The sequence below is a fragment of the Deltaproteobacteria bacterium genome, from assembly GCA_016219225.1.
Taxonomy (GTDB): Bacteria; Desulfobacterota; RBG-13-43-22; order RBG-13-43-22; family RBG-13-43-22; genus RBG-13-43-22.
The window spans coordinates 1-42,366 of sequence record JACRBX010000058.1 but is presented as its reverse complement, the minus strand read 5'-3'; the positions used below and the strand labels follow the sequence as shown (position 1 = coordinate 42,366).

Genomic DNA, 42,366 nt, shown 5'->3' with positions numbered 1-42,366 from the left:
GGAATATGCCAGCATCCAGAACACTACCCGGGAACCGGTCTATGTCTGGGCTTATCATCGCCAGGGGCGATTCGGGACCGAAGCGGGAAGGCACCGTTTGTGCCGGCAGGCCCATTTTATGGAGATTGAAGTGGACACCGAAACGGGCGAGATCGACATCAAGCGGGTGGTCAATGCAAACGACGTGGGTAAGGTCATGTCACCCGAAGGGGCCGAAGGACAGCAATACGGTGGGACCTATATGGCCCTAGGCCGGGGGCGGAGCGAAGAGTTTATCTGGGATGAGTCGACCGGCGTCCTGCTTAATGGAAATCTTCTGGACTATAAAATAGCCACCATGTTGGATTGCGGTCCCATCGATCCGATTCTGGTAGAGACGGGCCTGGGCTATGGGCCTTACGGCTCGGTGGGCATCGGTGAAGATATAGCCACGGTGGTTCCCGCCCTTCTCGGACCGGCCGTCTATAATGCCCTGGGCGTCTGGGTCGATGATTTCCCCATCACCCCGGATAAGGTTTTGAAGGCGTTGGGGAAGGGATAATGAAAATAGGTTCAAGGTTCAGGGTTCAGGGTTTAAAAAATCGTATACCTTACTTTAAACTCCGAATTCCGAAATCCGAATTCCGAACTGTAGTTTAATATGGTTATCGATGTCAAAGTGAGTGCGGTCCTTCGTTTTTATGTGAAATTTCCTGAGCACTTTCTCAAGGGAGATCGGGTGGAGGTGCCGGAAGGGGCCACCGTGGAACAGGTCCTTCAAAGGTTACACTTTCCGGAACGGATCAATGTATTTGTTATTTTGAACGGGATTCCCTCCGATCGAGGCAAGGTCTTGAAAGAGGGAGATGAAATGCACGTCCTGGCCCCTTTAAGTGGAGGGTGATGGAAAAAAACCGGGCAAGAGGCACGAGGTGAGAAGCAAACAAGGGATAGAAAAAAACTTATGATGGTCTCGTAATAACCCGTCATTCCCGCGAAGGCGGGAATCCAGGCTATAGCTTCTTTTTATTCCATTTTCATGATTAACGACGCCCCGGGAGGGCCTGAGGGCTTAATTCTCAAAAGCAGGCAATGAGCCAAGATACAATAAAAAAGGTTCTCGAACTCGTAGATAATATCCGGGCGGATCAATATCCCCTGGATGCCTACACCCATATCGGCCGGCGGGGTATTCGCCGGATCGATGGGGTGGAGAAGGCCAACGGGGCCGCTATCTATACCATGGATGTCCATCTGCCGGGAATGCTTTTTATGAGATTCCTGACCTCTCCCCATCCCCATGCCAGGGTTGTGCGCCTGGATACCAGCCGGGCCGAGTCGCTGCCCGGCGTCCGGGTGGTGCTGCGGTATGATGATCCGGAGTTACCACCGACTGCCGATCTGGGCGGCCATTTTCCATCCAGCGAGCCCCCTATACCGCACATCGCCTACTTTGAGGGTCAGGAGATCGGGGCAGCCATTGCGGCTGAAACGGAAGAGATCGCCGAGCAGGCCCTGAAGCTCATCCGGGTGGAGTGGGAGCAGCGCCCTTTTCTCCTGGATCCGGAGAAGGCTGCGGAGCCCGGCGCTCCTCTGACCATCCCCGAGTTATTTCCCAACGGCAATGTCTATAATGAAGGTCTCGACGTGCATCAACGGGGCGACGTTGAAAAGGGTTTAAGAGAAGCAGACCGGGTCATCGAGTTCCAGTGCCGGCGATCTTACCACACCTGGATAGGACCGGAGCGCCCCTGCGGCGTATTCAAATGGAACGGAGATTACCCGGAAGTCTGGGTCAAGCAGCAGCGGCCGCATATCTGCAAGCGGGCCATTGCCACCTGGTTCGGAGGCATTCCGACAAACAGGATCCAGTTGCACTGCCTCTATCAGGGGGCCAGCTTCGGCGGTTGGAGCCAGATGCACTGGAACCTGGGAGGGACCTATTGCGCCGCCGTAGCCGCCAGGAGGACCAGAAGGCCCGTTAAGTGGCTATTCACCCGCAGAGAGGATTTCTACGGCGCCCAGGCCGATGCCGGGTTCTACTCCTTTACTGTCGGAGCCAGAAAGGACGGGACCATTACGGCGGTGAAGGCCAAGGCGGTCATGAGTAATCAGGATGCGCCTGTTTTCGGGATCATCGGCCACCTGATGGAGAATACCAGAATCCCGAACCTCTATGGAAAACTGCAGGCCGTCATGATCAACAAGGGGCCGACCGTTCCGGTCCGGTGCGAACAGGCCCCTAATACCCTTGCCCTGACCATGGTCTTTGATCATGTGGCCAATGCCCTGGGCCTCGATCCCATAGACGTGGCGCTAAAAAATGATGGGGCCGAGGGGCACGACATGGGATGGCTCAATAAACAAAAAGAAGAACTGAGCTTTCCGGTCAGAGACAGCCTCAGAGAATGTATCGATAAGGGCAAGGCGGCTATAGGATGGGATGCGAAACGGCACAGACCCGGAGAAAGAAAACTCTCCAACGGCCGGATGCACGGCCTGGCCTTTACCTGGACCCATGAATGGGAAGATTCAGCCGGGTCGAGCGAAATCGCCATACGTATCGAACGGAGCGACGGAACGGCGAGCATCCTCGGAATGAGGGCCGATGGCGGTCAGAATGCTGAAACTTCTTACTGTCAGATCGCCGCTGATGAGCTCGGAATGCGGGTGGAGGATGTTTACTATCGACCCCAGCATGATACCGGTTTCTTTCCCCATACTCCTGATTCCTCCACCAACCTGGCGGTAAACGGATTCGCCATCCGGAACGCGGCCCGGATCCTGAAAAGACGGATCCTTGAAGCGGCCACAAGCCCCAGGGGGGTATCGCAGCGGGGAAATTTTCCCGCCCCTTTCCCCGGCCTGAAACCCGAAGATCTTGATATCCAGGACAGTGTGATTTACGTCAAGGCCGATCCAGCGAAGCGAATGAGCCTGGCGGAATATGTGGGACCCCTTGGGATCGGGGGGCCTATGAGTATGGGGGAGATGAAAATAGGCCATGAGCAGGCCTTGCCGAGGATGTCCTATTCGCCCCCGCTCTTTGCCTATGGCTGGCAGGTCCAGGAAGGGGCCTATGCCCACATACGGCTGCGTCTTTGCCGGCAGGCCCATTTTATGGAGGTCGAAGTGGATACCGAAACCGGCGAGGTGGAGATTACCAGGGTGGTCAATGTGAATGACGTGGGTAAGGTGATCAGTTGGGAGGGCTGCGAAGCCCAGCAGTACGGCGGGACTTTTATGGCCGTCGGCCGGGCCAGGAGCGAAGAAGTCGTCCATGACCCGGCCACGGGTGTTATGCTGAACGGTAACCTTCTGGACTATAAGATAGCCACGATGCTCGATTGCGGTCCGGTTGATACGATTCTGGTGGAGACGGGCATGGGGTATGGGCCTTATGGGACCGTCGGTATTGGGGAGGATGTGGCGACGGTCCTGCCCCCCCTTCTCGGTCCGGCGGTTTACAACGCCCTGGGGGTCTGGGTGGATGACTTTCCGATTACCCCTGACAAGATTTTGAGGGCTTTGGGGAAGACAGCATAAGGCATAAAGCAAAGGGTCGAGGGCAGGATGTGATTGCATAGGAAGAGACACCTGTTTTTACACCAGGCTCTATGCTCTTTGCGCATTAATGGGAGGACAGAATGAGGACATTTGCACACGTTGACGCTCAGACTATCGACGAAGCCGTTTCAGCGCTGAGACGGTTCGGTGACAAGGCGGAGATTATCGCCGGGGGTACCGATATTCTGGGACGGATGAAGGATGAGATCCTTCCCCGTTATCCCGAAGCCCTGATTAATATCAAGACCGTTCCCGGTCTGGATTATATTCGTGAAGACGGGGATGGATTGAAGATAGGCGCCCTCACCAGGCTGGAGGATATTGCTAAAGATATGACGGTCAAGGCCGGTTATGGAGCACTGGCCGAGGCGGCCCATCGAACGGCTTCTCCTCACCTGAGGGAGATGGGCACCATAGGAGGCAATATCTGCCAGGACATCCGCTGCTGGTATTACCGGAATCCTCAGAACAGATTTCCCTGTCTTAGAAAAGGCGGCGGCCGATGCTACGCCATTGAGGGGGACAACAGATATCACTCCATCTTCGGCGGCAGTGTGAAGCAGGGCTGCTATGCCGTTCATCCCAGCGACACGGCCCCGGCCCTCATCGCCCTGGACGGCAGGATAGAAACCTCCAAGAGAACCATAAAGGCCGAAGATTTTTTCGCTGTAGGGGTGCGAAAAACCACGGTCCTGGATCATGATGAAATCGTCAAGGAAATACGGGTGCCGAAACCATCGGGTCAATCGCGAAGCGCCTTCCTTAAATTTGCTATAAGGAAAACGATTGATTTTCCCATAGTGAACTGTGCGGTCCTGATCAGCACCATCGACGGGAACGTCAGTGCCGCCAGGATCTGCCTGAATGCGGTCTATGTCAAACCCTACAAGGCCGAGGAGGCCGAAAAATTTATCCTTGGAAAACGGATTGATGAAACAACCGCTGAAGCCGCCGGCGAGGTGGCCGTGGCCGGGGCAAAGCCTATGAGCTGTAACCGGTATATGGTCCAAATCGCCAAAACCCTGGTAAAACGAGCATTACTGGCTTGCGTTTGAGGAACCTGGATTCCGGCTTTTGCCGGAATGACGTAAAAGAAATCCCCAGAGTGCTAATTTAAGAACCTGACAAAAGGAGGTAGTTTATGGGTTTGAAGGTAGTTAATATTATCGCCATGCCGGGTGTCGATTTTGGAGATGAACTGCTGGACCCCTTGGGGGCAACCCTGGTCAAAGGGGTCTGGATGACGGAAGAGGAGATTATCGCCCAGGCCCATGACGCCGACGCTATTATCGGTGTGGTCTCCATCCATCCTTTTAATCGGCGCCTGCTGAGCGCCCTTCCCAAATGCCGCCTGATTGCCGGGGTCGGCATCGGGTACGACAAAACCGACCTGGAGGCCGCCACCGACCTCGGGATAGCAATTACCAACGTGCCTGATTACTGCCTCGACGAAGTCTCCGGTGCGGCCATAACCTTAATGCTGGCTCTGGGGCATCGGCTGCTCCAGATCGATAAGGCGGTCCGGGAAAAACCGGTTGTTCTGACCATAGACCGAAAGTCCTTGATGGCCATCGTCCATCCCATCTTCCGGATGCGGGATCAGACCCTGGGCATCGTCGGTCTGGGCAAGATAGGCACGGCCACGGCTCTGAAAGCCAAGGGATTGGGGATGCGGGTGATTGCTTATGACCCCTATGTCCTCGGCCCGGTGATGGAAAGCCGCGGTATCCAGCCGGTTGATTTCGCAACGCTGCTTAAGGAATCGGATTTCATCAGCACCCACACCCCCCTCACCTCTGAAACGAGCAATTTGTTCGGCTATCAGGAATTTAAGAAGATGAAACCCACCGCCTATTTTATCAATACCTCCCGGGGGGGATGTGTCGATCAGGGGGGGCTGATTCAGGCCTTACGGGAAGGTCTTATTGCCGGGGCCGGTATTGACGTTACCATTGATGAACCTATGACTTCGGACAATGCCTTGCTCACCATGCCTAATGTGATTCTCACCGGGCATAGTGCCTGGTATTCGGTGACGGCTGATAAGGAACTGCATCAAAGACCCATGACCCAGGTGGTGCGGGCCCTCAACGGGGAATGGCCGATTTACACGGTTAATGTAAAAGTAAAATCAAAGTGGATGGCCAAGTGGGGCCGGAAAGATTAAGCTAAAGACCCTTTTTTATTAACCCCTCATGCCCGGGGCGAGCGCCACGAAGCATGAAAAACCGAATATCGAAAATTTAAAATCCGAAATCGGAATCTATTTTCGTACTAAAGGAGGAAAATCATGGAATTCAAAAAAAGATTTTTTAATGTGTGTCTGGTGGGGATCGTTCTGGCGGGGTTAATCATTTTAGCCGGGCCACAGACCGGTCGTTGTGAAGCGCCGATTAAGATCGGTATGATCGATTCATACAGCGGGGCGACCTCCTTTATCACCAAGCTGGCCCTCAGCGGCTGGCAACTGGCCATAGACGAGTTTAACGCCAAGGGCGGTTTGAACGGACGTAAGATCGAGATCATTACCCGGGACGACAAGTTTAAGGCCGATGAGGCCCTGGCCCATGCCCGGGAACTGGTCCTGAAAGAAAACGTGGACTTCCTGGCCGGTACGATCAACAGCAGCGCAGCCCTGGCGGTATCGGAATTCGCGAAAACCAAGAAGAAGATCTTCATGGTCCATGCCGCCTATACTCACCGCCTGACCGGTGAACTGGGGCATCGCTACGTCTTTCGGTCCTGTCAGAGTGCGGACATCGTCGGGCAGTCGGGCGGCGCTTTCGCAGGCTCCAAACCCTATAAGAAGTGGTATATTATCGGGGATGATTTTGAGCTGGGCCATTCCCTGGCGGATAATTTTAAAAAAGGGCTTAAAAAGGCCAATCCCAACGCGGTCATCGTAGGGGAATCATGGGTCAAATTGGGAGAGACGGACTATACGCCTTACCTCAGTTCGGTCATGGCGCAGAAACCGGACGCCGTCTTCGGCTGTTTCGGAGGAGCATCCCATATACCCTTCCCGAAGCAAGCAAAGATGTTTGGTCTTTTTGATAAGGTAGCCTACTTCCACTATTGGCTTGCTGATCCCCTGTTTGCCCAGGTGTTGAAGGAAAGCTACCCCGTCGGCGCCTATTCCGGGTTGAGCTATTTCTGGTATTATCCTGAAATACCGGCAAATAAGGAGTTCCGCAAGAGATACGTGGACTACACCACTCAGAAAGGTGATCCCCAGCAATATCCGGGGGAGGGCGTGCTCGCTGGTTACTCAGGCGCCAGGTTCCTCATAGAAGCCATGCTGAAGGCAAAAAGTGCCAGGACGGAAGATGTCATCAAGGCCCTGGAGGGTCTCACCATTCAGACGGCCAGCGGTCCCCAGACGATGCGGGCCTACGATCATCAGGTGTTGGCCCCGGTCTTCTGGGGACAGATTGCCAACGTTCCCAACTATCCCTTTCCCATCATGAAGGACATCTACACCGCGCACGTAAAAGAGATCACTCCCACCTGTGAGGAGATCGTAGCAGCGAGAAAAGACCGCAAATAGGGGGGGTAGATGCTGGATGCTGGTGGATGCTGAATAATTCATCAGGATTCTTTGAGTTGGAATTTTAAAAGTTGAGGGATGCTGGAACATGATTTTTTCCGATGCCATGCTTTTTGCCCAATTTGTGAGCGGCCTCAGCCGGGCCATGATCCTTTTCATCATGGCCTCGGGGCTGACCCTCGTTTTCGGAGTCATGCGGGTTATTAATTTCGCCCATGGTTCCTTCTACATGATGGGGGCGTACCTGGCCTTCACGGCGACCACCCTGCTGGCCGGCTCCTTCGGCTTTTGGGCGGCCTTTCTCATTGTACCGAGCCTGACTGCCGTTCTGGGAGGAGTCGTCGAGGTTTTTCTGCTCCGTCGCATCTATGAAAAGGAACACCTGCTGCAGATGCTTTTGACCTTCGGTCTTGTCTTCGTCTTCAGCGACGCGGTAAGAATGATCTGGGGGGTCGATCTCAGGATGGTTAGTCTCCCGTCATATATGGCGGGATCAGTCATTGTTCTCGGTCACCAGTTTCCGGCCTACCATCTTTTCATTATCGGCCTTGGCGGAGCGATCGCCGTTGTTATGTGGCTCATGCTCAACAGGACAAACCTCGGAAAACTTATGAGGGGTGCCGCAGAACATCGGGAGATGGTGGGACTCTTGGGTTACCCCGCGAACCGTCTCTTTACCATCGTCTTCATGATGGCGACTTTCCTGGGAGGACTGGCAGGGGCAACCATAGCGCCGGCTGTCCGAATCTCTCTGGGGATGGATACGGAGATCATCGCTGAATGCTTCACCGTCGCCATTATCGGTGGCCTGGGAAATGTCTGGGGAGCCCTCCTGGGGGCCTTGATCGCCGGCATGATGTATTCCTTCGGGATCCTCGTGCTCCCCCAGTATGCCATGGCATTTATCTATATATTAGGTGGGATCGTAATCGTCGTCAGGCCCAACGGGCTTCTCGGCAAGTCGTCACCGGTCAAAGTTTAAGGTCTACGGTGCAAGGTGCAAGGCGCAAGGCTGAAAGCGTAAAGCTCAAAGGGAAATCTTAAACCGTATGCCTTGCACCGCATTTTTCGGAGGTATTTTGAAAAAGGATCAAAAAAAAGAACAAACCGATAATAAGGGGATGCGCTGGTTTGGATGCTTCATTCTGGGCCTTGCCCTGGTCATCCTTCCCTATATCCTGGAAAAAGGTCTTTCCCCTTACTATCTTTTCCTGGCGACTAAGGTGATTATCTGGATCCTTTTTGCGACCAGTTTCAATCTGGTATTGGGATACGGAGGTATGATGTCCTTAGGCCACGCCGCCTTTTTCGGGATCGGCGCCTATACTTGTGCTCTCCTTCTGGTAAAGACCTCCTTTCCGCCTGTCCTGGCTATGTTGGCCGGTCCTGTTGCCGCTGCCCTTGCCGGCATGATCGCCGCCTTTTTCAGCGTCCGCGTCCAGGGGGCCTTTTATTTCGCCACCATTACTATTGCCTTCTGTCAGATCGCTTACACCGCAGCCTTCAAGTGGCGGAGCTTTACTTTCGGTGATGACGGAGTCCAGGGGATTCCGGTCCCGGCCTTTATTTCTACGGAGGCCAGCTATATCAATTTGTATTTTTTTGCTTTGGCCGTCACGGTCCTCTGCCTCTATGCCGTTTGGAGGATCGTCCGCTCTCCTTATGGTTTGCTGCTGAGAGCGCTGAAGGAAGACCCCATAAGGGCTACCTTTATCGGGATGAAAGGGCAGCAATACCGTTTTATCGCTTTTGTGACCTCGGCCTTTTTTGCCGGTGTGGCAGGTGTTCTCTACGCTTTTCTGGAAACCTCCGTGGCCCCGGATATACTTTCCTGGACCTTTTCCGGAGAAGTGGTGCTTATGAGCGTACTAGGGGGCATGAACCTTTTCCTCGGTCCGGCTGTGGGGGCGGCCATCATGGTCCTCCTCAGTACCTTTGTCACCTCTTACATGAAGTACTGGCTATTTACCATGGGGACGATTCTGGTCCTTATCGTCCTTTTTTGCCCGAAAGGGGTTGCCGGTCTCGTGGTCGATAAATACACCTCCTGGCAGAGAAAGGACTGAAAGTCCATGGCTATTTTAGAAGTCAAGGCGTTATCCAAATCTTTCGGTGGCGTACAAGCGGTGGCCCAGGTCGATCTGGAAGTGTCCCGGGGTCAGATTTACTGCGTGATCGGACCTAACGGGGCCGGAAAATCCACGCTATTCAATTTGATCAGCGGATACTACCGGAGCGATACCGGCTCGGTTTTTTTTAAAGGGGAAGACATTACCCGGTTTCGCCCTCAGAGGATCATCCCTATGGGCCTGGGGAGGTCTTTCCAGGTGACCAAGATATTTCCCAGGCTGACGGTATTCGAAAACGTCCAGGCGGCCGTATTGTATTCAAGAGGATATGGCCTGAATTTCTATTCTCCCTCAAAAAAACTGGTCCTGGAGCAAACGGAAGAATGCCTGGCCATGGTCCGATTGACGGACCGGTCAAAGGAGATTGCCGGGGTGCTTTCGGCCGGAGACCGCAAAAGGCTTGAACTGGGGATTACCCTGGCCTCGGCCCCTGAGCTTTTACTGTTGGATGAACCGACCTGCGGGATGTCTCCGGTGGAAACGAATGAGACTATCGAACTCATCCAGAAGATTTCCGGGGAAAAATCCCTGACTATCCTGTTTACCGAGCACAAGATGGATATGGTTTTCAGTATCGCTTCTTATCTGACGGTTATGAATTTCGGAGCGGTCATCGCCGCCGGGACCCCGGCGGAAATCCGGACCAATGTTAGGGTCCAGGAAGTCTATTTCGGGAGAGAAAAAGATGCTGCTCAATGTTAAGGAGATCGACACCTATTACGATATCTTTCAGGCCATTTTCAAGGTTTCCCTGCAGGTTCAGAAAAAGGAAGTGGTTTGCCTGTTGGGAAGAAACGGGGCCGGGAAAACGACGACGCTCTCAAGTATCATCGGCCTGACTCGGCCGCGGTCAGGGAGTGTCCAATTTAAAGGCCGGGAGATTGGGGGTCAAAAGTCCTACCAGATCGTTCAGATGGGGATCGGGTTTGTTCCGGAACATCGTTGGATATTCTCCGATCTTACGGTTCGGGAAAACCTGGAATTAGGCTGGCGGGAGAAGAAGCCCAAGACGATGTTCGAAGAGATCTATCAACTTTTCCCTAAACTGAAGGACCTGGGCGGCCAGAAAGGAGGGAATTTGAGCGGAGGAGAGCAGCAGATGCTGACCATTGCCAGAACCCTGATGGGAGGGCCTGAACTGTTGCTGCTCGATGAGCCCACGGCCGGTCTGGCACCGGTGATCGTGCAAAGCCTGGCCTCCAAAATCAGGGAACTTAAAGAAAAAGGGGTGACCATCCTATTGGCCGAACAAAATGCCGAGTTTGCCCTGGGCGTCAGCGACCGGGTTTACGCGATTGATAAAGGGTCGATTGTTTACGAAGGGACGGCCGACCATTTAAAGGCCAATGGAGCACTCATGCAACAATACCTTGGAGTCTGTTAATTCGATGCAGGCTTCCCTGATGATCACCTGTTTGTGCGATGGGCTTTTTCCCGAGGTGGGAAAAAGCGCGGTCCGGGTCCTTCGGAAGCTCGGCGTAACGGTAGAGTTTCCGAAGGAACAAACCTGTTGTGGACAACCGGCCTTCAACAGCGGCTATCCTGAAGAGGCCAGAAAGTCGGCCCGGGCCATGATCCGGGCCTTTCGCAGCAGCAGTCACGTGGTTTCCCTTTCCGGATCGTGTGTGGGCATGATCCGTCACAACTACCCCCGCCTCTTCAGCGGCCGACCGGAGGAAAGAGAGGCGGAAACATTGGCAGTTAAAACCTATGAATTCTCGGAATTCCTTACCGAGGTCCTTAAGGTCGAAGCACTGCCCGTGGAGGTCCGTGGCCGGGCAACCTTCCACAACAGTTGCCATACCAGGCGCTGGCTGGGAGTCTCGGATGGACCTGAAAAAATCCTGAAGATGGTCCGGGGACTGGAAGTAGTCCCTTTGCCAGGCGCAGAAGATTGTTGCGGTTTCGGGGGGACCTTCGCCGTGAAGATGCCCCGGATCTCGACGTCCATGGTGGACGAAAAAGTTGAACACATTCTCGAGACCGGAGCTGATCTGCTCGTCAGCCTGGACATGAGCTGCCTGATGAACATCGGCGGCCGCCTTCAGAGGGAGGCCCATCCGGTTCGCGTCATGCACCTGGCCCAGCTCCTGGATGAGGGATGGTTGCCCCATGGACGATAAGCTGATGGGTCCTTTTGATCAGAGAGTGGAAACTGCCCTGGGCCGGGATTTCCAGCGGCAAGCCTTGCGCCGGGCCCAGGATGGGATGCGGGATCGAAGGAGGATAGCCACGACCAGGTTTCCCGCCTGGGAAGAATGGCGCGACCGGACGGAAGCCATCCGGGCCCACACCGTAAGTCACCTGGACCATTACCTGGAACAATTCGCCGCCAAGGCCGAGGGAAAAGGGGCCAGGATATTTTTCGCCGCCACAGCCGGCGAGGCGACTGAATATGTCGTGCAGTTAGCCAGACAGAAAGGGGTAAAACGGGTCGTCAAAGGCAAGTCCATGGTCTCTGAGGAAATAGGCCTCAATGAAGCCCTGGAGCAGGACCAGGTTGAAACCGTGGAAACGGACCTGGGAGAATACATCATCCAATTGGCCGGTGACCGACCCTTTCATATCCTCGGCCCGGCCATTCATAAGAACCGGGAGCAGATTCGCGACCTTTTTTCCAGGGTCTCCGGTCAGCCGGTCGGCTCCGATGCCCGGGAGTTGACCCGCTTTGCCCGGACCCAATTGCGCAAGAAATTTCTGGCCGCCGATATGGGAATCACCGGAGCCAATTTCGGTGTGGCCTCAACGGGTACGGTGGTTTTGGTTACCAATGAAGGAAACGGCCGGTTGAGCAGCGGCCTGCCCAGGACCCACGTCGTCATCATGGGTATGGAAAGGCTTGTCCCCGACTGGGAAAGTTTCGATGTCTTGTTGAGTGTCCTGCCCCGGTCGGCCACCGGCCAGGACAGCACCGCTTATGTTACGGCCATTACGGGTCCGAAAAGGGCTGAGGACCAGGATGGGCCAGAGGAGCTTCATGTCGTGATCGTCGATAACGGCCGCTCCCGCCTTCTCGGCACCCGGTATCAGCCGGTGCTTCACTGCATCCGGTGTGCCACCTGTTTAAACGTTTGTCCCGTATACCGTCAGATCGGGGGCCACGCTTATGGATCGGTTTACATGGGCCCCATCGGCGCGGTTTTAACCCCCCTTATCGAAGGCCTGGAGAAGTGGCCGGAACTTCCTTTCGCATCAAGTCTCTGCGGGGCCTGCCAGGAGGTCTGTCCGGCCCGGATTCCGCTGACCGATTTTTTGGCTGATCTACGGCAGGACCTTGTTCAAAAAGGGGCCAGGCCGGAGTCAGAAAAATTGGCTTTTCAAATCTTTGGGACGGTGATGGGACACCCCTGGTTTTACAATAAGGCATTGAGGCTGGTCAAGGCGGTACTCCGTTTTTGGGCGAAAGAGGGCCAGATCGTCAAAGGCCCCGGCCTGTTGAAGAAGTGGTCAGCCAGCCGCAATCTGCCAGCACCGCCAAAACAGAGCTTTCATGACTGGTGGGAAGAAGAGGGTAGAAAAGCCTCCGGCCGGAACGAAAAAGGATAGTTGATGGAACGTGCCGAATTTTTGAGAAAGGTCCGTGAATCCCTGGGGCGGACAAATTCCCCGCCCTTACCGCTCCCGCGGTGGCAGCCGCCTTCCCATCTCTTTTTCGAGGACCTTGAGGAGCGCACCCGGGTTTTCAGACAACAGGCCACTGACATCGGTGTAACGGTCCATCAGGTGGAAACCCGGGAAGAGGCCAGGAAAGGTGTGCAGAGGCTCGTATCGGAAATGGGCTGGACTGGTGTGGCGGCCATTCGGGTCCTTTGGTGGGAGGGTTTGAAAGACTATTGGACCGATAATGCGGCCACAGCCGCTTTCGGTCTTGATGAGGCCCAGTGGGCTCTGGCGGAGACAGGCACCCTGGTGATCGAGACCGGTGGAGATCGCCGGCGGGATGTCTCCAGCCTGCCCCCGGCCGTCGGGTTTTTTCTTCCCCGATCGAAGATTCTGTCCCGCCTCACTGACCTGTGCCAGAAGCTGAATGCAGCGACGGCCCCTGTCCCGGTCTGCATCACCCTGATCAGCGGCCCGAGTCAGACAGGCGACATCGAAGGGGTATTGACCCGGGAGGTCCATGGACCGGGTGAAGTGCATGTCTGGGTTATTGGGGATGAATAAAGGTTCAAGGTATAAGGTCCAAGGTTTAAGGTTTAAGGAAAACCGTACACGGTAAACCTTAGCCTATAGCCCATAGCCCATTGCCTATTGTCCATAGCCATCAGGCGGTTTTTTATGCTTGAAACTTGTATCTTGCAACTTGCAACTTTATTTTTACTTAAAACAAGGAGGTTTTATGATGGACTGGAATTATGAGGGATATCCTTTGGAAAATGTTCCCTATTTTAAAAAAAATACTTACTGGCTTTCGCCGATGAACTTTGTACCGGAGGCCTATGACCGGTCCAGGGTCGCCAAAAAGGTGCTGATCCACGACGTCACCCTGAGGGATGGGGAGCAGACACCGGATGTAGTCTTCAAACCCGACGAAAGGATTAAACTGGCTGTGGAGCTGGACTATCTGGGTGCGGACCGGATCGAATTCGGTATGCCGATCTCTTCCGAGGATGTCCGCGATTCTTTTAAAGAGGTCCTGAAGATGGACTTGAAGGCCGAGATTATTGCCTTCCTGAGGGCCCACAAAGACGACCTGAAACTGGCCGAGGAATTAGGGACCCGGTCGGTCCTTATCGAGCATTGCGTCAACCCCTATGTATGTAAACACGTCTATGGCCTGGACCATAGCCAGACGGTGGAGCGTCTCAGCGAGGCCTTCAGGATCGCCAATGCCAACGGGATGAAGGCCTATTTCATGGGATGGGATGCTTCGAGGACCCCGATCCACTACCTCAGAAAGCTGTATGCCGACCTCCTCGACAGGGTCAAGATCGATGCCATCGTCTTTGTCGATACCTTTGGGGTAATGACCCCCTATGGAACGGCCTATACCTTTAAGAAGCTCAAGGAATTCTTTCCGGAGACCAACTTCGAAATCCATAATCATAACGGCTTCGGACTGGGGGTGGCAAACGCCCTGGAGGCCATCATGAACGGCGCCAGTTGTGTCCACACCGCCCTGTGCGGCATGGGGGAACGGGAGGGCAACATCGCTATTGACGAGATCGCCGCCACGCTGGAAATCCTCTTCGGCATCAAGACCGGTATCGATCTCACCAAGGTGACCCGGATCTCCAAATTAGCGGAAAAGATCAGCCGCTACCGGCCGGCCGGGACCAAACCGGTGACCGGGGATTTTTATTATATGAAGATCATCGGCACGGCCGTCCATGCTGAACAGAAGGCCTTTCAGGCCGGCCTGTGGATGGGAGCGGCCTTCGCCCCCAAGGTCATCGGAAAGACGGACTTTGAATACGGTCTGGGCAAGGGCAGCGGCATGGCCAACATCCGGTTCGTTCTGAACCGTTTGGGGCTGGAGGCCAGTGAAGAAGAGATGAAACAGATGCTCCAGATCGTCAAAGAGGAGTCCAATATCATCAAAGGAACGATTTCCGTAACCGATTTCGAGTATATCGCCCGGGCCGTTATGGACAAAAAATTGTAAACCAATCGGGAAGGGGCTTTGGTCCGCCCCTTCCCTCTAATCCCCTGCAAATAGCTGTAAAGTAAATTAGGCGAGGATGGCGCCTGCCGTTTCAGTGCGCCATAATCCAACGGGAGGTAGCAACATGGGAAAGACGTGGGCAGAGATGTCGGCGGCCGAAAAGCGGGAAAGCAGATTTCAGACATGGCTTTCGGCAGAAGATGTCAGGTTTCAAAGCCCTGAAGCTGAAACCCAATACAAGGCGGCAGTAAAGAGGTTCATTGATGTGGTTCAGATGGAAAAGACCCCGGACCGCGTGCCCGTGCATGTGTTCGGCACCTTCATGCCGGCCCATCTATATGGGGTAACACCCTACGAAGCCATGTACGATACGGACAAATTAATCTCGGCCAATAAACGGTTTCTGATAGATTACCAACCGGACTACCTGGCGAGCCCTGTGGCCATCGGGTCGGGCAGGATTCTCGAAATCCTTGATTACAAACAGTATAAATGGCCCGGTCATGGTGTTCCCGAAACCTCAGGTTATCAATACGCTGAAGGCGAATACATGCGCGTCGAAGACTATGAAACCCTGATAGACGACCCATCGAATTTCTGGGCCAGAACGCTGATACCACGCGCCTTAGGGGCCTTGGAACCCCTGAAAAATATCCCTTCCTTTACCGATCTGTGGGAGATAATAGGGGTTTCGATACACATGATTCCCTTTGGCACTCCGCCGGTCCAGCAGGCACTGAAAGCGCTGATGGAAGCCGGGGATGAAGCAATGACCTGGATACAAAAGGTATCGGCTTTCGAAGCAGAAGCTAAAGCCATGGGCTTCCCGTCTTGCATGGGCGGAGCCACGAAAGCACCCTTCGATCTTGTTGCCGATACCTTGAGGGGCACGCGGGGAATGATGCTCGACATGTATAGAAAACCCGACAGGGTATTAAAAGCCGTTGAGAAGCTGACCCCGCTGGCAATCAAACAGGGTGTGAACGCGGCCTCTGCGAGCGGAAATCCCGTGATATTTATCCCCCTGCATAAAGGGGCTGACGGGTTCATGTCCGATGCCCAGTTCGCCAAGTTCTACTGGCCTTCCCTCAAGGCGCTCATTCTCGGACTGGCCTCCGAGGGGTGTGTGCCTTACTTATTCGCCGAAGGATCATACGGCAAGCGGCTCAACTATCTGAAAGAACTGCCCAAGGGCTCCTGTTTCTGGATATTCGACCGGACAGACATGGCAACCGTCAAGGAAACCATCGGGGACAGGCTCTGTATCGGCGGAAACGTTCCTTCAGGCATGATACTAACCGGCACCTCCGATCAGGTGAAAGCGTATTGCCAGGAACTTATCGATGTTGCCGGTAGAGGCGGCGGCTATATCATGGCCTTCGGCACGGTCATGGATGAAGGCAAGGCAGAGACGGTGCACGCCATGATCGATTTCACCAGGGAATACGGCGTGTACAAATAACGGACAGCTTCTGAACGGCGGGTCATGATGCGGTGCTAAGGTCCTGCCGGCCAGCGAAACCCCGGTGACCAAAGAGCTTCTCCGGAACACATCCCAGATAGGATCGTTTTACCTTCTCATCGGTTTGCAGGGCTCTGCTTTCGCCTGAACCACTGTTTTTTTTCAAACGGATTGCAACAGGCCGGCCAGGCTGGTTCTGTTTTTCACTTTGGTTTTGTCGAAAATGTTCTTTAAATGGGTCTCCACAGTAAACCGGCTGATATAAAGCCGCTCGCCGATTTCATCGTTGGTCAGGCCCTGGCTGACGCAGTGGGCTATGGCGATTTCCCTTCTGGTGAGCTGATATTTTTCTTTTAATACCTCTTCCCGGCCTGGGCCGGTTTCTGAAAAGTCCAGCATGTAGATTACAAATCTAAGAGCGGACCGTTCCCCGAGGGCGTGCTCGACCAGGGAAGCATTGATCTGAAATTTTCTGTTGGGTCCGGACTCCATAATCCTCTGACGGCGCAGCGCAGCCGATTCAAGGCCGTTTTGGAAAAGCCCTTTAAGGGACAAGCAATCCCGTACGATTTCGGGGGGGATAGAGACGCCTCCCAGGTTTATTGCGTCGGGATGAGGCGCCTGTTCCGGGCAAAGCATTCCGCAAAAGGCATCGGCGCTGGAATTCCAATAAACCGGCCGCAGGTCATAATTCAGAATGATAATCCCGAAGGATGGCAGTTTATCCCCCCACCCCCCAAACCATTTTTTCGACTCATCCATTTCCGTGAATTGGATACTGTTCTCCAGGGCGGTAGTCAGATGAGGGGCCAGAATACGGGCCTTGGCCACATCCCGGCGGGAAAAGTCGGCCTGATCCTTTGGCCGAAACAACCCGATCAATCCCAGGACCCTGGCGTTGGAGCGCAGAGAAATGGAGAGTTTATAGTGGATGTTCTGGGGTCGATAAAATTCGTTATAAATCGGTAGGTTCACCCAGCGTTTGTAGGGCAGGATATCATCAACCTTGCAGACCGTACTCCGGAAATGGGCTTCCTGCTGAAACGGGTCAGACCGGCTGTAACAGCGGACCCACCGATCCAGGTAATGGAGGTTCATACCCGCCCCGACCAGGTCGGCATTGTCAATCGTTTTGAACTCCCTGTCGCCCAGGAAGAAAACAACCCCCTCGGCACGGAAGACCCGTCGAAGGGAGCGGACCATCTTGGCGCGCATCTCCGGCAGCCTTACCCGGTAATGGGCTGCCTGGATAACGTCAACGATATCCTGGAAATCTTCGTGGTTCAGGGTGCTGAGATCTCTGCTGATCAGGGGTATAACCTCCTTATAAAAAATCCCTGTTTTCAGGTATGGAAATTATAATCGTCTCCATTTAATATTTTCGAGTTTTAAACTGAAATTGTCAAGATAAAGTTTTATTAAAAAATTCAGGAGGGCGCGGATGAAAAAGAGGAGACTTATTGCAGGATTGATGAGCATTTGTATTTGCTTTTTAATGCTGGCCGGGTTGTCTTTCCCTGCCGCAGCACAACCCAAAGGAAAGCCGATCCGGTTAGGGGGCTCTATGTCGATAACGGGTCCTCTGGCGGACAACGCCAAGTGGGTAAAACGGGGTTACGAGTACTGGGCAGAAAGAGTGAACAAATCGGGAGGGCTTTTGGGCCGGCCGGTGGAACTGATCATTTACGATGATGAGGGGAAACCCGACAAGGCGGTCCAACTGCTCGAAAAGGTCATCACCGTGGATAAGGTGGACCTGCTCCTCGGCGGTTATGGCGGGGCTTCCGTGGCTGCCCAGATGCCGGTGGCGGAACGGTATGGCATGGTCTACGTCTCCATGGGCGGCCATATGGCTTCTTTCAGCCAGGGCTTCAAATATTCCTTCAGCGCCACGCCTATGATGGGGGAATGGCTGGGAGAGGCCTTTTACCGGTTTCTGGAAAGCCTGCCGGTGGCCGATAGACCGAAATCCGTGGCCTACATAAAGCTGAACAACCCTATCGGCCGGGCCGGTCAGGCGGTGGATCGCAAATGGGCGGAAAAGCTGGGCATGAAAATCGTCGTGGACGAGTTCTACGACCCGCCATTGTCGAGTGCCGATGCCCTGATCACCAAGGCGAAGGAGCGGAATGCCGAACTGCTCTATTGCACCCAGTTCTTTCCGGATGCCATCTTAACGGTACGCTCGGCCAAAGCCCTGGGCTACAATCCCAAATTCTTCCAGCAGTCGATTGCCGCCACTTCTCCGGCCTGGACCAAGCTGCTCGGCCCGGACGCCAACTATGTCTATCAGGGGGTCATCATCACTAACACCCTCCCGTATCCGGGAATCGTCGAACTGAACAAGCTGGTGAAAGAGAAGTGGGGCGAGCCCGATGCCCCGGAATATTTCCTCTTCGGATACAGTTGGCCTGAAACGCTCCAGCGGGGGGTGGAAGGCGCCAAAAGCCTGAAACAGGATGCCATCCGGGACTATCTGAGGACCCACGAGATCAGCATCCTCTCCGGGAAATTCAAATTTGACGAGAGAGGCTTGCCAGCGCCTTATTCTTATGTGGTGCAGGTCTTGAACGGTCAGACCCAGGTGGTTTATCCCAGCAGCGGAAAGTCAAAGGCCGTCTATCCGAAACCGGCCTGGGGAAAGTAGCCTTGAAGAGGCGAAAAGACGTAGCCAAGGGAGATAGGTAAGACCTAGTGGAAGGACTTTCCTTAAATCAATTCATTCAAAGCATCGTCAGCGGACTCCTCCTCGGGGGCACCTTTGCGGTGCTGGCTGTGGGTTTCAGCCTCATCCTGGGAATAGCACGGGTGGTCAACCTGGCCCATCCCGTGCTGGCTCTGGTGGGCGCCTATATCACCTATTGGCTGCTGGAACTCTACGGCTGGAATCCCCTTTTCTCCCTGGTTTTGGTGATTCCGGCCCTCTTCCTGCTGGGCATTATTATAGAACGGACCGTAATCCGGACAGCCGCCAAAAGGACCAGGGACCTGACTGCCGCCTCACTGGTTCTGACCTTCGGCGTAACGATCGTTGTGGAGAACCTGTTGCTCTCTATCTGTAAAGCCACCCCCAGGCTGGTTTCCACCTCTTATTCCGGGAAATCCATATTCTTAGGCGGTATCGCCCTGCCCATGAATTTTCTGGTGAGCTTTGCCGTGGCCGTGGTTACCGTCACGGCCGTTTATTTCTTCCTGCATCATACCTTTCTCGGTAAAGCGGCCAGGGCGGTCTGGCAGGACCGGGATGGGGCCGTACTGATGGGCATCAATATCAGCCGGGTGATGGCTTTCACCTACGGCCTGTCCTTTGCCACCGCCGGGATCGGGGGGACCTGCATGAGCCTCATGTACTCTATCGAGCCGTCCACTCATTGGGCCTGGATCACCTTTGTCTTTGCCATCGTCATCGTGGGCGGCGTCGGCAGCATCATGGGGACGGCTGTGGCCAGCCTCCTGATCGGCCTGATCATAGGGGTCAGCAGCGCCCTGATCCCCCTGACCTGGATCAACCTCATACTTTTCGGCATCATCATCGCCCTGTTGCTGGTAAGACCGACCGGTCTTTTCCGGCAGTGAACCCGGAGAACGGATGGAGAAGAACGGACGCTCAATATTCATCGTGACCGCTGTGGGTGCGGCCCTGGCCCTTTTCCCGCTCCTTCGACCGGATGCCTACTATCTGTCGGCCCTTTTCAGCCTTTTTATGTATGCCGCCCTGGCCTGCGGCTGGAATATATTCGGCGGATACACGGGCTACAACAACTTCGGTCATGCCGCTTTTTTCGGCATCGGGGCCTATACCAGCGCCCTGCTCCTCCTCAAATGGGGGCTTTCCCCTTTCTATACCGCCATCCTTGGGGGGCTGCTCGCATCTCTTTGCGCGGTGATCATCGGCTATCCCTGTCTCAGGCTGAGAGGACCCTATTTTGTTCTCGTGACCCTCTGTCTCGGTTTGTCGGCCCGGCTGGTAGTGATCAATGTGGAATTTACCGGCTCATCGACCGGGCTCTACCTGCCCTTTCTGAAGGTGGGCATGTTCGCCAACCGGGTAATCTTCTATGAAATCATGCTGGCCCTCACCTTTGTGACCATCCTCATCGCCATCTGGATAGAGAAATCCAAATACGGTCTTGGATTGCGATCCATCTATCAGGATGAAGACAGTGCCGAGACCCAGGGGGTCGATGCCACCCAATTGAAGATCATGGCCTTTGCCCTGAGCGCCTTTCTGGCCGGCGTTACCGGGGGGATCTATGCCTATTACCGGAGTTACATTCATCCGGATTTTATCTTTGACATCGGAATTTCGGTACTGGTGGTGCTCATGGCCCTGCTCGGAGGACCAACTACCTGGCTGGGACCGGTCATCGGGGCCGCCATTGTCGTGGTCATCAACGAAGTGTTAACGGCCCACGCCAACATCGGGGCCGAGTTTTCCCGCATCATCTACGGGCTGTTGCTGGTCCTGGTGATCATGTATCTGCCCCATGGGCTGGTCGGGCTTTTTAAGAATAAGGGGACCAAAGATAGTTGAAATTCTGGAATCCAGGAGCCGGGAGCCGGAAATTAGAATTGAGAATTCAGAATTTAAATAAGGAGACGCTATTCATGTCAGATAGAGGTAAACATTTAACGGACAAGTACTGGGTAACCGAATTTAATTTTTTTGAAGAGGTCAGAAAGGCCTTTACCCTGCCGGAACGGGTTTATATACACGATGTAACGCTGCGGGAGGCCGAGCAGACCCCCCATGTCGTGATCAAGCCCGATGAGAAACTGGCCATCTACGAAGCCCTGGATGATATGGGTGTTTACAGCGTGGAGCTTTTGCCCATCATCTCCGATGATGACCGGGAAGTCGCCAGGGAGCTGGTCAGGATGCGGAAAAACGGCCGTCAGGCCAAGATCGTTTTCCTCTGCCGCTGGGATGAAAAAGAGGTTGATTTCGCCGCCGAGAACGGTGCCGACGGCGTGGTGGTGGAATGCGCCGGTTCCCCCTGGTTCGGTGAGGTCGTCTGGGGACTCAATGAGAACCAGATGGTTGAGAAGCTGGTGAAGGCCGCGGCCCATGCCAAAAAGAACGGCCTTTATACCTCGGTCATGCCCTGGGAGGCCACCAAGGCCCCTATTCAGTTCCTGGAAAGACTGTACAAGGCCGTAGCTAACGAGGCCGGGGTGGATCAGATCACCTACACGGACACTATGGGCTTCGGGCTGCCCTGGACCACCACCTACATGGTCCGGAAGATCAGGGAGTGGGCCCCGGCCGCCACGGTGGGCGTCCATGCCCATAACGACTTCGGCCTGGCCACGGCCGTGATGCTTTCGGGTATCGTGGGTGGGGCCACGACGGTTCACACGGCCATAAATACCCTGGGGGAGAGGGCCGGAAATGCCTCGACCGAGGAAGTAGCCGTGGACACCGAACTCCTTCTGGGTTTGAACACCGGGATAAAGCTCGACCATATCTATAATGTCACGAGGCTGGTCTCCGAAATCGTCAAAATCCCCATACCCTCCAACAAGCCCATTACCGGGGACAATGAATTTACCGTCGAATCGGGCATGGTGGCCGATATGAACCTGCGCATGATGAAAACGGACAAGCCCTTTACGACCTTACCCTTTGCCCCTGAGCTGATCGGCCGGGGGCCCCTGAACATCATCCTCGGTAAAATGACCGGCGGCACAGTCATCCGGGACCGTTTGGTGAAGATGGGGCTTCAGGCCACCAGGGAACAGGTAGCCCAGATCGTGGATCGGGTCAAACGTCAGGCCATCATCCGTAAATGGTCCATACCTGACCCGGTTTTTGAGAAGATCGCCCGCGACGTCCTGGCAGGTGAGTGAACCGATATGACCAGTAGTCCCCCTCAATCAGGGCCCGACCCCATCCTGACCGGAACAAAGGTGACGAAGCAATTCGGCGGCCTGACCGCTGTCTCCGAAGTCGATTTCGAGGTGATGGAGGGAGAGATCATGGGTCTCATCGGTCCCAACGGCTCGGGTAAGACCACCCTCATCAATTGTATGGCCGGCTTTTATGCCCCGGAGAGAGGGACGATCACCTTCAGAGGCACCAGGATAAACGGGGAGAAACCCTCCCGGATCGCCCGGCTCGGTCTGGGCAGGACCTTCCAGTTTGTCCGACCTTTTGAGGAACTGTCGGCCCTGGACAATATCGCCGTGGGAGTCCTTTATGGCAGTGGCGAAAGCAGCCTGTCCAAGGCCCGGAAGCGGGCTGGGGAAATACTCGAATTCGTCGGCCTGAGAGACCAGGCCCGGACGGCCGCCTCGGATCTGATTATGGTCGAGAGGAAGCGTCTTGAAATGGGCAGGGCCCTTTCTGTTTCCCCACGGCTCATCCTCCTGGATGAGGTTTTTGCCGGCCTTAACGAAGCCGAGGTGAGAGACGGGATCAATTTGATATTTCGCATAAACAGGGAATTAGGGATCACCATTTTTATGATTGAACACGTGCTGAGCGCCCTCATGGAGACGTGCAGCCGGGTCATGGTCCTCGACTACGGCCGAAAGATCGCCGACGGCCTGGCCGGGGAAATCGTCAAGGACCCCAGGGTCGTTGAGGCTTATTTGGGGGCGGCTTATGTTAGAAGTCAATAATATTCAGGTTTCATACGGAAAGCTGCGGGCCTTGAGCGATGTCTCCCTTGAGGTCGCTGACCAGGATTTCGTGGCCGTCATCGGCTCCAACGGGGCCGGGAAATCGACCCTGCTGCGGGCTATTTCCGGCCTGACCTGTTTGCAGGGCGGGTCTATCCATTACAACGGCGAGCGGATCGACGGGCTCGACCCAAGGCGTATATGCGAGATGGGCATCGTCCAGATCCCCGAAGGCCGGAAGATCTTTCCCCTCATGCGAGTCATTGAAAATCTGCAATTAGGGGCCTACCTGCCCCGGCCCCGAAAAGTGATCAGCGAGTCTCTGGACCAGGTTTTCGAGCTCTTCCCTATTCTGAAACGGCGGCAGAACCAGTTGGCCAAGACCCTTTCCGGCGGGGAACAGCAGATGCTGGCCATAGGTCGGGGTCTCATGGGCCGGCCGTCACTTATGATTCTCGATGAGCCTACCATGAGCCTGTCCCCAAAGCTTTCTACGGATATCCTGACGACCTTAAAACTGCTCAACGATCAGGGGATCACGATCCTCCTGGTATCCCAGGAAGTGATTCAGACCCTGCAACTGGCCCGGCACGGCTATGTGGTGGAGAACGGCCAGGTGACATTGCAAGGGACCGGGGAAGAACTCTCCAAGAGTGAACATGTGCGCAAGGCCTACTTGGGGTTATAGGAAAAAGGAATAAAGGCTTGGCTGAAAAAGTCGTTTGCCGGCGATGCGGGAAATCCCTGGCCTCAGAAAAAGTGCTCGCATCGCTTACCAGGATCATCCAGGGGAAAGGGGTATCCTTCGATACCGGGGGCGTCCTGACCCTCTGCCCGGCATGCAAAAGAAAAACCTTCGTCGGCCGGATGATCGGGGGTGATCTTGAAAAAATAAACCCGCCGGGATACGTGCCCCCACGGCGCACTGAAAAACTGAAACCTCGCAAAACCGATAAAAAGACCGGAGCGACCGTTCTCAAAAGCTCCTGTTGGACCTGCAACAACGGCTGCGATGCCCTGGTCTATGTGAAGGACGGAAAGGTGATCAAGGTGGAAGGAGATGCCAGCTCTCCGACGACCCGGGGAGTCCTCTGCGCCAAGGGCCTGGCCTCCACGTCCTTGCTGTACCACCCGGATAGGCTGAAAGATCCCCTGAAACGCTTGGGGCCAAGGGGGGCCGGTGATTGGGGGCCTATATCCTGGGAAGAGGCCCTGGATACCATTGCCCTGAGGTTGAAAGAAACCGAAGAGGTTTACGGCAAGGACTCGGTCATCCTGGCCACCGGCACATCCAGGGGATGGGTACAATACTTTAACCGGTTTGCCAATGCCTATCACCGTCAGATGATGGGGCCGGGTTATGCCCAATGTCTCTGGCCGCGATTCACCTCCCAACTCCTGCTGGGAATCGCCCCGGCCCTGGAATGCCCTGATCTCTTTCTTCAGCCGGGCAAGACCAAGTGCATGCTGGTCTGGGGCACAAACCCACCGAACACCGCCCCTATCAAGGCCTCCTGGATGATGGATGCCCGGGCCCTGGGGGCGAAGCTGATCGTGGTGGATCCCCTGTTCTCGGAGACGGCCTCCAAGGCCGACCTTTGGCTTCAGCTCAGACCGGGTTCGGATGTGGCCCTGGCCTTGGGAATGCTTCATGTTATCATCGAAGAAGGTCTCTACGACCACGGATTCGTTGAATCCTGGTGCCTCGGCTTTGAAGAGTTGAAAGGACGGGTCAGGGAATATCCACCCTCTAAAGTTGCCGGGATCACCTGGGTGCCGGCCGAAACGATCGTCGAAGCAGCCCGCTGTTATGCCCGGACCAAACCGGCCTCCCTGATCCAGTGCCTTTCTACGGAGCAGATACCGGACACCCTGTCGGCCTGCCTGAGTCTCGGGATCCTGGCCTCCATTACCGGCAACATCGACGTGCCCGGCGGCAATGTGCTCCCTATGCCCAGAGAGGTGGTGCCCGATGTTTCTCTGAAGCACCTCCTGACCCCGGAAGATCATGAAGACCGGCTGGGCGGAAAGGAATATCCCCTCCTGGCCGGTGAAGATGCCTGGGTGGCCACGGCCCATTCACCGACGGTCTGGCGGGCCATGCTCACTGAAAAACCCTATCCGGTGAAAGCCCTTTACTGCCAGGGATCGAACCCGGCCCTCTCCTATGCCAACAGCCGGGTCGTCCTGGAAGCGCTCAAGGGCCTCGACTTCATCGCCGTGGCCGATTTCTTCATGACCCCCACGGCCGAGCTGGCCGACATCGTCCTGCCGGCAGCGACCTGGATGGAGCGCAGCTCGGTGCAGACCTATTACCAGGTCACCTATGATGACATCCACCTACAGCAAAAGGCTGTGGAGATCGACGGATGCCGTTCCGATTATTGGATCCTGAACGAATTGGCCAAGCGCCTCGGATTCGGCCATCTCATGATCGAGAGCGAAGACGCCTTGAGTGACCTTATTCTCAAACCCCTGGGCCTTACCTTTGAGCAATTCAAAGAGATGGGCCGGTACACGGTCCCTTACACCTACAGGAAATATGAAAAGACGGGATTTGGGCTGCCACCCTTCCGGAATCTCCACCAATCCACCAAGGTGGAGCTGGTCCCCCGAAAACTGAGGGATCTCGGGTTTGACCCCTTACCGAAACACAAGGAACCCCTGGAAAGCCCCATCAGCGCACCGGATCTGGCCAAAGAGTATCCTCTGATCCTGACCACAGGCCGGAAGGAAGCCGTCTATCGCCATTCGGAACTGCGTAACATCCCTGTCTTAAGGGAGATCGTCCCCCAATGCCTGCTCTATATGCATCCGGAAACGGCTGGGATCCTGGGTGTCCGGGAAGGAGAGCCCGTTATCGTCGAATCCCCCAGGGGCTCTGTCGAGGCCGTGGCCTTTCTCACCCTGGGCATTGACCCCAGAGTGGTTCTCCTGCCGGCCCAGTGGGCCGGCAGGAACAATGCCAATAACCTCCTTCACGATGAAGACACGGCGCCGGCTATCGGGTCGGCCCAATTACGTTGTCAGCTCTGCCGGGTAAGAAGGATCCCCTGAATGGAAGAAAAAATCCTGCTCATCGATTTGGACCGGTGTATCCGCTGTTACGCCTGTGAAGTGGCCTGCAAGCAGGAGAATCGTTTACCGGCCGGTCCCAGATGGGCTTCCGTGGTGACGGTAGGGCCCCGCATCATGGAAGGGGAATTGCACCAGGATTTTGTCTTTGTCACCTGTTTTCAATGCAATGAACCGTTGTGCCTGGCGGCTTGTAACACCGGGGCCATCTCCAAAAGGGGAGATGGGGTGGTGGTCATTGACGAAACCGCCTGCCAGGGATGCGGACTCTGCGTCCTGGCCTGTCCCTATGGGGCCGTACATCTTCGCCCGGGGGAAAAGAAGGCCTGGAAGTGTGACCAATGCACCGAACGGGTCAACGATGGTCTGGGACCAAGCTGTGTGCAGCACTGTGCCGGCGGCTCTCTTCAATTTGTAACCCCCGCCGAACTTATCCTGATCACGGCGGGAAGGCATAACGCCAGGCTAGGTAAGGTTTGCTATGTCTCAACCAAATGGAGGCTGTCGTCTTGATCCATGCGGCCTTTTTCAAAGCCATAAAGGGGAATCCCTATGACAGGTCCAATTAACGATGTCAAAATAATTACGACCCCATGGTCGTCTCAAAGGCCGGAAGACCTCTTCGCCGTTGAAAATCCCGCCACCGGGGGTTTGATCGCAACCGTCCAGGGGGCTTCTTCGGAAGGCGTGAATGCCGCCGTGGCCGCCGCGGAAACGGTGTGGCGTACTTCCTGGCGCTGGATCAGTCCCCGGGAACGGGGCCGCCTGCTTTTGAATTGCGCCCGCCTGCTGCGCGAACACGCTGACGAGTTGGCCCGGATCGAGTCGGAGGAGATCGGCAAGCCGATTACCCAGGCCCGTCTGGCCGACATGGAAGCCTGTATCGGCTCCTTTGAAATGTTCGGCGGATTGGCAGGGGCCCTCCCCAGCCAGATACAGGAACAGGGTCCCCTTCTTAGCCTAAGCACCCTGGAGCCTTTTGGTGTTGTGGGCGGTATTATCCCCTTCAACTGGCCGCCTATCCACACGGCCGGGAAATCGGCCCCGGCCCTGGCCGTGGGGAATACGGTGGTATTAAAGCCTCCGGAGCAGGGACCCTTTACAGTCATGCGGATCGTCGAATTGTTAAATACGGTGTTACCATCGGGAGTGTTGACGGTCGTACCCGGTCTCGGCAGTTGTGGAGAGGCACTGGCCGGCCATCCCCTGGTACGCGTGGTCTCCTTCACCGGAGCCCCGGCCACAGGCATGGCGGTCATACGGACAGTAGCCCGGAATCTTACCCCCACCGTCATGGAACTGGGCGGCAAGAACGCTTTGATCATTTTTGAGGATGCTGATGTCGATCAGGCCGTCCGGGGGGCGATCGAAGGGGCCTTCTTTAACCAGGGCGAGGCCTGTACTGCCGCCTCGCGCATACTCGTTCATGCCTCGCTTTACGACGAAGTAGTGGCCAGACTGACGAAAGCCGTTTTCCGGCTTCGTGTCGGGGACCCGGCCGACCCGGCAACCCATGTAGGACCTCTGGTGACCGAGCGGCAACGCAAACGAGTTTTGGACTATATCGAGATCGGTATGGGCGAAGGTGCAACCCTGGCCGTTCAAGCCTCGCTGCCGACCGATCCCAGGCTGGCCGGAGGTTTTTGGGTGGCCCCCACCCTATTTATCGATGTGCGTCCGGACATGAGGATCGCCCGGGAAGAAATATTCGGGCCCGTTACAGCGGTTATCCGTTTTGAGAGTTATGAAGACGCCATCGGTATCGCCAACGGCACCGACTTTGGTCTGATGGCAGGCCTTTACACCAACGATTTTACCAAGGCCTGGAGGGCCAGCCGGGAGCTTGACGTGGGGGTGGTTTTAGTGAACAATTATAATCGTAATTTTTATGGGACCCCTTTTGGCGGAGGCAAACACAGCGGTTATGGCCGCGAACATGCCCTGGAGACTTTACGGGCCTATGGACACACCAAGACCGTTCGGGTTCCGACTGGTCTGGGAAAAATTCAGCAGTGGTCGGCGCTATCGGATGTCCTTGGGCCGGAGAATTATTAATAAGCGCTAAACCCTCATACCCCGGGATGGCATCAAAAAGCATGAAAATACCGCCGTCGCAGGGGCGGGTTTTAAACCCGTCCCTACAGCGCCCCAACAGAGGTCAAGGGTGGTAAAAATCTATTTTCGACCTAAAATCAGGACGAAGGACAAAAAGCGAGAGATCGATGGAGATCCCGATGGGAAGAAAAATTTTCAAAAAGATCGATATGCACAGCCATCTTAATGAAAAATCCCCACTTATCAATTCACAGTGATGGGTTGCCAATCTTGCTCTATTTTTAGCCAGCGACGAATCATCCTTAAAAATGGTGCAGCCGTGCCCATCGATAACGCCAGTACGGGTCAAATGCGACTCAATCAGCGTTTCTATTTGCTGAACATTATGGTCTCGAAGGGCTTTTAGGATTTTTTTGTGCATCAGGGGGGAATTCTGTGAGTATTTTTTTTCTTTCCATGATCGCCAAAGACCAGGAATTCCATCTCACCCTCATCGGCCTCTGCGGGAACCCTTCCAGCCTCTCGCAGCGGGATACGGGCTGAGTCCAGCTCTATTGTGAAGACAACCAGGAGGTTATGGATACCATTGTCCAGGCCTACAAAGTAGCTGAAAGGGTCTCTTTGCCTTGCATGATTATGTTGGAGGTTTTTCTCTCTCCTATACGATGGACATCGTGGAGATCCTCGATCAGGAACTGGTCGATCGGATTTTCGCCGCTGAGATCAAGTTCGCCCTGTATAACCGGAAGAAAAGACCGGCCCTCTTATCCAGAAGGATTTGAGGAACGGTCAATGCAATAAAAATCATTCATGGCGAAGTGCTTCGATCGGGTCCAGCCGGGCGGCCTTGAGTGCCGGGAAATAGCCGAAAATCACGCCAACCGCCGCCGAGAACAGGAAGGCGATAACGACGATGCCGGTGTTGAAGACAAAGGGAACGCCTAAGATGCCGGTCAGCCAGACCGAGGCGGAAAGCGACAGCACGATGCCGATTAAGCCGCCGAAGGAAGACAGCACCACCGCCTCCACCAGAAACTGCATGAGCACCTCGCGCTCGTAAGCGCCGATAGCCAGCCGGATACCAATCTCACGGGTCCGCTCCGTAACGGATACCAGCATAATATTCATGATACCAATCCCGCCTACCAGAAGACTAACGGCCGCTACGGCGCTCAGCAAAGCCGTAAGCAGTTGGGTGGTCCCCGTAAGCATGTTGGCGATTTCCTTCATATCCATCACATTGAAGTTGTCATCATCGCTGGGTGACAGATGGCGCCTCTCCCGCATCAACGACCAAATATCCTGCTGCGCCTTATCGGTCGAGGCGCCCTGCCGGACCGAGACCTGAAGAAGGGCGACATCCTGATTACCGGAAATGCGCCGCTGATAGGTCCGTAACGGGATGACCACGACATCGTCCTGGTCCATACCCATGGTGTTCTGTCCCTTGGCGGCCAGGATCCCGATCACCTGACAGGAAAGTTTTTCAAGACGGATATTCCCGCCCAAAGGGTCCTGTCCGCCGAACAGTTTTTTCTGCACCGTTTCACCAACAATACAGACCGCTGCACCGCTGCGCAACTCCCCGTCACTAAATGGTCGGCCCGACCGGATGGATCTATTGGTGACTCTGAAGTATTGATTGTCGCTTCCGGTTACCTGAGTCGACCAGTTTTGATTACCGTTTACGGCTTGGAGGCTTTGGGAAGAGACCGGGGCCACGGCAGCCACCGAGCCGACGTCCCTGGTGATGGCTTCGGCGTCATTCAGTTTGAACAGGGGTACGCTGGAAGACTGGCCGGGTCCGAGTCTTTTCCCAGGAGTAACCATGAGCATGTTACTGCCCATGCTGGCAATCTGCTCTTTGACTTGAGCCGTGGCGCCTCCTCCGATAGTCACCATGGTGATAACCGCTCCTACTCCGATGACGATGCCCAGGATGGTCAGGACGGAGCGCATGACGTTTCGTTTAATTTCGCGCAAGGCCAGTTGAATCGTGTTCCATAGCATCAGGCTTCCCTCCCATTTTGCTCGTCTGACGCAACCAGGCCATCTAAAAAACGGACCATGCGCCCGGCATAGGCGGCCATATCCGGTTCGTGAGTGACCATAACGATGGTGATTCCCCGGTCGCGGTTCAGCCCGGTGAGCAAATCCATGATTTCACGGCTTCGGGCTGTATCCAGGTTACCCGTGGGTTCGTCGGCAAACAGCACGGCAGGCTCGTTGACGATGGCCCGGGCAATGGCTACCCGCTGCTGCTGACCACCGGAGAGTTCGCCCGGTGTATGGGCTTCCCATCCCTTGAGACCGACCATACCCACGGCCTGAAGGGCGCGGGCTCGCCGGACCCCGGCGGGGACACCTCGATAAATCAAGGGCAGTTCCACGTTCTCCAGCACCGAGGTGCGGTTTAACAAATTAAACCCCTGAAAGATAAAACCAAGGTAAAACCGGCGTAACCGCGTACGCTGATTGCGGGTCAGTTTGCCTACCTCGAGGCCTTTAAATTTATAAACCCCGGCAGTTGGCGTATCTAAGCAGCCAAGGATATTCATGCAAGTGGACTTGCCCGAACCGCTTGGTCCCATCACTGCCAGGAAATCACCTTCCTTAATGCGGAGGTCGATGCCGCGTAGTGCCTGCATGGTCGCCTGGCCGGTGCCGTATATTTTGGTCACGCCCTTAAGCTCAATAAGGGTGTGATGGTCCTTTTGGCTGAAGGCCTTCATGTTCATTTCCCCGTACTGAGGGTGTCGACCACGACCGTCATCCCCGGCTTGAGGTCGCCCATCATAACTTCAGTCATATTGCCATCTGTCGACCCGATCGTAACCGGGACGGCTGAGAGTTTTTTGTCCTTTAATATCCAGACCACCTGTTGTTTTCTGTTGCCGGCAATGTTTTCGGTCGGTTTGGCCGGGGAACCGGGGGGCCGCGGAAGCAGTGCGCCAACCAGGCCGGTGGAAGGCTTCTTTTCCTCCTGGACCGGCGGAGTAAAGCGCAGGGCAGTACTGGGTACCAGGACTGCGTTTTCCACTTTCTTGACCGTGATGTCCGCAGTAGCCGTCATGCCCGGCCGGAGGGACAAATCCGAGTTATCGACTTTTAAAACGGTTTCATAGGTCACGACCCCCGACGTTGTTGACGCATCATATCGGGTCTGGGTGATCCGTGCCTCAAAAATCCGGTTCGGGTAAGCGGCAACGGTGAAGGTGGCCTTTTGGCCTTTCTGTACTTTACCTATATCGGCCTCGTCTACATTCACGTGGAGTTCCATTTGGGTTAAATCTTCGGCCAGAGTAAACAGCACCGGGGCTTGAAGGGAGGCGGCCACAGTTTGGCCCGGTTCCACGCTGCGGGTTAGTACGATGCCGTTAATGGGCGAGCGGATGACCGCTTTGGACAGGTCCGTCTCATTGGCGTCGAGGGCGGCTTGAGCCTGGAAAACCGCCGCATTGGCGCTGGCGTAATCGGCCGTTGCCCGTTCAAGGGCCGCTTCAGCCGCATCGATTTCGGATTGTGAGGGGATCTTCCTGCCGCTCAACTCTCTGACTTTTTGAAGCTGTTCCAGTTTGGTGCGGGTTTCCTTAACGGTCGCCTGGGTCTGCAAGACCTTTCCCTTGGCGGATTCCAGGGCGGCCCTGGATTGCTTGACCTGCGCTTCAAGTTTCGATGGGTCTAATTTTGCCAGGATCTGGCCGACCTTTACCCGGCTGTTGTATTCTGCTTCAACACTTTTGATGATGCCGGATAATTCGCTGCCCACTTCGACCTTGTTGGTCGGTTGCAGGGTGCCTGTGGCCGTGACGATGACGATCAGACTTCCTCGCTTCACTTCCTGGTTCTTATATTGAACCCTATCGTTTTTATCTGCCGTTTTCCAGATAATCACCGCAGCGGTCAGGGCAACGATTACCAGAACAATTAAAATCAACGATAGTTTCAACCGGTTACGGTGTGCCGGTGATTGATCAATCTCCAGGATCTGGGCAACCTCCGATTCACTATGGGATTCTGATTTCATTTTTTCCTCACTATTAATTAATCATTTTTTCCATCGCCGGTGGACAGAGAGGTCCATCCTCCCCCCAAGGTCTTGTACAAACGAATCAGGTTGGAGGTCACTTTCCCGGCGCTCTGGGTCAACTGATCCTGAAATGACAGGAGTGAACGCTGGGCCTCCAGTACATTACTGAAATCCGTAAGGCCTCCCTGGTACTTTTTTTGAGCAAGCTCAGCCGCCTGTTTCGCTGCTTCAGTCGCATCTCTTAACGCATCCCTGCGGAATTGCTCCTCGGCATAGGCTGCAAGGGCATTTTCAACTTCTTCCAGGGCATTGAGCACGGCGGCTTCATAGGCGATCAATGACTGTTCCTGCAGGACGGACTGGACCTCTATGTTTTGGCGGATAGCTCCCCCGGCGAAAAGCGGCCAGGTGATACCGGGACCGAAGCTATAGGTTTGGCTGCCGGCAGAAAGCAGGTTATTGAGTGCGAGGGCTTCCAGACCGATGGACCCGGTTAATTTGAATTTGGGATAGAGATCCGCCGTGGCCACACCAATCCTGGCGGTCTGGGCCGCCAGTTCCCGTTCGGCCCGGCGCACATCGGGTCGGCGACGAAGGGCATCGGCCGGCACACCGACGGCGATCCTCAGAGGCGTGACCGGCAGGGGCGCTTTTTTCTTTAATTTCTCATGGATCTTGCCCGGCTGTTCTCCCAGAAGCACGGCAATGCGGTTCAGGGCCTCTTCCAGCCCGGTGCGCAGGGACGGTATCTGTGAGCGGGTGTTTTCGAGGTTGTAGCGGGACTGTTGTACTGCCATCTCATCGCTCAAACCCGCCTGATACCGCCATGAGGTCAACCGGCAAGTCTCGTCCTGGGACGCCAGGTTTGCTTCGGCCACGGCCATTCGGGCTTGATAGATACGGACATCCACATAGTTCAGGGCCACCTCGGCCAGCAGCGAGACGAGCACATCACGCCAGTCTTCCTGACTGGCCTGGAAAGTTGCCTCTGCAGCTTCAACGGAGCGGCGGACACCGCCGAAGATATCCAGTTCCCAGCCGGCATCAAAGCCCATGGCATAAAGATCACTGGTCATAACGGCTCCCGTCGCTTCGCTGCTGCGGCTCCGGCTGCCCGTGGCCTGGAAGTCGAGAGTGGGGAAGTGATCGGCCCTGGCCTGGCCTCTTCGGGCGCGTGCCTCCCGCACCCGGGCCCGGGCTTTCTTCAGATCGAGATTGCCGGCTACGGCGCGATGAACCAGGCTGGAAAGTTCCGGATCATTGAGCAGGGTCCACCAGGCTTCCAGGTCCCGGGAGGCCTGCTGATCGTCGGTCAAACCCCCTTTGAGCCCGGTGTGCCAGGTGGCCGACAGCTCCGTGGCGGGAGGTATATAATCGGGTCCTACGGTTGCGCATCCGCTGAGGATAAGGATGGTGAGCCATAGGGAAAGCCAGGGCCTTGACCTCTTGATTGCCAAATCCATGTTTACCTGTGGCCCATTTCCCGAGCCGTATCCTCATCCTTTCCCCTCTCCCAAGGCGAAAGCCTGCCCAGACGATTATCCATCATCTCTTCCTCCCGGCTTCTTTCCCTTATTCCGGGCCTTGTTTTATGCATCTCCTGGAGTTTTTTTCTCTGGTTCGGTGTTAACTTTGATTTAACCTCTTCCACGGCCCTGATGAGGGAAAGGTGCATTTCCATTCTTATGATCTCTATCCGTTTAAGCTTCGTCTCGACCGCATTCATATCGACTGGGTCCTTTTCGAGAAGGTCTTTTAACTCCATCCCGGCGATCTGCTCATCGGCCCTTTTCCTGATCATCTCTTTCATTACCCTGCTTCTCAACTCCTGTATTTCCCCTTTCTGTTTCTCGTCAAGCCCGAGATCCCTGATGTGTCGCCATATCGGGTGCCCGCCATCCATCATCATCTCGAGCCTCATTCCGTCGCCCGGCAAACCGGGCGGAAAGGGCTTCATTTCCGGATGCTTCCCGCCTCCCATCATCCCAAAACCCATGGGCGGGGGCATTGGACCGCCTGTTTTGGCTGAAGCCTTTCCGGCCCAGAGGGCCATTATAAAGAGAAAAACCAGATCTAAGAACAGGACAAAAAGAACTGTTACGATATACGGTCTTTTCAGTGTTGCGTTCTCTGCATTTTTAGAATCCTGGATCGGCGTGCAATTGTTTTCCATCTCATTCCTCCATTTTCTGTTTTTTTGATCGACGTCTCCATGCAGACTGCCTTGTGGCAGATTATAATAGCCAATAAATATGGCTAAAATAAGTAAGCAATGAGGAATTAATTCTTCGGTACAAAAATAAATCTTAATCGTTTGGGGAAGAACGAAACCACCACTTCTAACAGCAGGATAAGAAAGTCGAATATCCAACACTTCCGTTTTGTTGGAAAATAAAAAATATTCATGGATCACTTCTTTTCGTTTCAAAGAGTGTTAAACAGAAAAAAATATAAACTTGGTCAATTTGAGGAAGGGGTCTTGGGACCAAGGCCCAAATAGGGTTCTATATCCAAACGCAGATCAAAAACTGGTAATTTTTCCACCTGTTCCGGGGTTAGAAAAGTTTGAGCCTCTAATCTATTTTCAGTGGCCTTGATTTGGAACCGGGTGTACAACTCCATAATTCCCTTTTTTTGGGTATTAATCTTATCCTTATCCGGATTTGGGTTTTTCCAAAGAATTCGAAGTTCCAATAGATTCTTTGATATATCGCTTCGAAGAAATATGGTCTCGTCCAAGAATTTTCCCCGCAAAGTATTTAACTTGAGCTCCTGTTGCGGGGTGAGGTTCAGTAATCTATTTTCAGTTGGCCTGCCTCCCCCGCGCGTAAAACCACCTTGGCCCCTGGTGCCCGGGCCAAAGGCATGAACCGGACCGGCCATTAGAATTAAAATTAAAGCGATCGTCCGGATTTTGAGTTTACCTTTCATTGCGTTGCCTTCCATCCTTTCAATTTATAAAGGATGTCGATGTATTATAAATTTCGAAAACCTTTGACCGTTTTAATTCTGATGGGGGAAATATCAACGTTTTCAGGACGGTTCCTTTCCAATGCTTCCCTATAAACATTTTCGGTATTATCGGCCATGCCTCTAAATGAAAAATGATTCAAGATTGACTCCCGGGCACTATGAGCCATTTTCAAGCTTTCCTCTCTGTTTCGGTACACCCGATCAATGGCTTCGCTTAAAGCTTGAACATTCCGCGGGGGAACCAGCGTCCCGGTCTGTCCATTCTGTATTACTTCTTCGATACCTCCGGCAAAGGTGGAGATGATCGGAATCCCCAAAGCCATGGCCTGAAGGATGGCCTGCGGAATTCCCTCATTAGCATAGGAGGGAAGCACGAATAAGTCCAGGCTGTTAAGAATTTGAGGTACCTCATTTCGATAACCGGTCATAATCACGGTTTGGGTTAGACCGTTGTAGGTAATATAGTCCCTGATATTTTTTTCCTGCGGGCCGTCCCCGGTGATAATCAATCTGATGTTGGGTATCTTCTTCTGTAATGTTTTTATAGCTTCCAAGAGATAAAGATGCCCTTTCCATCTCCTCAGCATGGCGACGATCCCTAAAAGGAAATCATTTTTTTCTATATTAAACTCCTCTCTGGCCCATTGCTTACTGGGTTCCGGAAAGCATGTTTTTTCGTTGATCCCCGTAGGAATAGAAACTATCTTTTGGGAATCATATCCATTCACTTTGACCATTTTTTCTTTGATCATTTTCCCGCTGGTAATAACCCGGTCGGCCAATTTCATATATAAAAAGAAGGAAAAATAGTTGGGATGGATGGGTGCACTGATGTGACGACTTCGAATAACCGGAAGGCCTGACAACTTGGCGGCAATGGAACAGCACCAACTATCGACTGAACTGTGGGTGTGAACCAGGTTAATCGAATTTCTTTTTATGATCTGAAGGCATTGCCAGATAGCTAAAGGATCTAAGGGCGTTCTCATCTTTAAAGGAATAACAGGGATGCCGCTTTCTTCTGCAGCCAAGATAATCCGGCTTCCGGGCTGACAAGCGATCATCATTCGGTAACCTCTCTTTATGAATTCCAGAGATTCCTGAATGATCCTTATCTCCTGGCCACCCCATCCTTTTGACCATTCTGTATGTAAAATATTGTACATGGTTTCACCCAAAGGAGATAGAAGGCCCCCCCCTTGTTTAAGTGTTGTCTCGACGGCCTTTCATATCCCTTTTCAGTTTTTTGTCCAGGCCGGGTTTCCTAAGTTCAAGAATAGGATGGAAGTGTGGCAGGAATAAGGAAGAAATGAGGAAAATTATTTGGAGAACTCAGGGATGTTGGTTTTTTTTTGAACGGACTATGAAAAGATACAGCCTTTTTAAGTGTGGTCTGCGATGTATCCCTATGTGGGGAAGGAGCCTTTTTGTTTTTTGTAATGGATCACCCCTGTTTGTTGAGTATTTTTCCTGCCTTCAGCATGAATTCATCGGGCGACAGCGGTTTGGCAATAAAATCGATTTCCCGTTCCTCGATCCCCTTGCCGAGAACCACGTCGGCCGTATAGCCACTCATAAAGAGTGTTTTTGTTTTGGGGCTTTCCTGCTTGATGACGCTTTGTCGGCAGTCGATAGGCGATCCAGCTTAAAGTTCATGAACTCGGCTCCTCTCTCTGATTGATCGAATCGTACTCTGCATTTTTAGGGCCACTTTGGTCCGGATGTGGTTTTTTTGGTCAACCATCCTTTCAAGGCAAAGGGCCCCATTCCTTTAAAGGAAATGGGGTCCTTTTTGTGTCATAAGCGCCCTCCAAAGCCAAGGCATAAACGTTGAACTTGCCAGGAGAGGGCGGAAAGGTGTTCTATGCGGTTACATTGAGCACTGAGCTGCCCCCCCCGTTGCTGATGGTTTCCATGACCTTCGATAGATAGGTACTTATGGAACTGCCGTTACCATTGGCGCTTGATCCAACCAGGTCGGAGATGTTCTTAAGCAAGTCCAGCAGAGTAGACATCTGGTCGCTGCTCTGGTCTGTCCCATAGGCCGATGCGGCCTGTTGCATTTGGCCCGGCGGAGGAGGGGAGGGAGCGTTATCCTTCATGAAGGACTTCATCTCCTCCGTGTTCAAGGACCCATCACCGTCCGTATCATAGATGGAAAAAACATCATCCACATTGATAGTGTTGCCCGTATCCTCCGAGAGCTTTTCGGAGAAGGTGGAAAACTCGGACTTGTCGATCCCGCTGTCACTGTTACCATCTAATTTAGCGAACAGATCGTCCGGGCCCTGGGGGCCGCCGCTTATGCCGTTAGGAGGCGGCGGGGGTGGATTATCCTGCATGAAGCTCTTTATCTCATCACTGCTCAAAGACCCATCGCCGTCCGTATCATAAGTGGAAAAAACATCATCCACATCGATGGAATTTCCGCTATCCTGAGATAGTTTCTTGGCAAAGACGGAAAACTCCGTTTTATCTATCCCGCTGCTGCTGTCACTGTCGATTTGGCTGAATAGATCATCCTGACGTTGTTGCATGGGCCGGGCATTCATCTGAAACAGGTAATTGTTATTGCCCAGGCCGCCTATGCTGCCGATGCTGCTTGACATAAATAACCTCCTTTTAGATGTTGGTTCGTGGTTAAAAGCAATTCGGCCTTTACCGGGTCATAGATTCTTTTAATGATAAATATTTGATACCCACCTCCTTTATGGCTGATCGGTTATTGGAATTCATAGGCGGATAAAGCAACCACGATGCCATCTTACATTTTTCAATTTCGATAAGTTATGCCTGACAACACTTTGCGGATCATTCCAGAAGAGTTGGTGATGATTTGGAGGATTCAAAGGGCCAAGGGTTCGGGATTCAAAGGTGATTCTCCCAATGAGTCGGAAGAAAGGGTGATGCAAGGGATCAAATTATCTTTTTTTGCATAGAGTTTTTCGATAGCACGGCTTCATTTTTACAGAATGGAATTTAAAACAAGGCTTCAACTCCCTATTGATTTAGTTTTCCTGCCCGCCTTTTGTCATCGAGGAGTTTGACCGCTTGTTTCAGGAGCAGGGATTTCCAGTTTTTGATCTGGTTGGGGTGCAGTTCATATTGAGCGGCCAGTTCGGTCAGGCTCTTTCTATTACGGATTAATTCTAAAACCACTTTAGCCTTGAAGTCGCCCGTATAGGTTTTACGTTTATTCATTTTTTTTTAACGTAACTTAATGAAAAATAGATTCAGCCTGTCAACGAAAGGCAAAGGACCGTCCATTTCGCAGAGGGGCAGGTATTTTTTTCCCAAGGGCGAATTTTTTTCCTGCCTTTTTTAATCGGCGGTTAGAAGAATGATTATTCTTTTGATGGCATCATTAGAGGACAACTATGGCTAAAATAAGGAAGAAATAAGGAAATTAAAGGGAAATTCCCGGGAAGGCGTTTAGGGCTTGCTTCACCGGACAAAATTATTATAATACTGAAATCGTTATTGGTAAGATTATCTAAAAAGATCATGAAACTGAGTATCCGTTATCGCCTTTTTCTCTCTATCCTTGCTGCCACCTGTCTGGCCCTGCTGTGTATGTTCCTCATCATGCAGTGGAGTATCAATCGGGGGTTCATCCAATATCTCAACGCCCTGGAGCAAGGCCGGCTCGAGAAGACGGCCAAAAGTCTGGAACAGGCCTATGCCGAACAGGGCAGTTGGGATTTCTTGCGGAATAATCCGGAAATCTGGATTGGACGTTTGCTGAATGCCCAATCCGATCATGTCGACCCCTGGAAAAGGAAGGCCTTCGAAAAGAGACTGGAAGTACCACCACCGCCCCCGCCGCCCCTGGGCCCGCACCGCCCCAGATGGCCTTTTATTGTTTTGGACGCCAACCGCAATCCCCTCTTTGGAACCACCGAAGATCTCAGGGAGAGGAGTTTCAGGCCCATCGTCCACAATAAGGAGACCATTGGTTATATCGGGGGGCTGCCTCCAATACAGTTTCTCAACCCCCTACAGCTTCAGTTTTTAACCCGGCAGAAATCGGCTTTGATCCTTTCGGCCTTGGGGTTGTTGCTGGTGGTGGTGCTGTTCTCATTGCCCCTGGCCAACCGTCTGGTCCGGCCCATCAGGGCTCTGGCTGGGGCCACCCGCGAACTGGCTTCCGGAAAGTATGCCGTTCGCGTCCCGGTCTCTTCTTCGGGTAAGACTGGCGATGAATTGGGACAACTGGCTCAGGATTTTAACAGCATGGCCCTGACCCTGGAGAAGAATGAAAAGGCCCGCCGCCAGTGGGTCGCCGACATTTCCCATGAGCTGCGGACCCCAATGGCCGTCCTGCGGGGTGAAATAGAGGCTTTACTGGAGGGGATACGCCCTATTAATCCGGATGCGATCCGGTCGCTCCATGCCGAGGCCCTTCGGCTTCATCGTCTGATTGATGATCTTTATCAGTTGGCTCTCTCCGATCTCGGGGCACTGACCTACCGGAAGGAATGGCTGGATTTAGCTGAAGTCCTGAGGGACGCCCTTTTACCTTTTCAGGCCGAGATGTCCGGTAAGGGTATCCGTCTCAACACGCATTTCCCCGAGGGATTCAAGATCTCTCTATGGGCCGATGCAGAGCGTTTGCACCAGCTTTTCATCAACCTCTTGGACAATTCCTTGAAATACACGGATCCGGGAGGGGAGTTGTTTATCCGTCTGGATTGCCGTAAGGGTCTGGCGGAAATAACCTTCGCAGATTCGGCCCCCGGAGTGCCGGAAGAGGATCTGGACCGGCTTTTCGACCGTCTCTACCGGGTGGAAACATCCCGGAGCCGGGCTCTGGGCGGGGCCGGGCTCGGTCTGGCCATCTGCAAAAATATCGTCGAGGCCCATGGGGGGACTGTTGTGGCCCGCCCCTCGCCCCGAGGGGGGCTGGAGATACAAATCATCCTCCCCGATGTCGAAGGATGCGTCTGATGGGGACCATATTGATTGTCGAAGACGAACCGAAATTGGCCAGTCTTCTGGTCGATTATCTGAAGGCCTCCGGATTTGATTCCTTTTGTCTCGGAAACGGTCTGGAGGTGGTGCCCTGGGCCCGGGAGTACCAGCCGGATCTTGTACTCCTGGATTTGATGCTCCCCGGTCGGGACGGCCTGGAAGTCTGCAAGGAACTACGCACCTTTTCCAGGGTGCCGATCATCATGGTAACGGCACGGATCGAAGAGATCGACCGTCTGCTGGGTCTGGAACTCGGGGCCGATGATTACATCTGCAAGCCCTTCAGCCCCCGGGAGGTGGTGGCCCGGGTCAAGGCCGTCTTGCGCCGGACCGCCGACGGCCGGACGATCCAGGCCCAGGGGCTGGTCCTGGACGAAAATCGGTATCAGGCCACCCTGGATGGTAAAGATCTGGAACTCACCGCCGTGGAGTTCAAGCTGCTCCATTTCCTGGCCGCCCATCCCGGCCGCCTGTACGGACGTCAGCAACTCATGGACCATATCTATCCGGATGAACGGATCGTCAGCGACCGGACCATCGACAGCCACATCAAAAAACTGCGGAAAAAAATAGCCGCCGTCAGCCCCGGCCAGGGATTTATCCATTCCGTTTACGGGGTAGGGTATAAGTTTGAGACGGGATAGCCGCCTATCTTCCCTGCTCTATAGCCGCCCCCGTTTTCCCAATTCCGTAATACTTAAAACCCTTTTTTATGTCTCAGGCCCGTTGACAGCGTTCCTCTTGACGTATATATTAAAGTATTCGAAAATTATGGAATGGGCCTCTATCAAAACGGAAGGGTTCTGGAATGGAAAACTTTTCATGAATCATCACGACAAACTTCTGTTCAGGATGTCTGAATGGGACTACTTAAAGACCGGTTATTCCCGGGAAACGGGGTTTAATGAGGCATGACACTTCCGTGAACCCTGATATCTTGGCATCACCCCGAAATTCGCGTTCCGGACGCTCTCTCGGAACCAAAGGAGAGGCCACCCGGGCCGCTATCCTTGATACCGCCCACGAGGTTTTCAAAGAAATGGGTTATTATAAATCTTCCATTTCAGAAATCACTCGTCGATGCCAGGTGTCCCTGGCTACCTTTTATAAATACTTTAATAACAAGGAACAGGTGTTTCTCGAAATGAACGACCTGATCCGGTTTCGTTTTACGGAGAAGGCCTCCTCCTTGAAGCTTCAAGGGTTAGACTTCCCGGGCCGCTTGAGAGAGGTCATTCGTCTCCTTTACTCCCATACCCGCGATCATTTTGCCTTCCATAGGATATTGGGAGAGTCGGAACTTATCGACCGGGTGACCATCGCCTATTATGAATTCATAGCAGGGTACTTTCGGGACTTCCTGAGGAGGGAAGCGCACTCGGAGAATATTCGACCGGTGGATCCGGATATTGTCGCCTATGGGTTAATCGGGATTTGCTATTTCCAGCCGTTAAGAAAGACTAAGGTAAAGGAGGGGTTCTCCAAAGAGACCCTGGTCGATTTGATCACGGATTTAGCGATCAATGGCATCAGCGGTCCGGCCCGGTGGAATAAACCGCGAGACTGGGATATCCTGAACAGACCGAATCCCGATCCCATAAGGCCGGGAGAGGACGAACCGTTGACCAAGGGAGAGAAAACAAGGCAGATGATCCTGCTGGCTGCAGAAAAAATGTTCGGGCAGTTGGGAGTCAATCGCACCAATATTTCCGACATAACCCGCGAAGCCGGCGTTGCCTTGGGCACTTTTTACATTCATTATGAGAGCAAGAGCGAACTCCTCGAGGGACTGGTGAAATACGCTAATCATCTTATACGGAGGGATTTGCAGCGGGCCGTCATGAAGGTTGACGACCGAAGGGATGTCGAGCGCATCGCGATCCTGACCAGTTTTGATTTCATTCACCACCACAAATGGATTTACAGGATAGTCCCTGAATTTGAGATGATCAATCAGGACGTTGCGCTCTGGTACTACATTAAGATATCTGAGGGCTATATCAGAGGACTCGACCAGGGGATACAAAAGGGGGAGATACGCCATCTGCCTTCGACTTTTCTGGCCTGGTCCCTTATCGGGTATATGCATTTCATCGCTTTGAAGTGGATCGTCTGGCCCGATGCCCCGCAGACAAAAATTTCCGATGCCCTGATCAGGGATGTCATTGAATTTATTCTTCATGGCTTGAAGCCTGCAAAAAAAATCATAAAAAGATAAAAACTGAATTTTTTCTGATTATATCGGAATTTGGGGAGGGGTTCTATACCCTCCTAAAGATGCTGAAATCAAAAGATTTTGCAACCAGTTATCATGATATCGAAATTGATTTAATCGTTCAGCCGGGCATT

General features: G+C 53.8%; 38 protein-coding genes. 28 read left to right on the top strand and 10 right to left on the bottom strand.

Going from position 1 to position 42,366, the window contains the following annotated elements:
* From HY879_05120 to HY879_05050, 15 genes are all read left to right on the top strand, one after another.
* Nucleotides 1-541 (top strand): xanthine dehydrogenase family protein molybdopterin-binding subunit (locus HY879_05120; protein MBI5602717.1); only part of this gene is annotated, 541 nt, incomplete at its 5' end.
* A 99-nt stretch (nt 542-640) separates the two neighbouring features.
* Nucleotides 641-883 carry a MoaD/ThiS family protein gene (locus tag HY879_05115; GenBank protein MBI5602716.1) on the top strand — a complete coding sequence of 81 codons (243 nt, stop codon included), beginning with the start codon at nt 641-643 and terminating at the stop codon, nt 881-883.
* A gap of 188 nt (nt 884-1,071) precedes the next feature.
* Entirely contained in the window at nt 1,072-3,525 is a 2,454-nt protein-coding gene (locus HY879_05110) for a xanthine dehydrogenase family protein molybdopterin-binding subunit (GenBank protein MBI5602715.1), read from the top strand.
* 101 nt (nt 3,526-3,626) lie between these two features.
* Entirely contained in the window at nt 3,627-4,601 is a 975-nt protein-coding gene (locus HY879_05105) for an FAD binding domain-containing protein (protein ID MBI5602714.1), read from the top strand.
* Between the two features lie 86 nt (nt 4,602-4,687).
* The gene (locus HY879_05100) at nt 4,688-5,713 is read left to right on the top strand and encodes a C-terminal binding protein (GenBank protein MBI5602713.1); all 1,026 of its coding nucleotides are present in this window, start codon (nt 4,688-4,690) and stop codon (nt 5,711-5,713) included.
* 123 nt (nt 5,714-5,836) lie between these two features.
* The gene (locus HY879_05095; GenBank protein MBI5602712.1) at nt 5,837-7,093 is read left to right on the top strand and encodes an ABC transporter substrate-binding protein; all 1,257 of its coding nucleotides are present in this window, start codon (nt 5,837-5,839) and stop codon (nt 7,091-7,093) included.
* A gap of 88 nt (nt 7,094-7,181) precedes the next feature.
* Nucleotides 7,182-8,075, top strand: coding sequence for a branched-chain amino acid ABC transporter permease (locus tag HY879_05090; protein MBI5602711.1), 894 nt, complete (start codon nt 7,182-7,184; stop codon nt 8,073-8,075).
* Between the two features lie 97 nt (nt 8,076-8,172).
* On the top strand, nt 8,173-9,159 hold the full coding sequence (locus HY879_05085) for a branched-chain amino acid ABC transporter permease (protein MBI5602710.1): 987 nt from the start codon (nt 8,173-8,175) through the stop codon (nt 9,157-9,159).
* 12 nt (nt 9,160-9,171) lie between these two features.
* Nucleotides 9,172-9,924 (top strand): ABC transporter ATP-binding protein, encoded by a 753-nt coding sequence (locus tag HY879_05080; GenBank protein ID MBI5602709.1) that lies wholly within the window; start codon nt 9,172-9,174, stop codon nt 9,922-9,924.
* Entirely contained in the window at nt 9,911-10,606 is a 696-nt protein-coding gene (locus tag HY879_05075) for an ABC transporter ATP-binding protein (GenBank protein MBI5602708.1), read from the top strand. The genes HY879_05080 and HY879_05075 overlap by 14 nt, the downstream gene beginning before the upstream one ends.
* A 4-nt stretch (nt 10,607-10,610) precedes the next feature.
* On the top strand, nt 10,611-11,345 hold the full coding sequence (locus tag HY879_05070; GenBank protein ID MBI5602707.1) for a (Fe-S)-binding protein: 735 nt from the start codon (nt 10,611-10,613) through the stop codon (nt 11,343-11,345).
* Nucleotides 11,346-11,349: 4 nt separating this feature from the next.
* On the top strand, nt 11,350-12,768 hold the full coding sequence (locus HY879_05065) for an iron-sulfur cluster-binding protein (GenBank protein MBI5602706.1): 1,419 nt from the start codon (nt 11,350-11,352) through the stop codon (nt 12,766-12,768).
* 3 nt (nt 12,769-12,771) lie between these two features.
* On the top strand, nt 12,772-13,386 hold the full coding sequence (locus HY879_05060; protein ID MBI5602705.1) for an LUD domain-containing protein: 615 nt from the start codon (nt 12,772-12,774) through the stop codon (nt 13,384-13,386).
* A 175-nt stretch (nt 13,387-13,561) separates the two neighbouring features.
* Complete coding sequence (locus tag HY879_05055) at nt 13,562-14,827, top strand: hypothetical protein (protein MBI5602704.1); 1,266 nt, start codon at nt 13,562-13,564, stop codon at nt 14,825-14,827.
* A 124-nt stretch (nt 14,828-14,951) separates the two neighbouring features.
* Nucleotides 14,952-16,289, top strand: coding sequence for a uroporphyrinogen decarboxylase (locus HY879_05050; protein ID MBI5602703.1), 1,338 nt, complete (start codon nt 14,952-14,954; stop codon nt 16,287-16,289).
* 162 nt (nt 16,290-16,451) lie between these two features.
* On the opposite strand, the gene HY879_05045 is transcribed toward HY879_05050, so the two are convergent.
* Nucleotides 16,452-17,504: a hypothetical protein gene (locus tag HY879_05045; GenBank protein MBI5602702.1), complete on the bottom strand. Its 1,053-nt coding sequence runs from the start codon at nt 17,502-17,504 to the stop codon at nt 16,452-16,454.
* Between the two features lie 226 nt (nt 17,505-17,730).
* Here HY879_05045 and HY879_05040 point away from each other — a divergent pair, with 226 nt between their 5' ends.
* From HY879_05040 to HY879_04995, 10 genes are all read left to right on the top strand, one after another.
* Nucleotides 17,731-18,936, top strand: coding sequence for an amino acid ABC transporter substrate-binding protein (locus HY879_05040; GenBank protein MBI5602701.1), 1,206 nt, complete (start codon nt 17,731-17,733; stop codon nt 18,934-18,936).
* 47 nt (nt 18,937-18,983) lie between these two features.
* Entirely contained in the window at nt 18,984-19,865 is an 882-nt protein-coding gene (locus tag HY879_05035) for a branched-chain amino acid ABC transporter permease (protein MBI5602700.1), read from the top strand.
* A gap of 13 nt (nt 19,866-19,878) precedes the next feature.
* Complete coding sequence (locus tag HY879_05030; protein ID MBI5602699.1) at nt 19,879-20,823, top strand: branched-chain amino acid ABC transporter permease; 945 nt, start codon at nt 19,879-19,881, stop codon at nt 20,821-20,823.
* A 74-nt stretch (nt 20,824-20,897) separates the two neighbouring features.
* On the top strand, nt 20,898-22,139 hold the full coding sequence (locus tag HY879_05025; protein MBI5602698.1) for a hypothetical protein: 1,242 nt from the start codon (nt 20,898-20,900) through the stop codon (nt 22,137-22,139).
* A gap of 6 nt (nt 22,140-22,145) precedes the next feature.
* Complete coding sequence (locus tag HY879_05020) at nt 22,146-22,913, top strand: ABC transporter ATP-binding protein (GenBank protein MBI5602697.1); 768 nt, start codon at nt 22,146-22,148, stop codon at nt 22,911-22,913.
* Nucleotides 22,897-23,601 carry an ABC transporter ATP-binding protein gene (locus HY879_05015; GenBank protein MBI5602696.1) on the top strand — a complete coding sequence of 235 codons (705 nt, stop codon included), beginning with the start codon at nt 22,897-22,899 and terminating at the stop codon, nt 23,599-23,601. The genes HY879_05020 and HY879_05015 overlap by 17 nt, the downstream gene beginning before the upstream one ends.
* A gap of 17 nt (nt 23,602-23,618) precedes the next feature.
* Nucleotides 23,619-25,970 (top strand): molybdopterin-dependent oxidoreductase, encoded by a 2,352-nt coding sequence (locus HY879_05010; GenBank protein ID MBI5602695.1) that lies wholly within the window; start codon nt 23,619-23,621, stop codon nt 25,968-25,970.
* Complete coding sequence (locus HY879_05005) at nt 25,971-26,501, top strand: 4Fe-4S binding protein (protein MBI5602694.1); 531 nt, start codon at nt 25,971-25,973, stop codon at nt 26,499-26,501.
* A gap of 39 nt (nt 26,502-26,540) precedes the next feature.
* Nucleotides 26,541-28,043: an aldehyde dehydrogenase gene (locus HY879_05000; GenBank protein ID MBI5602693.1), complete on the top strand. Its 1,503-nt coding sequence runs from the start codon at nt 26,541-26,543 to the stop codon at nt 28,041-28,043.
* 576 nt (nt 28,044-28,619) lie between these two features.
* Nucleotides 28,620-28,844, top strand: coding sequence for a hypothetical protein (locus tag HY879_04995; protein ID MBI5602692.1), 225 nt, complete (start codon nt 28,620-28,622; stop codon nt 28,842-28,844).
* 3 nt (nt 28,845-28,847) lie between these two features.
* On the opposite strand, the gene HY879_04990 is transcribed toward HY879_04995, so the two are convergent.
* From HY879_04990 to HY879_04950, 9 genes are all read right to left on the bottom strand, one after another.
* On the bottom strand, nt 28,848-30,053 hold the full coding sequence (locus HY879_04990) for an ABC transporter permease (protein MBI5602691.1): 1,206 nt from the start codon (nt 30,051-30,053) through the stop codon (nt 28,848-28,850).
* Nucleotides 30,053-30,775, bottom strand: a complete 723-nt coding sequence (locus tag HY879_04985; GenBank protein MBI5602690.1) for an ABC transporter ATP-binding protein — start codon at nt 30,773-30,775, stop codon at nt 30,053-30,055. The genes HY879_04990 and HY879_04985 overlap by 1 nt, the downstream gene beginning before the upstream one ends.
* A gap of 2 nt (nt 30,776-30,777) precedes the next feature.
* Entirely contained in the window at nt 30,778-32,070 is a 1,293-nt protein-coding gene (locus HY879_04980) for an efflux RND transporter periplasmic adaptor subunit (GenBank protein ID MBI5602689.1), read from the bottom strand.
* Nucleotides 32,071-32,087: 17 nt separating this feature from the next.
* Nucleotides 32,088-33,536 carry an efflux transporter outer membrane subunit gene (locus tag HY879_04975; GenBank protein MBI5602688.1) on the bottom strand — a complete coding sequence of 483 codons (1,449 nt, stop codon included), beginning with the start codon at nt 33,534-33,536 and terminating at the stop codon, nt 32,088-32,090.
* Between the two features lie 2 nt (nt 33,537-33,538).
* Nucleotides 33,539-34,246 (bottom strand): Spy/CpxP family protein refolding chaperone, encoded by a 708-nt coding sequence (locus HY879_04970; protein MBI5602687.1) that lies wholly within the window; start codon nt 34,244-34,246, stop codon nt 33,539-33,541.
* A 287-nt stretch (nt 34,247-34,533) separates the two neighbouring features.
* Complete coding sequence (locus HY879_04965) at nt 34,534-35,004, bottom strand: periplasmic heavy metal sensor (GenBank protein MBI5602686.1); 471 nt, start codon at nt 35,002-35,004, stop codon at nt 34,534-34,536.
* A 44-nt stretch (nt 35,005-35,048) separates the two neighbouring features.
* On the bottom strand, nt 35,049-36,212 hold the full coding sequence (locus tag HY879_04960; GenBank protein ID MBI5602685.1) for a glycosyltransferase family 4 protein: 1,164 nt from the start codon (nt 36,210-36,212) through the stop codon (nt 35,049-35,051).
* 696 nt (nt 36,213-36,908) lie between these two features.
* Nucleotides 36,909-37,655 (bottom strand): EF-hand domain-containing protein, encoded by a 747-nt coding sequence (locus HY879_04955; protein MBI5602684.1) that lies wholly within the window; start codon nt 37,653-37,655, stop codon nt 36,909-36,911.
* Nucleotides 37,656-38,046: 391 nt separating this feature from the next.
* On the bottom strand, nt 38,047-38,247 hold the full coding sequence (locus HY879_04950) for a helix-turn-helix domain-containing protein (GenBank protein ID MBI5602683.1): 201 nt from the start codon (nt 38,245-38,247) through the stop codon (nt 38,047-38,049).
* Between the two features lie 303 nt (nt 38,248-38,550).
* Here HY879_04950 and HY879_04945 point away from each other — a divergent pair, with 303 nt between their 5' ends.
* From HY879_04945 to HY879_04935, 3 genes are all read left to right on the top strand, one after another.
* Entirely contained in the window at nt 38,551-39,993 is a 1,443-nt protein-coding gene (locus HY879_04945) for a HAMP domain-containing protein (GenBank protein MBI5602682.1), read from the top strand.
* Nucleotides 39,990-40,661: a response regulator gene (locus HY879_04940; GenBank protein MBI5602681.1), complete on the top strand. Its 672-nt coding sequence runs from the start codon at nt 39,990-39,992 to the stop codon at nt 40,659-40,661. Before HY879_04945 ends, HY879_04940 begins: the two co-directional genes overlap by 4 nt.
* Nucleotides 40,662-40,939: 278 nt before the next feature.
* Nucleotides 40,940-42,235, top strand: coding sequence for a TetR/AcrR family transcriptional regulator (locus HY879_04935; protein ID MBI5602680.1), 1,296 nt, complete (start codon nt 40,940-40,942; stop codon nt 42,233-42,235).
* The last annotated feature ends 131 nt before the right edge of the window (nt 42,236-42,366 follow it).

Excerpts from the sequence above, each read along its gene's own strand:
- HY879_05115 (MBI5602716.1), top strand. The coding sequence starts at position 641 with ATGGTTATCGATGTCAAAGTGAGTGCGGTCCTTCGTTTTTATGTGAAA.
- HY879_05110 (MBI5602715.1), top strand. The coding sequence starts at position 1,072 with ATGAGCCAAGATACAATAAAAAAGGTTCTCGAACTCGTAGATAATATC.
- HY879_05105 (MBI5602714.1), top strand. The coding sequence starts at position 3,627 with ATGAGGACATTTGCACACGTTGACGCTCAGACTATCGACGAAGCCGTT.
- HY879_05100 (MBI5602713.1), top strand. The coding sequence starts at position 4,688 with ATGGGTTTGAAGGTAGTTAATATTATCGCCATGCCGGGTGTCGATTTT.
- HY879_05095 (MBI5602712.1), top strand. The coding sequence starts at position 5,837 with ATGGAATTCAAAAAAAGATTTTTTAATGTGTGTCTGGTGGGGATCGTT.
- HY879_05090 (MBI5602711.1), top strand. The coding sequence starts at position 7,182 with ATGATTTTTTCCGATGCCATGCTTTTTGCCCAATTTGTGAGCGGCCTC.
- HY879_05070 (MBI5602707.1), top strand. The coding sequence starts at position 10,611 with ATGCAGGCTTCCCTGATGATCACCTGTTTGTGCGATGGGCTTTTTCCC.
- HY879_05065 (MBI5602706.1), top strand. The coding sequence starts at position 11,350 with ATGGGTCCTTTTGATCAGAGAGTGGAAACTGCCCTGGGCCGGGATTTC.
- HY879_05060 (MBI5602705.1), top strand. The coding sequence starts at position 12,772 with ATGGAACGTGCCGAATTTTTGAGAAAGGTCCGTGAATCCCTGGGGCGG.
- HY879_05055 (MBI5602704.1), top strand. The coding sequence starts at position 13,562 with ATGATGGACTGGAATTATGAGGGATATCCTTTGGAAAATGTTCCCTAT.
- HY879_05050 (MBI5602703.1), top strand. The coding sequence starts at position 14,952 with ATGGGAAAGACGTGGGCAGAGATGTCGGCGGCCGAAAAGCGGGAAAGC.
- HY879_05045 (MBI5602702.1), bottom strand. The coding sequence starts at position 17,504 with ATGCGCGCCAAGATGGTCCGCTCCCTTCGACGGGTCTTCCGTGCCGAG.
- HY879_05040 (MBI5602701.1), top strand. The coding sequence starts at position 17,731 with ATGAAAAAGAGGAGACTTATTGCAGGATTGATGAGCATTTGTATTTGC.
- HY879_05030 (MBI5602699.1), top strand. The coding sequence starts at position 19,879 with ATGGAGAAGAACGGACGCTCAATATTCATCGTGACCGCTGTGGGTGCG.
- HY879_05025 (MBI5602698.1), top strand. The coding sequence starts at position 20,898 with ATGTCAGATAGAGGTAAACATTTAACGGACAAGTACTGGGTAACCGAA.
- HY879_05020 (MBI5602697.1), top strand. The coding sequence starts at position 22,146 with ATGACCAGTAGTCCCCCTCAATCAGGGCCCGACCCCATCCTGACCGGA.
- HY879_05015 (MBI5602696.1), top strand. The coding sequence starts at position 22,897 with ATGTTAGAAGTCAATAATATTCAGGTTTCATACGGAAAGCTGCGGGCC.
- HY879_05005 (MBI5602694.1), top strand. The coding sequence starts at position 25,971 with ATGGAAGAAAAAATCCTGCTCATCGATTTGGACCGGTGTATCCGCTGT.
- HY879_05000 (MBI5602693.1), top strand. The coding sequence starts at position 26,541 with ATGACAGGTCCAATTAACGATGTCAAAATAATTACGACCCCATGGTCG.
- HY879_04995 (MBI5602692.1), top strand. The coding sequence starts at position 28,620 with ATGGATACCATTGTCCAGGCCTACAAAGTAGCTGAAAGGGTCTCTTTG.
- HY879_04990 (MBI5602691.1), bottom strand. The coding sequence starts at position 30,053 with ATGCTATGGAACACGATTCAACTGGCCTTGCGCGAAATTAAACGAAAC.
- HY879_04985 (MBI5602690.1), bottom strand. The coding sequence starts at position 30,775 with ATGAAGGCCTTCAGCCAAAAGGACCATCACACCCTTATTGAGCTTAAG.
- HY879_04980 (MBI5602689.1), bottom strand. The coding sequence starts at position 32,070 with ATGAAATCAGAATCCCATAGTGAATCGGAGGTTGCCCAGATCCTGGAG.
- HY879_04975 (MBI5602688.1), bottom strand. The coding sequence starts at position 33,536 with ATGGATTTGGCAATCAAGAGGTCAAGGCCCTGGCTTTCCCTATGGCTC.
- HY879_04970 (MBI5602687.1), bottom strand. The coding sequence starts at position 34,246 with ATGGAAAACAATTGCACGCCGATCCAGGATTCTAAAAATGCAGAGAAC.
- HY879_04965 (MBI5602686.1), bottom strand. The coding sequence starts at position 35,004 with ATGAAAGGTAAACTCAAAATCCGGACGATCGCTTTAATTTTAATTCTA.
- HY879_04960 (MBI5602685.1), bottom strand. The coding sequence starts at position 36,212 with ATGTACAATATTTTACATACAGAATGGTCAAAAGGATGGGGTGGCCAG.
- HY879_04955 (MBI5602684.1), bottom strand. The coding sequence starts at position 37,655 with ATGTCAAGCAGCATCGGCAGCATAGGCGGCCTGGGCAATAACAATTAC.
- HY879_04950 (MBI5602683.1), bottom strand. The coding sequence starts at position 38,247 with ATGAATAAACGTAAAACCTATACGGGCGACTTCAAGGCTAAAGTGGTT.
- HY879_04945 (MBI5602682.1), top strand. The coding sequence starts at position 38,551 with ATGAAACTGAGTATCCGTTATCGCCTTTTTCTCTCTATCCTTGCTGCC.